This is a genomic window from Sphingobium lactosutens DS20, assembly GCF_000445105.1.
In the GTDB taxonomy this organism is placed as follows: Bacteria; Pseudomonadota; Alphaproteobacteria; order Sphingomonadales; family Sphingomonadaceae; genus Sphingobium; species Sphingobium lactosutens.
Window position 1 is genome coordinate 1 of record NZ_ATDP01000110.1, and the last position, 55,232, is coordinate 55,232.

Sequence of the window (55,232 nt, forward strand, 5' to 3'; positions counted from 1 at the left end):
TGCCGCCCGGCACGCTGGTCAAATCGCCGATCGTGGGCACCGCCTATCTGTCCGCCGAACCGGGCGCCGCGCCCTTTGCCCGCGTGGGATCGCAGGTGCAGGCCGGCGATACCGTGCTGATCGTCGAAGCGATGAAGGTCATGAACGCCATCGCCGCGCCCGTGTCCGGCACGGTCAAGACGGTGCTGGTCGATAATGGCCAGCCGGTCGAATATGACCAGCCGCTGATCGTGATCGAATAAGGCGCGCGACGATCATGGGCATTGAAAAGCTGCTGATCGCCAATCGCGGCGAGATCGCGCTCCGCATCCACCGCGCCTGCCATGAAATGGGCATCAGGACGGTCGCGGTTCATTCGACCGCCGACGCCGACGCCATGCATGTGCGCCTTGCCGACGAAGCCATCTGCATCGGCCCGCCGGCGGCCAAGGACAGCTATCTGAACGTCGCGGCGATCATTTCGGCCGCCGAAATCTCGGGCGCGGACGCGATCCATCCGGGCTATGGCTTCCTCTCCGAAAACGCCAAGTTCGCCGAGATCGTCGAGGCGCACGGCATCGCCTTTGTCGGGCCGAAGCCTGAACATATCCGCACCATGGGCGACAAGATCGAGGCGAAGCGCACCGCCGGCGCGCTCGGCCTGCCGCTCGTCCCCGGCTCCGACGGAGCGGTCAGCGATGTCGAGGAAGCCCGCGCCATTGCCGATGCTGCGGGCTATCCCGTCATCATCAAGGCGGCATCGGGCGGCGGCGGGCGCGGCATGAAGGTCTGCACCTCGCCCGACCAGCTTGAGACGCTGATGCAGCAGGCAGGCAGCGAGGCGAAGGCCGCGTTCGGCGACGCGACCGTCTATATCGAAAAATATCTCGGCAATCCGCGCCATATCGAAATCCAGGTGTTCGGCGACGGCAATGGCAACGCCATCCATCTGGGCGAACGCGACTGCTCGCTTCAGCGCCGCCACCAGAAGGTGCTCGAGGAAGCCCCCTCCCCCGTCCTGTCGTCGGCCGAGCGCGAACGCATCGGCAGCACCTGCGCGAAGGCGATGGCCGACATGGGCTATCGCGGCGCGGGCACGATCGAGTTCCTGTGGGAAAATGGCGAATTCTACTTCATCGAGATGAACACCCGGCTTCAGGTGGAGCATCCGGTGACGGAGATGATCACCGGCCTTGACCTGGTGCGCGAACAGATCCGCGTCGCGGAGGGCAAGCCGCTGTCGGTGCGCCAGGAGGACATCCGCTTTACCGGCCATGCGATCGAATGCCGTATCAACGCTGAAGACCCCAAGACATTCGCGCCCTCGCCCGGCACCGTCACCAGCTATCATGTTCCCGGCGGCATGCATGTCCGCGTCGATAGCGGCCTGTATCAGGGCTATAAGGTGCCGCCTTATTATGACTCCATGATCGGCAAGCTGATCGTCTATGGCCGCACCCGCGAAGGCGCGATCATGCGCCTGCGCCGCGCGTTGGAGGAATATGTGATCGAGGGGATGAAGACCACCATCCCGCTGCATCAGGCGCTGCTGACCGATCCCGATTTCCTCAACGGCGACTATACGATCAAGTGGCTGGAAGAATGGCTGGCGCGGGAAGACGCGGCATGAAGGCCACGATCTGGCACAATCCCAAATGCGGCACGTCGCGCAAGAGGCTCGCCATATTGGAAGAAACGCCGGGCGTCGACGTCGAGGTGATCGAGTATCTGAAAGTCCCCTATAGCCGCGACAAGCTGGCGCAGCTGATCGCGGACGCCGGCATGACGCCCGCCGACGCGATCCGCACCATGGGCACCGATGCGCAGGAACGGGGCTTGGCGGATATGGACGCCGACGCGATCCTCGATGCAATGGCGGCCAACCCTGCCTATGTAAATCGCCCCTTCGTCGAAACCGACAAGGGCGTGCGCTTCTGCCGGCCGCAGGACAAGGTGCGCGAGATACTCTAGGCGGCACGCGGGAAAGGCACGGCATCATGGCGCAGGATGGTTCGACGATCGACGATGATGCGCCGGTGCCGGGCGTCGCCCCCTATGACGGGCCGGCCGGCGGCTGGGGCGCGCTGCGCGCCGTGGCACTGGCGATCAAGGACCAGATGGGCGCCAGCGCCGACACCCGCGCCTTGCTTCAGATGAACCAGCCGGACGGTTTCGACTGTCCGGGATGCGCCTGGCCCGACCCGCGCCACACATCCTCCTTCGAATTTTGCGAAAATGGCGCGAAGGCCGTCACCTGGGAAGCGACACCCAAGCGCGTCGACCCGGACTTTTTCGCCAGCCACAGCGTATCGGACCTGTGGGACTGGAGCGATCACCAGCTGGAGGATGCCGGCCGCCTCACCCAGCCGCTGCGTTATGACGCTGCAACCGATCATTATGTCCCGATCGGCTGGGAGGAGGCGATGGCGCGGATCGGCACCGGCCTCACCGCGCTCGACCATGCCGACAGGGCAGAATTCTACTGTTCGGGCCGCGCCTCCAATGAAGCGGCCTTTCTCTATCAGCTGTTCGCCCGCGCCTTTGGCACCAACAATTTCCCCGATTGTTCGAATATGTGCCATGAGGCGACCAGCGTCGGGCTCGCCAGGTCGATCGGCCTTGGCAAGGGGTCGGTGACGCTGGAGGATTTCGACCATGCCGATGCGATCTTCTGCATCGGCCATAATCCGGGCACCAATCACCCGCGCATGCTGTCGACGCTGGCCGCGGCGGCCAGGCGCGGCGCGCCGATCATCGTCGCCAATCCGATGCGCGAACGGGGCTTGGAACGCTTCAAGTCGCCCCAGCATCCGACCGAAATGCTGACGCCCGGCGCGACGCAGCTGGCGTCGGCCTATCATCAGGTCAAGGTCGGCGGCGACCTGCCGATGTTGCAGGGGATCATGAAGGCATTGTTCGCCGCCGATGCCGCCGACCTGGCGGCCGATGGCGCGGGCCTCATCGACCGCGCCTTCATCGCCGAACATACGGTCGGCTATGAAGCCCTGCGCGCGGAAGTGGAAGCGCAGGACTGGGCCGCGCTGGAACAGGGCAGCGGCCTCACCCGCGCGGCGATGGAAAGCATGGCGCAGGTCTATGCCAAGGCCCGCAATGTCATCATCTGCTATGGCATGGGCATCACCCAGCATCGCCACGGCACGCAAAATGTGCAGCAGATCGCCAATCTGCTGCTGCTGCGCGGCAATTTCGGGCGGCCGGGCGCGGGCATCTGCCCCTTGCGCGGCCACAGCAATGTGCAGGGCGACCGCACCGTCGGTATCACCGAAGCGCCCGGCGAGGCGATGCTGGCGCGGCTGGACGCCCATTTCGGCATCACCAGCCCGCGCAAACATGGCCATAATGCCGTCGACGCGCTGGCGGCGATGGCGTCGGGCGAAGCGCGCGCGCTCATCGCGCTGGGCGGCAATCTCGCCGTCGCCATGCCTGATCCGCAAGCCTGCTTCGCCGCCTTCCGGAAGCTCGACCTCGCCGTCCATATCCTCACCAAGTTCAACCGTTCCTGCCTGCTCCCTGCGCGCGAGACCATCATCCTCCCCTGCCTTGGCCGCACCGAACTCGACATGCAGGCGACCGGCCCGCAATGGGTGACGGTGGAGGACAGCATGTCGATGGTCCACGCCTCGCGCGGGCGGCTGAAGCCGGCATCGGACGACCTGAAATCCGAACCCGCCATTATCGCCGCCATGGCGAAGGCAACGTTGCCGGGCAGCCCGATCGACTGGGATGGCCTGGCCGCCGATTATGACCGCATCCGCGACGGGATCGCGGCGGTCTATCCCGACTTCCATGATTTCAACCGGCGCGTCCGCGTGCCCGGCGGCTTTCGCCTCACCGTCGGCCCGTCGCAGCGCCACTGGCCAACGCCCGATGGCAAGGCGCATTTCCTGCCAGCGGGGGAGGCGCCCGCGTCCGAAGGCCGGCTGATGCTGGCGACCATCCGCAGCCACGACCAGTATAACACCACCATCTATGGCCTCAATGACCGCTATCGCGGCATCACCGGCCGGCGCGACATCCTGTTCATGAACGCCGCCGACATGGAGCGGCTGGGCATCGCCCATGGCGACCGCGTCGATGTGGTGGCCGCGCCCGACCGCATACTGCGCGGCCAGACCGCGATCCATCACGACATCGCCGCCGGCTCTGTCGCAGCCTATTATCCCGAAGCCAATGGCCTGCTGCCGCTCGACGCGCATGACCGGCAAAGCGGCACGCCCGCCTACAAGACCATACCTGTCGACATTCGCCCGGCAGCGTAACGATCATGGCAATTTGCGGCTTGCTTTGCCGCCGGGAGGCCCTAGCTTTCCCGCCATGGCAAAGGGCAGCACGCAAAAAACGGCATCGGCGACGATCGCGGTCTACAGCCTGAAGGGCGGGGTGGGGAAGACGACCATGTCCGTCAACCTCGCTTGGGCGTCGGCCTGCATTTCCCGGCGTCGCACCTTGCTGTGGGATCTCGACCCGCAGGCCGCGTCCAGTTGGCTCCTGTCGACCGACCAGACCAGCCGCGACGCCGCGCAGGCGATTTTCAGCAAGGATGTGGAGGTCAAAAAGCTGATCCAGCCGTCCACCGTGCCGGGGCTGGACCTGATCGCCGCCGACACCTCGCTGCGCGGCCTCGATCATCTGTTCCGCGAAATGGACAAGAAGAAGCGGCTGGCCAAGCTGATCGAAAGCCTGGGCCGCGACTATGACCGCATCATTCTCGACTGCCCGCCGGGCCTTACCGAAACCAGCGAACAGGTGCTGCGCGCCGCCGACCTCATCGTCATCCCGGTCATCCCCTCACCCCTCTCGCAGCGGGCGATGGGCGAAGTCGCGCGCTATCTCGTCCAGCGTGGCGGTGCCCATGCGCCGATCCTGCCGGTCTATTCGATGGTGGATCGCCGCCGCAGCCTGCATCGCGCCGCGCTGGAAAGCCAGACCGGCTGGCCCGCCATTCCCATGGCCAGCACGATCGAGCAGATGACCGTGCGCCGCAAGCCGCTGGGCGCCTTCGCGCCGGCGTCGCCCTCGGCGCAGGCCTTCGCGTCGCTCTGGACGCAGGTTGAACGGCAATTGAGCGGGCGCTAAGGCCCGCCCCCGCCCCGCCCGCCCCCGTCAGGCGGCGATGTCGTAGGGCCGGATTTCGCCGGTCAGATACAGGTTGCGCGCCTTCGACCGGCTGAGCTTCCCCGATGACGTGCGCGGCAGCGTGCGCGGCGGCACCAGTTCGACGACGCAGTTCATGCCGGTGATCGCCCGCACCCGCTCGCGGATCTGGTCGCGCAGGCGCGATCGTTCCTCATTGTCGGACGTGCGGCAATGGACCAGCACGGCGGGCGCTTCCTCGCCGCCCGGCGTCGTGATCGCGAAGGCGGCGATGTCGCCCTGCTTGAAGCCGGGGAGCTGCTCCACCGCCCATTCAATATCCTGCGGCCAGTGATTCTTGCCATTGATGATGATCATGTCCTTGGCGCGGCCGACGATGTAGAGATAGCCGTCCGACAAATAGCCCATGTCGCCCGTGTCGAGCCAGCCATCCGCCATGCAGGCCGCGGTCGCCGCCTCGTCGCGGAAATAGCCGACCATCAGCGAAGGGCCGGTGGTCCATACCTTGCCGATCTGCCGCTCGGCCATCAAGCCGCCATCCTCGTCGCGGATTTCCACGACCATGTCCTTGGCGGGCTTGCCGCAATTGACGATGGAGCGGAAACGCTGCGGCCGGCCTTCGGGCGCGGCGCCGCCCGACAGGTCGGTTTCCTCGACCAGTTCGACGATGATGCCCTCGCCCGGCGGCATGATGGTGACGGCCAAGGTCGCTTCGGCCAGGCCATAGCTCGGCAGGAAGGCGCTGGGGCTGAACCCCGCATCGGCAAAGGCGTCGACGAAGCTCTGCATCACGTCGGGGCGGATCATGTCCGCGCCATTGCCCGCCAGCCGCCAGCGCGACAGGTCGAACCGGTCGGCCGCCTTGGTCTGGCTCGACATGCGCCGCGCGCAAATGTCGTAGCCGAATGTCGGCGAATAGCTGATCGACGTGCCCTCGTTGCGGCTGATCAGATCCAGCCAGGCGAGCGGCCGGCGCGCGAAATCCTCGGTCTTCATGTAATCGGTCGACACCTGGTTGGCGACGACCGACAGGAAGCAGCCGACCAGCCCCATGTCATGATACCAGGGCAGCCAGCTGATGCAGCGGTCGCTCTCCTGCACCTGCATGCCATGGCTGTGCGCCGACAGGTTGCTGAGCAACGCATGATGCGTCACCGCGACGCCATGCGGGAAACGGGTCGATCCGCTCGAATATTGCAGATAGGCGATCTCTTGCGGCTGCGCCTGCGGCAAGTCGCACGGCACCGCGTCGCGCGCGATGAAATCCTCGAACGCGATGCTCTCGACCGCCTTTTGCCGGCCCGATTCCCCCGCCATTTCCTCCAGTTCCTTGGGGAACAGGAACAGCATCGGGTCGCAGCTTGTCAGCTGGACATTGAGCTGGTCGATATAGCTTTCCTTGCCGCCAAAGCTGGTCGGCAATGGCAACGGCACCGGCCAGGCACCGGCATAGACGATGCCGAAGAAAAGCATCGCGAAATCCGCCCCGGTTTCCGCCACCAACGCCACCCGGTCCTGCGGCTTGACGCCATGGGCGATCAGCCGGTGGGCGCAGGCGATGGCGTCGGCGCGCAGTTCGCTGAACGGATAGGGGCGCGCCAGATTGCCGCGCGCGTCGTGGAAATTCAGGCCCCGCTTGCCCTGCGCCGCATAGTCCAGCGCCTCGCCCAGCGTCCCGAAATCGGAGAAGCGGCGCGGCAGATCATCAGTGGTCGGCGTCGGTGCCATCATCTCTTGCGAACCCGTCATATTGGTTTCACCCAATGTCATAAAATTTGTCAAAGGGCCGCCGCTAGCAGCTTTGGCGGCCCCATGCACCGGATAGTTGCATTCCAGCCTGGCTTTCTAGCCCACAAGGCGCGGTAAAATTCCGGCCCGACTGTGGCATAAACATGGCGCATCGGCCATGCTGGCGCGATATGACCGGCAAACGCCCCCCTCCGCCGCTCGATGAGGATGCGCTGCGCGACCTCGCGCTGCGCCATGTGGCGCGCTTCGCGACCAGCCGGGGCAAGCTGCTCGCCTATCTCAACCGCAAGCTGCGCGAACGCGGCTGGGCGGGCGAACGCCCCGCCGACCCGCAGGCGCTGGTCGAACGCTTCGCCGACCTCAACTATATCGACGACGCCGCCTATGCCGTGATGAAAAGCGCGTCGCTCGTCCGGCGCGGCTATGGCGCGCGCCGCGTGGGCGAGGCGCTGCGCGCCGCCGGCATAGCGGAGGAAGACCGGGAGCAGGCCGACGCGCAGACCGCCCGCGACGCCTGGGCGGCGGCCGATCGCTTCGCCCGCCGCAAGCGCATCGGCCCCTATGCGACCGCCCCGCTCGACCCCAAACAGCGCGAAAAGGCGATCGCCGCCTTCCTGCGCGCGGGCCACGCCTATGCGCTGGCGCGCCGCTGGGTCGACGCCGCCCCCGGCGACGTGATGGAGGAGGAGGAATAGGCTTCCTCCCGGCGTTTCGACACAGGGCCGGGAACCTGCCTTGCCTCTCTCGCTCCACCCCCCTTCCAATGTAGGATTTTCTCTGATCTACCCTGGTCGATGAAGCCCTGCCCGCCCCGTCTGACCACGCCCTTGCACATGTTCGCGCCCGCGCGCGCCCCTGTCGCGTCGCTGTCGCTTCATGGTCGCCTCGCAGGCGCTTCGTGGTCGCTTGAGGCCCGACGACGGTGTGAACTTCGCTCCGCCTGCGGCCGGGCGGATTCAGGCATCGCCCTTGCGCATCTTCGCCCGCCGCGCGAAGATGTTGAGCACCTCCACCAGCGTCGAAAAGGCCATGGCGGCGTAGATATAGCCCTTGGGCACATGCACGCCAAAGCCATCGGCGATCAGCACCGCGCCGATCATCAGCAGGAAGCCGAGCGCCAGCATGACGACGGTCGGATTGCGCGCGATGAAATTGGCCAGCGGATCGGCCGCGATCAGCATCACCGTCACCGCGACGATCACGGCGATATACATGACCGCCAGATTGTCTGTCATGCCCACCGCCGTCAGGATCGAATCCAGCGAAAAGATCATGTCCAGCAGGATGATCTGCACGATGGCGCTGCCGAAACTCATCGTGACCGCGCTCTTCTTGTCCAGCACGTCGTCGCCGCCATGCGGGTCGACATTGTGGTGAATTTCCTTGGTCGCCTTCCAGATCAGGAACAGGCCGCCGGCAATCAGGATCATGTCGCGCCAGGAAAATTGCGTCTCGAATGTCGGCGCGCCATGGCTGTCGAGCGGTCCGCGCCAGCCAAGGTCGAACACCGGCGCCGTCAAACCGACGATCCACGCGATCATCGACAGCAGCACCAGCCGCATCGCCAGCGCCAGCCCGATGCCGATGCGCCGCGCCTTGGGCCGCTGCGCCTCCGGCAGCTTGTTGGTCAGGATGGAAATGAAGACCAGATTGTCGATCCCCAGCACCACCTCCATCACCACCAGCGCAATCAGTGCGGCCAGCGCGGTGGGATCGGTAAAGGCGGTGACGAGACTGTCCATGATGCTCCCCTGTTTGTCCGACCACGCCCAAGTTTCAGATCGGCAACGTATCGAAACGGCGATGGCGCTTTATCGTTCCTCTGTTGCTGCTTGATGCCGCAACGCCGACTTTATAAGGCTGGCGCATCATTGTCCGGGGGGATTTTTTCCATGCGTTTCATCTTCATGCTGGCGGGCCTTGGCGTCGCCCTCGCCCTGCCTACCCAGGCACGAGCCGAAGTCTTCGAGATGGACGGCCATTTCCCGGCCCCCTTCCGCGATGTCAGCTTGGCGCGCAGCATCGGCATCGACCGGATCGGCGGGCGGGACGGCATGGCGCTGTCGCTCGCGCTGGAGCAATTGCTCAGCCGGCGCGGCCCGGACGGCCGCCCCCATTTCGACCTTATCGCCCTGTCGCGCAACGGGCCGGACGCTGACGCCATCGTCAGCGGCATGGCGGACGCCACCATCCGCAGGAGCGACGTCAAGCGCACGGTGGAGGAATGCGCGGACAAGCAGGCCAGCATCTGCCCGAAGAAGGAAAAGGTCGACATCACCTGCACGCAGGAAGTCGTCAGCTTCTCCTCCACCCTGCGGGTCGCGCGGTCCGATGACGGCCGCATCCTCTATACCCAAACCCGGCCGCAATCCGACACGATCGTCACCTGCCCCAAGGACAAGACCCGTCGCAATCCCAAGGACAGCATCGACCGTATGGTGCGCACGGCGGCGGATCGATTCGTCGACGATATCGTGCCGCGCCATGAACGCTACCGCATCCGCCTGCGCGAAGGACGCGATGGCATGGACAAGGCAATGGGCCAGGCGTTCAAGGACAGCATCCGCCTGTCGCAGCGCGATCCCGCCGCCGCCTGCGCGCAATGGGATGGCATGAACCGCGATCGCCCCGGACATCCTTCTGTGCTGTTCAACCTTGGCCTGTGCGCGGAACGGGACGGCGATTATGCGCAGGCCGAACGCCTTTATGCGCAGGCCAGCAAGGCGCAGGAGGATATCGAGCGGGTCCGCGACCTCACCATCGGACGCGAAGACGCACAGGCGCGCGCCGCCGATCACTAAGCCGCGCGCTGGACTTGCGGGCGGTGCTGCCGTAGCGACAGCCCGTCCGCATCGACCCTGCGGATCGCGACACATTCTCTTTCACCCCTTTGCCAGAGGCGGGCCAATGACCAGAACCACCCTCACGCGTTTTCTGATCGAACAACAGCGCAACGCCAACGCGCTGCCCGCCGAATTGCGGCTGCTCATCGAAACGGTCGCCCGCGCCTGCAAGACGATCAGCCACGCCGTCAGCAAGGGCGCGCTTGGTGAAGTCCTGGGCAGCCTGGACAGCGAAAATGTGCAGGGCGAAGTGCAGAAGAAGCTGGACGTCATCGCCAATGAATTGCTGCTCGACGCCAATGAATGGGGCGGGCATCTGGCCGCCATGGCGTCAGAGGAGATGGAAACCATCTACCCCATCCCCAACCGCTATCCCAAGGGCGAATATCTGATGCTGTTCGACCCCATTGACGGGTCGAGCAATATCGACGTCGACCTGTCGGTCGGCACGATCTTTTCCGTGCTCAAGGCGCCCGAAGCCTGCGCCGGGCGCGATGTGACGGAAGAGGATTTCCTCCAGACCGGCCGGCATCAGGTCGCCGCCGGCTACGCCATCTACGGCCCGCAGACCCTGCTGGTGCTCAGCGTCGGCACCGGCGTCTATGAATTCACGCTGGACCGGGAAGTGGGCAGCTGGGTCATGACCGACCCGGACATGAAAATGCCGCAGGGCAAATGTGAATTCGCGATCAACATGTCCAACCGCCGCCAATGGTCGCCGGGCGTCGAACGCTATATCGAAGAACGGGTAATGGGGGCCAAGGGCCCGTGCGGCAAAGATTACAACATGCGCTGGACCGCCTCCATGGTGGCGGACGTGCATCGCATCCTCAAGCGCGGCGGCATCTTCATGTATCCCTATGACCATCGCACGCCCGGCAAGGCCAAGCTGCGCCTGATGTATGAGGCCAATCCCATGGCCTATCTGATCGAACAGGCGGGCGGCGCCGCCAGCGACGGCTTCATGCCGATCATGGACGTCGCGGCGCAGGGGCTGCACCAGCGCGTGGGCGTGGTGCTGGGCGACACGGCCGAGGTCGAGGCCGTGGTCGCTTATGGCCGCGAAGCCGAAGCCCTGGTGAACTGAAGGAGTGAGCTCAAAAATGATGGGGGAGAGCGCTGGATCAAAAGCGCTCGATCCCCCAGCCATGCCGCGCCTGCCGGTCTTACCGGCGGCTCCTCTCCAGAAACTGTTTTAGTGACGCGGCATGAGCAGGAGTCGCTTACTCCAGCCCGATGACAAAAAAAAGGCTGATCCGAAGATCAGCCGATAAGTTTTTAGGAGAGGATGCCTGAAAGGCACAGTCCTTGTGACCGGTCGGCGGATCTTTCGCAACTGCGAAGAGCGAAAGCCCGATTGCAAAGGATGCAATGACCGCCCCGGCCGAAAGCAATTGGCAGGGCTTTTGGGCTAAAGGGACGCCGATGCACGGACCAGTTCCCATGGCGGCGACAGACCATTCCCAGCGCTACCGGCGCGACATTGACGGCCTGCGTGCGCTCGCCATCCTGCCCGTCCTGCTGTTCCACGCCCATGTGCCCGGCTTTTCCGGCGGCTATGTCGGGGTCGACATCTTCTTCGTCATTTCGGGCTATCTCATCACCGGCATCCTTGCCCGCGACATTGATCGTGATCAATTTTCGCTGATCCGTTTCTATGAGCGCCGCTTCCGCCGGATCATCCCCGCGCTGGCGCTGATGATCCTCGCCACCCTCGCCATCGCCGCCTGGCTCTGTTTCCCCGGCGATCTGGAGGGGGTGCCCCGCTCGGCGCTGGCCGCGACGCTCTTCGCCTCCAATCTCTGGTTCTTCACAGACACCGGCTATTTTGCGGGCGGCGCGGACGTGAAGCCGCTGCTCCACACCTGGTCGCTTGCGGTGGAGGAACAATATTATATCGGCTTTCCGCTGCTCCTGATGCTGCTTGCCCGCTATGCGCCGCGCTGGCGCACCGCCGCGCTGGCGACGCTTGCCGCCCTGTCGCTGGCGCTCGCCATCCTGATGCAGCGGGACACCAGCGGCTTCACCTTCTATCTGCTGCCGACCCGCGCCTGGGAATTATTCGCCGGGGCGTTGCTGGCGATCGGCGCGGTCCCGGCGATTCGTCGCCGCGTGGTGGCCGAATTGCTCGCCTGCGCCGGCCTGCTGGCGATCGCCCTGCCGGTCGCCCTCTATGATCGCGCCACCATCTTTCCCGGCCTTGCCGCCCTCCCGCCCGTGCTCGGAGCCGCGGCCCTGCTCCATGCCGCGCCCGGCACCAGCGTCGGACGGCTGCTCGGCCGACCGCTCCTCGTCGGCATCGGCCTTCTCTCCTACTCGCTCTATCTCTGGCACTGGCCGCTGATCGTCTTTGCCGAATATGCGACCGACGCGCCGCTGGCGCGAGGCCTGCGATGGGGCGTAATTGCCGCCGCCCTGGCCATTGCCTATCTATCCTGGCGCTATGTCGAGCGGCCGTTTCGCGATCGATCGCGCGTGTCGGGCAAGGGGATATTCCGCTTCACCGCCGCCGCCATGCTCCTGCTGTGTTTGGCTTCGGGCGGACTGATGGCGATGGGCGGATGGCCGTCCCGCTTCTCCGCGCCGGTGCTGGCGCAAATCGGTGGACGAAATGATTTCAGCCCGACGCGCAAACAATGCCATGACACCTATATGCGTGGCGCGCGTCCCTGCATCTTGGGCGCGCAGGTCGCTCCAGATGCGATGCTCTGGGGCGACAGTCATGGCGTGGAACTGGCCTACGCTCTGTCGTTGAAGGCGAAGGCACAGGGCCGCGCCCTGGTTCAGCGCACCACCTCCAGCTGCCCGCCGGTCCTGGGCTATGATGCCAGGGACCCGCGCTGCGCCGCCGCCAACCGCGCCGCCTTAGCCGCGTTGCGCGCCGATCCGGCAATTCGCCGCGTCTATCTGGCCGCCTTCTGGGCCAATGGCGATTTCGACGCACCGGGCTTCGTCGCCAAGCTCGACCGGACCATCGCCGCGATCCGGCGCGAAGGGCGGCAGGTCGTGCTGATCGGCCCGGTCCCGCCCCAGCCTTTCGACGTTCCCCGCCACCTCGCTCATCTCGCGCGCGCCGGGCGGCTGGACGAGGCGCGCGGGGTCAGCCTTGCCTGGGTGGAGGCGCGCACGCCGCATCTGCGCGCCCTGTTCGATCGCTGGCGGCGGCGCGGCGTATCGCTCATCAGCCCACTGGCTGCGCTATGCGCATCAGGCCCCTGCGCCATAGAGGCGGACGGCAAGCCGCTCTATTTCGATTCGCACCATTTGAGCGTCGCCGGCGCGCTGCGCGTGATCCGCGACGGCGCTATTCAGCCGCCATCGCATAGCCCGCGCGCGGCAGCTCCACCGCCAGCGCCTCAGCGAGGTCCGTGATCAGCGCCTGCATCCGCGCCACGCCGGGACCCGGCTGGTCCAGCGCGCCATCGAGATAGAGTTGCCGGTCGATTTCCACCTGCAAGGCATGCAGCCCCCGGTCGGGTCGTCCATGCCGTTCCAGCAGATAGTCGCCGGCATAGGGGGAATTTTGCGCCACCCCTACCCCATGACTATGCGCGATGTCGGCGGCGAGCGCGATCAGCTGGCTCGACGCGCTGCGGCCGAAACGGTCCCCCAGCACGATGCCCGGCGGCGTCTGCCCTGCGCCCGGCGGCGGCAGTGGCGGCATGGAATGAAGGTCGATCAGGATGGCATGGCCATGCGCATCCCGGGTCGCCGTCATCAAACGCGCAAGCGCGGCATGATAGGGCCGATGGACAGTCTCGATCCGCCGCAGCGCCTCCGCCCACGGCATGGGGCGCAGCCACAGGTCGCTGGCGCCGGGCATCCGCCGGGGAAAGAGACCCAGGCCGCCGCGCAGTTTGGCGCTGCTATGCCAGGCCGCATCGTGCGGCGGGTCAGCGATCATCGCCGGGTCGACCTCCCGCTCATGCCGGTTGAGATCGATCAACGCACGCGGCGCGCGGGCCACCAGCACGGTAAAGCCCCGCGCGATCAGCGGGCGGGCGAGCAGGTCCACCCAGCGGTCTTCCAATCGCCGCAGCATGGCCGGGCGCACGCGGGCGGTGGCCATCAGGGCGTCGGGATAACCGCGACCCGCATGAGGTACGGAAAGGATGACGGGACGATCTGGCAGGTCCGGACCGAAACGGTCGAAGGCGGTGTTACGCACGGGCGGAACTGGCAGCACGTCTTCGTTCAAGGCGGCTCCTTTCACCCGATCCGCGAAATTGGTTACCCGGCTGGATAATATTTACACCTTGTCGCATATAAGCGGGCTTCGCGCCACCCTGTCGGTGGCGTGCACGCCGGCGTTGCGCCGGACGGACCGAAGTTGGGGGCAATGATTCGCATTCTACTGGCCGAAGATGATGAGAGCATGCGCGTCTATCTTGCCCGTGCTCTGGAACGATCGGGATATGAGGTCATCGCGGTGGCGACCGGCACGCAGGCCGTGCCCTATATCGATTCCGACCGGTTCGATCTGCTGCTGACGGATATCGTCATGCCCGAAATGGACGGCATCGAACTGGCACAACATGCAGCACAGGTCGCGCCCGACATGCGAATCATGTTCATCACCGGCTTTGCCGCCGTGACGCTCAAGGCCGGCAAGGCGGTGCCCCAGGCCAAGGTGCTGTCCAAGCCGTTCCACCTGCGCGACCTGGTGCTGGAGGTTGAGCGCATGTTCGGCAGCGAAAGCCTTTCGGGCCTGAGCTGACCCGCATCAATCGGGCACGACTTCCTGCATGTCGGGCGTCAAGTCGAGCGGGATGCCGGCCATCGCTGCGGCGAAGCGCTCGCGATCCAGCCCCTTTTCCCATACCGATACCACGACCGTCGCCACCGCATTGCCCACGAAATTGGTGAGGCTGCGGCACTCGCTCATGAACCGGTCGACGCCCAGAATCAGGGTCATGCCCGCAACCGGCACGGACGGCACGATCGACAGCGTCGCGGCGAGCGTGATGAAGCCCGCACCCGTCACCCCGGCCGCGCCCTTGGACGAAATCATCGCGACCAGCAGCAGCAAGATCTGCTCCTCCAGGCTGATATGCACATTGCAGGCCTGGGCGATGAACAGGGCGGCCAGCGTCATGTAGATATTGGTGCCATCCAGGTTGAAGCTGTAGCCGGTCGGCACCACCAGTCCCACGACCGACTTGCGACATCCCGCCCGCTCCATCTTCTCGATCAGGCTGGGCAGCGCCGCTTCGGACGAGGATGTACCGAGCACCAGCAGCAATTCCGCCTTCAGATAGCGGATCAGGTGCAGGATATTGAACCCCACCGCCCAGCACACCGCACCCAGCACCACCAGCACGAACAGCAGGGACGTCAGATAGAATGTCGCGACCAGCCCCGCGAGATTGGCGAGCGTGCCTACGCCATATTCGCCGATGGTGAAGGCCATTGCCCCGAACGCGCCGATCGGCGCGGCCTTCATCAGAAAGCCCACCAGCTTGAACACGGCATGGCTCGCCGATTCCAGCACCGCCATCAGCGGCGCGGCCTTGTCGCCGATCATGGTGAGCGCAATGCCGAACAGGATGGCGACGAACAGCACTTGCAAGATGTTGCCGTCCGCCACGGCCGACACCATGGTCGCCGGGATGATGCTCATCAGGAAGCCGGTCAGCGTGCGCTCATGCGCCTGATGCGCATAGTCGGCTACCTTCCCGGCATCGAGCGTGGCCGGATCGATGTTCAACCCCGCGCCCGGTTGCACGACATTGGCGACGATCAGCCCGACGATCAGCGCCAGCGTCGAAAAGGTCAGGAAATAGCCGAATGCCTTTGCCGCGACCCGGCCGATCGCGCCCAGTTCCTTCATGCCGGCAATGCCCGTGACGATAGTCAGGAAAATGACCGGCGCGATGATCATCTTCACCAGCTTGATGAAGGCTTCGCCCAGCGGCTTGAGCTGGACGCCGGCATCGGGAAAGAAATGGCCGATTGCCACGCCCAGCGCGATCGCGACCAGAACCTGAACATAGAGCTGGCGATAGAATGGCAGACGCGGCGCCGTCTGGATCGGCGAAGATGGCGATGGCATCATGATGAAGTGGCGTCCCCCTGTTTGCCTTGCAGCATATGGGACCCCCCTTCCCTGTCCAGAAGAATGTGTCCAGGCGAGAAATAACCGCTTGCGCGGGCGCACGCCCCCGGCTATTGGCCCCCTCCACGGCGGGCGTGTAGCTCAGTGGTAGAGCACTGTGTTGACATCGCAGGGGTCGCAAGTTCAATCCTTGCCACGCCCACCATGAAAAGCCTCGCGGCCATCGGTCGCGGGGCTTTTTTTATTCGGTCGCTCAGGAGATTGCCGTCAGGGCACCTGCTTCTTCATGGCGTCCAGCATGAAACGCCAGACATTGGCGGCATCCTGCGCATAGGCGCGCTCGTCGCTGTCGGGGCTGATGTAGCGGGTGATGCCGGCCCCGGCTTCCTTCATATAATCGCTGGGTTCATGGATGGCGTCCAGCACTGCGCGAACCTGGGGCAGGCAGGCCTGCCAATCGGCGTCTTCCTGCGACTGGCCCAGCGTCTGGCACAAGGCGCGGGCGGCGCGTTCGATCGGCGTCATGTCTGGCTCCTGCTGGCGGTGCGATTTGTCGCATCTGACGCAGCGGACCGGGGCAAGGCAAGCGAAAAGCCGCGCATTGGCGCTTCGCCTGGCCATCCGCCTCGCCTAAGGGCACAGTGCAGCAGACGAAGGGGATGGTCATGATGGAAGGCGAGACAATCGCGGGCAGGCGCGTCCTGTTCGTCATGGCGGTGGACGCAGAATATGGCCCACATTTGCGCGCCCGGTTCACGCCGCTGCTGACCGGCGTCGGCCCTGTCGAAGCGGGCATCGCGATGGGCGCTGCGCTCCAGGCCCTGGCGGCGCGCGACACCCTGCCCGACCTTGTCGTGTCGCTGGGGTCGGCCGGCTCACGCCGCTGCCCGCTGGGTGAGATTTTCCAGATCGCCAGCGTATCCTGGCGCGACATGGATGCCACCCGCCTTGGCTTTCCCAAAGGCGTGACGCCGATGACCGATCATCCGGTGGATATCCCGCTGACAACCCCGTTGCCGCTGCCGCTGGCGCGCCTGTCGACCGGCGCCAATGTCGTGGGCGGCGAGGAGTATGCCGGCATCGACGCCGACATGGTCGACATGGAAAGCTTTGCGGTCGCCCGGGCCTGCGCACGCTATGACGTTCCGCTGATGGGCCTGCGCGGTGTCTCGGACGGTCCGGGCGAGTTGGACCATATCAACAGCTGGATGGAGTTGCTGGGCCTGATCGATGAACGGTTGGCGCAGGCGGTGGATTTATTGCCCGAAGCGCTGGCGAGCCTGGACGGCTGATCCGGGAAGGGGCAAGCGCTGGCGCGCCCTAGTCACCGTCAAAGGCGATCAACGCCTGCGTGGCAACGCCATCCTCCTCCAGCAGCGCCTTGCCGCCCAGGTCGGGCAGATCGACGGCGAACAGCGCCATCAGCACGCTGGCGCCCTGCTCGCGCAGAAGCTGCGCTGCGGCGAGCGCGGTTCCGCCGGTCGCGATAAGATCATCGACCAGCACGACCCGCGCGCCGGCGGGCACCTGGCCCTCATGCAGTTCCAGCCGGTCGCTGCCATATTCCAGCACATAGTCGATGCCGACGGTCTTGCCGGGCAGCTTTCCCGCCTTGCGTACCGGCACGAAGCCCTTGCCCAAGGCAGCAGCGAGCGCCGCTCCCAGGATGAAACCCCGCGCTTCGATCCCGACGATCAGGTCAGGGTCGAGCGGCCGGGCGACAGCGACCAGCCGCTCCACCAGTTCGCCAAAGCCCGGGCCATCCGCCAGCAGCGTCGTGACGTCACGAAACTGGATACCCGGCTTGGGAAAATTCGGAATGGTGCGGATCAGGGCGGTCAGGCTGTCGATGCTCATGAAGCCTCCATAGGCAAAGGGCGCGGTCCCCTCAAGGAACCGCGCCCCGCTTGTGTTCGTGCGCTGGCAAGAGGGCGTCAGGCCGCCTTTTTCTTGTCCGCCCAGATATTCTGATAGGCCATATAGGCAAGGCCGGTGGCGATCAGCAGGAAGACGATCGTCGCAAGGCCGGCGCGACGGCGATTTTCAAGCTTTGGTTCCGCCGTCCAGGTCAGGAAGGCGGCCACGTCCTTCGCCATCTGGTCGACGGTCGGCTTGGTGCCGTCGCCATAGCTCACCTGGCCCTCAGCCGTCAGAGGCGGCGCCATGGCGAGATTCAGGTTGGCGAAATAGGGATTGTAGTGCAGCCCCTCCGGCGTCTTGGCATCCGGGAACTCCCTGAGCAGTTCGGCAGGCTGCGGCTGATAGCCGGTGATCAGCGAATAGACATAGGCGCTGCCATGATGGCGAGCCTTTGTCATCAGCGACAGGTCAGGCGGGATCGCATTGTTGTTCGCCGCCGCCGCCGCGACATTGTTGGCGAAGGGCTTGGGGAAGTGATCGGCGGGCACCGGATCGCGGGTCGACATCTCCCCGGTCTTGGGATCGACATCGGGCGTCTTGATCGCCCACTGCTTGGCGATCGCCTTCACCTCGGCCTCATTATAGCCAAGCGCTTCCAGATCGCGGAACGCCACGAACTTCAGGCTGTGGCAGGCCGAGCAGACTTCCTTGAACACCTGAAAGCCGCGTTGCAGCTGCTGGCGATCATAACGGCCAAAGGGTCCATCGAACGAGAAGGACACATGCTTGGGCGCCTTGTGGAATTCATGCTCCACCGTTGGCTGGGGCGGGTCCGACACATAGGCGACCGCGCCAAAGAGGAAGGAGATCAGCAGCCAGCCCGCGAAAAAGAGGCCGACGAGGAATGCGCCGATGCGAACCATGATATCCTATCCCCCTTAACCGGCGTTCGAAGGCTGCGGATCGGCGCCCATGCCGGGCAGCGCATCCTCTTCGCCTTTTATGTTGTGGCGATTGAGCACCGATTCCGTGATCGATCCGGGCAGCGGCAGCGGCTTTTCGAAGCGCGCGATCAGCGGCAGCACGATCAGGAAATGCGCAAAATAATAGGCCGCCGCGACCTGGCTGATCATGACATAGGGCTCTTCCGCTGGCGCACCGCCGCAATAGCCCAGGATCAGCACGTCGATGACCAGGATCCAGAAGAACTTCTTGAACGTCGGGCGATAATTGCCCGAGCGCACCGGCGAATTGTCGAGCCAGGGCAGGAAGAAGAGCAGCAGGATCGATGCGAACATCGCCAGCACGCCCAGCAGCTTCGCTGGCACGAAGAAGAAGTCGACAGTGAAGGCGCGTAGGATGGCGTAGAAGGGCCAGAAATACCATTCCGGCACGATATGCGCGGGCGTTGAGAGTGGGTTCGCCTCGATATAATTGTCCGGATGGCCCAGATAATTGGGCGCGTAGAACAGCATGATCGAGAAGAGGATCAGGAACACGCCAGCCCCGAACCCGTCCTTCGCCGTGTAGTAAGGATGGAAGGGCACGGTATCCTGCGGCCCCTTCACCTCAACGCCTGTCGGGTTGTTGGATCCGGGAATATGCAGCGCCCAGATGTGCAGGATGATGACCCCTGCGATCACGAAGGGCAGCAGGAAGTGCAGCGAGAAGAAGCGGTTGAGCGACGCGTTGCCCGGCGCGAAACCGCCCAGCAGCCAGGTCTGGATCGGTTCGCCCACGACCGGGATCGCGCCGAACAGGCCGGTGATGACCTTCGCGCCCCAATAGCTCATCTGCCCCCAGGGCAGCACATAGCCCATGAAGGCGGTCGCCATCATGAGGAGGAAGATGACAAGGCCCAGCAGCCACACCATCTCGCGCGGCGCCTTGTAGGAGCCGTAGAAGAGGCCACGGAAGATGTGGAGATAGACGACGATGAAAAAGAAGCTGGCGCCATTGGCGTGCGCGTAGCGCATCAGCCAGCCCGAATTGACGTCGCGCATCGTCTGTTCGACGGTGGCGAAGGCGACCAGGTCATTGGCGCCATAATGCATCGCCATGATGACGCCAGTGACGATCTGGATCACCAGCGCCAGGCCGGCCAGAACGCCGAAATTCCAGAAATAGTTGAGGTTGCGCGGCACCGGATAGCCAGCGCCCACCGCATTGTAGACGAGGCGCGGCAGTGGCAGCTTCTCGTCCATCCACTGCATCACGGGATGCTTGGGAGTATAATGTTCAGCCCATGGAAAGCTCATGACGGTCCCCCCTCAACCCACAAGAATGGCAGTGTCGGAAGTGAACTTGAATTCAGGCACTTCCAGATTCTTGGGGGCAGGCCCCTTACGGATACGGGCGGCGGTATCGTAGGATGACCCGTGGCAGGGGCAGAAATAGCCGCCATATTCGCCGCGATTTTCCCCCTCGCCCGCGCCCAGCGGCACGCAGCCCAAATGGGTGCACACGCCCATCGTGATGAGCCACTGTTTCTTGCCGTCGACGGTGCGTTCTTCCAGCGTCTGCGGATCGCGCAGCGTGGCGACGTCCACCTTGTCAGCCTCGGCAATTTCCTTGGGTGTCAGGTGCCGCACGAACAGCGGCTGCGACCGGAATGTCGTCTTGATCGCCTGCCCCGGCTGGATCGCCGACAGGTCGACTTCGGTCGACGCCAGCGCCAGCACGTCGGCGCTGGGGTTCATCTGGTCGATGAGCGGCACGACCACGGCCACCGCGCCCATCCCGGCGAAACTCACCGCGGCGATATTGATGAAATCGCGGCGGCGCACCTCTTCTCCGCCGGATAGAGTTTGCCCGTCAGAATGATCAACGCTCGCCATGCACCTCTACCCTTGCAAGACTTCCCTGTCACACCGCATGCCGTTACCGACGCTGATTATCAAGGGATTTGGGTTGTCAGCCGTGGCTGCCCCCACCTTCCCCCCGGTGTGGTTCGCGGGCCTGATAACCGGGAAGCGCGCGCTTTGCCAACCGCAATCTTACTTGGCCTGTTACAAAAGCTTGCGCTGCTCTATGGCGCTGCCCATGCGTATCGCCCTTTACCAACCGGAGATTGCGGGCAATGTCGGCGCGATCCTGCGCCTTGCCGCCTGTCTCGCCGTGCCCGTCGACATCATCATGCCCACCGGATTCGCCTTTTCCGACGCGCGCCTAAAACGGGCCGCGATGGATTATGGCGCGGCGGCCGACGTCACCCGCCATGCCAATTTCGAGGCGTTCGATGCTCTGCGGCGGGCAGAAGGCCGGCGATTGCTGTTGATGAGCGCTCACGCCTCGCAGCGATTGCCGGACGTACGGTTCGCGCCCGATGACGTGCTGTTGATGGGGTCGGAAAGCGCCGGCGTGCCCGATAGCGTGCGCGATCTGGCCGATATTCGCGTGCGCATTCCGATGGCGCCGGGCTTTCGGTCCTTGAATATCGCCGTGTCGACCGGCATCGCCGTGGCCGAAGCATTACGCCAGACCGAGGGGTTTCCCGCATGACCAATCCCGTTCCCATCGTCCCCTTCGCGCTCGATGATCGCCAACAAGCCGCGCGTAGCTGGTTCGAATCGCTGCGCGACCGCATCTGCGCCGAATTTGAAGCGATCGAACGCGAAGCCGGCAGCGACGCCGCCTTTGCCTTCACCCCCTGGGACCGCGAGGCGGATGGCCAGGCGCCCGGCGAAGGCGGGGGGGGCGTGCGCGGCGTGATGAAGGGCAAGATATTCGAAAAGGTGGGCGTCAACATCTCCACCGTGGGCGGGGAGTTCGCGCCCGGCTTCGCCCAGACGATTCATGGTGCGGAAGAAAACCCAGCCTTCTTCGCCACCGGCATCAGCCTGGTGGCGCATATGGCCAACCCGCATGTCCCGGCCGTGCACATGAACACGCGCTATCTCGTCACCACGAAAAGCTGGTTCGGCGGCGGGGCGGACCTCAATCCGCCCCTGCCACGCGAACAAGACACGGCCGATTTTCACGCCGTGCTGAAGGACGCATGCGACGCGCATGATCCCGATCATTACCCCCGGTTCAAGGCATGGGCGGACGATTATTTCTTCATCCCCCATCGCGGCGTGCATCGCGGCGTCGGCGGCATCTTCTACGATCATCTGGAATGCGCCGACGACACAGCGTTCGACGCCAATTTCGCCTTTACCCGCGCGGTCGGCGACGCCTTCCTCGCCGCCTTCCCCCCGATCGTGCGGCGGCGGATGGCGGAGCCGTGGAGCGAGGCGGACTATCGCACCATGCTGGAATGGCGCGGCCGCTATGCCGAATTCAACCTGGTCCATGACCGAGGCACCCTGTTCGGACTCAAGACCGGCGGCAATATCGACGCCATCCTGATGAGCCTGCCGCCCATGGCAAGCTGGAGCTGACGCTCGTGCCGCTGACGCGGGTCGAACCGGGCATGGTGGCCACGATCGTCACCCATCTGGAGATGCGCGCCCGGCCCCGGCCGGCGCCGATCCCGCCCGCGCCGCTGCGGCTCGTCCGCTGGAAAACGCCCGATGCTGACGCCTATCGCACGTTGTTCCGCCGCGTCGGCGCGCCATGGCTGTGGTTTTCCCGGCTGGTGATGGCGGACGCGCCATTGCTGGCAATCCTCCACGACCCCGCCGTCGAAATCTATGCGGTCACGGACCCGCGCGGCACGGAAATCGGCCTCCTCGAACTGGATTTCCGGTCCATGCCCGATTGCGGGCTAAGCTTCCTTGGCCTGGTTCCCGAACGGACCGGCAAGGGGCTGGGCCGATGGCTGATGGCGCACGCAACCTCGCTCGCCTGGCGCAAGGGCGTGGAGCGTTTCCAGGTCCACACCTGCACGCTGGACAGCCCGGGAGCGCTGGGCTTTTACATGCGATCAGGCTTCACACCCTTCGCGCGGGAGGTCGAGACATTCGCCGACCCGCGCCTGGCGGGCATAGTGCCGCGCGATGCCGCGCCGCATGTGCCGATCCTGGATCAGGCCGCCGACGCCTGACGATAGATGCGCGCGAGCATCACCAGCAGATAGACCTGCACCACCGCCGACACCGCCGCGGCAGCGATGCCGCCAGCCAGCCGCGCACCCTCCGGGCCTGCGAGCAGGCTGCCCAGCAGACCGACGATCACTTGCGCGGCCGTGCCCACCAGCGTCGACAACAGCATCACGATCACCAGAAAGCCGAACAGCCGCCAGAAATGACCGCGCGTCAGCGACCAGGCGTGGCGCAACGATTCGATTACGCCCCCGCGCGTGTCGATGACGACCGCATTCAGCAGGACCAGCCGGATGCTCGCGAAAAAGACGATGATGACCGCGGCCAGCCCCAAAAGCAGGCCCATCGCATGCGCCGCCTGTTGCGAGGCCATGGCGAAAATCACGCTGACCAGCGCGACCACGACAATGAAAGCGACAATGGCAACGACCACCAGCAGCGCGGTGCCCAGCAGGACGGGCAGTCGCGAAAAGCTGAGCCGCAGTGCCTCTCCCACGCTGATGCCGGGGCGCAGCGCCAAGGCGAACAGTGCCAGCGACCCGAACCAGATGATGACGATGCCCAGCAGCATCGACAGGGCAAAGCCGGGCGGCATCACCGGAATGGCGTCCGCCTTCGGCTGCGCGAACCAGGCCTGCAACTGCGGCGGTGTCATTTCCTGAACGACCAGTCCCGGCAGCGCCACGAACAGCAGGGCGACCGGAAACAGCAAGGTCGCTTCGCGCCGGATGAAGGCGACGGCTTCCTCCCACGCCTTGCCGATGGAGATTGTCGCCATATCTAATCTGCCTGCCTCAAGAGGGGGAAATGCGGCCAGGAGACTTGATCGCTCGCTTGCCCCAAGTCAAGGAAACGCCATGGTTGATCCCCTTCCCTTCCCCGACCACGTCGAATGGCGCGTCGATGCGGCGCCGGTCGATTATCCAGAAGCGCTGACCGACATGGAAGCGCGCGCCGCCGCGATCTACGCCGGGGACGCGCGCGAGCGGGTGTGGCTGCTGGAGCATCCGCCGCTTTATACGGCGGGAACCAGCGCCGACCCGGCCGAACTCATCGACCCGCGCTTTCCCGTCCATGACGCCGGGCGCGGGGGGCGCTACACCTATCATGGACCGGGGCAGCGGATCGGTTATCTCAACATCGACCTGGGGCATCGCGGCAAGGATGTGCGCAATTTCGTCCACCATCTGGAAGGCTGGATGATCGCGGCACTGGGCGATCTGGGCATCCCGGCGCGGCGGGCGGAGGGGCGGATCGGCATCTGGACCGACGACGCGCAGGGACGCGAGGCCAAGATCGGCGCTCTCGGCATCCGGGTGCGGCGCTGGGTGACGCTGCATGGCTTTTCCATCAACGTCGACCCCGACCTGTCGCATTTTACCGGCATCGTGCCCTGCGGCATCAGCGACTATCCCGTGACCAGCATCGCCGCGCTGGGCGGCAACACGTCGATGGCCGCGCTCGACGCAGCCCTTAAAAGCCATTTCCCGTCCTTTCTCAGCCGCTTGTCGCGCTGCGGCTCGGGGCTTGAGCAATGCGAGGCCGCCCGCTAGGGTCCTGCGCTCTGACCGGCGGGGGATGCCGGGTATCGACGCGATGTTCAAGGAGACCCGGATGCGCGTGAATGCATGGATCGTCTGCACCGCCGCTCTGCTGTCGCTGACCGCCTGCGGGGGCGGCGACAAGGGCGGCAGCAATGTGCAGATGAAGGACATGGAAGTGGTGGACGGCACCGCGACCGACGCGATGACCGACCTGGACGGCGTGCAGAGCGAAGGCACCGCGATCGCCGCGCCCGGCAATGATGGTGCGGCCAATCAGAGCGCACCCGCGAGCGCCGCGCCTGCCGCCGCACCGGCCGAAGATGCCGAAGTGGTGGCGGACCAGTAAGCCGACCGCCATCGGAATAGTATGCGCGCATGGTTATGACTATCGGGATGCGCCGCGCCGCATCCTTCTGGAGAGACGAGACGATGAGCTTCCGTTCCGCCCTGCGCACCAGCCTGTGCAGCCTGTCGATCGCCCTGATGCCGCTGGCCGCGCAGCCGGCCGCCGCGCAATTCTACTGGTCGCCGCCCGACATGAGCGCGCCTGCCTTCACCGACAGCAATGCCGCCATCGCGCTGGGCCTGCCGGGCGCGACCGCTGAGGAGATCAAGGCCGGGCTGGCGTGGAATCTGCGCGCCGCGCTCAACGTCGCGGCGCTGCAATGCCAGTTCGAACCCACGCTGCTGACGGTCGACAATTACAATGCCATGATCGCCCATCATGACGCGGAACTGGACGCGGCGCAGGCGACGCTGCTCGCCTATTTCCAGCGTACCGCGGGCAAGGGCCGCGCCGGCCAGTCGGCCGCGGACATGTACAATACCCGCATCTATTCGGGCTATTCGACGGTGCAGGCGCAAAAGGGCTTTTGCCAGGAAGCCGGCGTCGTCGGCCGCCAGGCGATTTTCGCCGATCGCGGCGCGCTCGCCGACGTGGCGCGCGCGGGCCTCGCCTCGATCAAGAAATCGCTCATTCAGGCGGGCGAGCAATATTATGGCATGCCCGGCGACGATTATGCCGTCGCCCTGCCCTCCTTCGACCCTGGCTGCTGGAAAAAGGGCGTGCTGGAGCCGGTGTGCCATCAGGCCTATAATGAGAAGGTCGGCGTCACGCCGTAAGTCGGGCGAGAGGCTTGCTGGCGATTTGGGTCAGCTCTTATCATTGTCACCCCGGCCTTGAGCCGGGGTCCTGCTTCTTCCGTCCAAGAGAGCGGGATGCCGGGTCTAGCGCGGCATGACGGCGTTTTCTCATCGAGTGGCTGGGGCGAAACAGGATGAGCGTGCAGGACGAGGTCGTATTTCGACCACTCCCGGCCATTCAATAGCGCCTTAGGCTCGCCCACATAGTCGTCATCCCAGCGAAGGCTGGGATCTCGGGCGGTCATGCAATGAGGTCTGACAGATCGCGCCAATCTGGATTGCTGCCCTCGATCAATCGAATTTTCCATTCGCGCTTCCAGACCTTGAGCGCCTTTTTGCGGGCAATGGCGAGCGTCATGTCATCATGAGGCTCCACCAGCACGAGACATGTGAGGCCATATCTCTTGCAGAAGGTCGATCCGGTGCCGTTTCGATGCTGAAGCACCCGTGCGGCGAGGTTGGCGGTAACGCCAATGTAGAGGACGCCATGAGCCTTGTTGGTCATGATGTAGGTGTAGCCGCCGCGCGCCATGTCTCATCGTTGCGCACCATCGCCTGAGATGCCAGCCTTCGCTGGCATGACGGAAAAAAGGTCAGTCGCTTTGCAATTATGCGCCTTCGAAAGTCATCGTTCTGCTTCCCACCCTCCTTCGTCATTCCCGCGAATGCGGGAACCCATCTTTCGACTATAGCTCACGTGCCGTGCTGAGACGATGGGTCCCCGCCTTTGCGGGGATGACGAAATGAAACATACCGTCCACAAATCACCCATCCCGGTCATTTCCGCAACCCTAAGGGCGGCAGCAGGCGATGGCGGATCGCAGTGTCCTGCGACCAGCGCTGCCCTATCGCAGCCCCAGATATTTATGCGCCTGCACCGTCAACCGCCATTGCGGGCGGTCCATGACCAGGGCGATGGCGGCGCGGGCGTTGTCGGGGGCGTGGGCGTCGTCGAGCGGCTGGATCAGGTGATGGTCGAAGGCCCATCCGGCCATCGCGTCGACATCGGCCAGGCTATGGCCCCCGCCCGGCTGCGGCCAAACGAGCTTTAGTTCATGGCCCGATCGCTGCACCACGTCACTGCCGGCCTTGGGGCTGATGCAGATCCAGTCGATGCCGGGATGGGCGGCCAGGGTGCCGTTGCTCTCGATCGCGATGGTGAAGCCGCGATCATGCAGCGCGTCGACCAGCGCGTCGTCCACCTGCAACATCGGCTCCCCGCCGGTCAGCACGATGTAGCGCCCCTGCGCCCCCTCTCCCCAGAAGCCAAGCGCGGCGTCGGCCAGCGCATCGGCATCCGCGAACTTGCCGCCGCCAAGGCCGTCGGTGCCGACGAAGTCCGTATCGCAAAAACGGCATATGGCGCTGGCGCGGTCCTGCTCGCGCCCGCTCCATAAATTGCAGCCGGCAAAGCGCAGGAATACCGCGCGCCGCCCCGCCTGCACCCCTTCGCCCTGGAGCGTCAGGAACATTTCCTTGACCGCGTAGCTCATGGTTTATGCCTTGGGCGGCTGCACGGCATAGATTGTGGGATCGGGCAGGCCCGCTTCCTGATAGCCTTTGGAGCGCAGCCGGCAGCTGTCGCACAGGCCGCAATGCTTGCCATCGGGCGTGGGATCATAGCAGGACCAGCTGATCCCGGCGTCGAGGCCCAGCCGATCGGCCTCGCGCGCGATGTCCGCCTTGGTCATATATTGCAGCGGCGTGTTGATGCGGATCGGATGCCCCTCCACCCCCGCCTTGGTGGCGAGCGTCGCCATCTTCTGAAAGGCGTCGATAAATTCGGGCCGGCAATCGGGATAGCCCGAATAATCGAGCGCGTTGACGCCGATGAAGATGTCGCTCGCGCCCGCGACTTCGGCCAGGCCCAGCGTCAGCGACAGGAAGATCGTGTTGCGCGCCGGCACATAGGTGACGGGGATGTCACCCCCCACTCCGCTTTTGGGCACGGCGATGTCGGCCGTTAGCGCCGATCCGCCAAAGGCGGTGAGGTCGAGCGGCAGGACGATGTGGCGGATCGCGTTGAGCGCCTGCGCCACGCGGGCGGCGGCGCGCAATTCGACGCGATGGCGCTGATTGTAGTCGATCGACAGCGCGAAGATGCGAAAGCCCGCTTCGCGCGCCAGCGCGCCCGCCACCATGGAATCAAGCCCGCCCGACAGGAGGACGACGGCGAATTTATCTTGCCCAGCAACCATGGCGCCGCGCTACGCCTCCCGACGCGTCAGCGCAAGCGGTCGCGCCCTGACGCTGATGCTGCGGGTCAAGGCCGGCAGGGACCCAGGCGCCGCGCTTCGGCATCGAAGGCGAAGGGCGCGCCATTGGCGACCCCCTGCGACCGGATCTGCACCAGCCGGTCGGTTTCCACGCGCAGGTCGGTGCGGCCATTGCCCGCCGCGGCGCAATCATAGGTGATGGACAGGGACTTCGCGCCGTCATCGACTGTGAAGGCCGAACACAGGCGGGGACCATGGTGCAGCTGGAGCAACTGGCGCAGGTCGCTGATGCAGAGGCGGCGCGTGTGCGCATCCTCGCCGCGCTCGCGCACTTCCCACTGGCCTGGCTTCAACGCCTGTAGCGCTTTGGCCGGCGGCGCAGCGCGCTTGACGGGGCCTGCGCCATAAGCCGCGCCGGCCACGCCGATCAGCGCGATCGCGACACCTAATGAGCGCGCTGCTGCCATGGTCGATCCGCCTTTTCCAAAGTCGCAAAGAGATGATGCTGAATCATTGCCGGACAATTGCGGCAATTTCATAGCGCAAACGGAACGGCTGGCCTCAATTGGCGCCAGAGGCCGGGGTCGGCGCATCCGCGTCGAAACTGTCGAGCGCCAGCGGGAAGATGCGCGAGCAGAAGGCGCAATCGACGCCGATGACGCCATCGTCCCCCGCCATTTCGGCGCGTTCTTCGGCAGGAAAGCGGCCGATCACGTCGCGGATATGCGCCAGATCGCACCGGCACCCCTTGGCCAGCGGCGCGCTTTCGCTCACGCGCACTTCCTCTTCCTCATGGAACAGCCGCCACAATATATCGGTCAGCGGCAAGGCGGGGTCGGTCAGTTCGTCGGGGCGCAGCGTGTCGGCCAGCACCTGCACATGCTCCCATTCGGGATGATCGTGGCGGACATGCAGCCTTTCACGCCCGACTTCGCCTTCGGGCAGATGCTGGAGCAGAAGGCCCGCCGCGATGCACCCTTCGCCCGCGTCATGGCGGGTGGCAATGCGGATCAGGCTGGGGATTTGTTCGGACTGGAAGAAATAATGCTCCGCCGCGTCCGCCAACGATTCGCCCTCCAGCGGCACGATGCCCTGATAGCGCTCGCCGGTTTCGGCAAGGTCGAAGGTGATGGCAAGGAAACCCTTGCCGAACAAACCGAACAGCGACGGGTCGGGGCCCAGCTCGGCAAGGCGGTCGGCATCGAACTTGGCATAGCCGCGCAGGTCGCCATTCTTGTAATCGGCGACCAGCAGGCTGATGACGCCATTGTCGGTCTGCGCCTGAAGGGTCAGCTGCCCCCCTTCCTCCTTGAGCGTGCTGCCCAGCAGTGCCGCGAGCACCAGCGCGGAGGCCAGCGTCCGTTCGATCGCGGGGGGATAGGCGTGGGCGGCGAGCACCGCGTCCAGCACGGGGCCAAGGCGCACCAGCCGACCGCGCGCATGGCGCTGCGTGATGGTGAAGCCAACGGCTTGGTCAAGGGTGGCGGCAGGCGTCAACATGATACTCCGGCAGCCGGCGCGCATGGGGCCGGCCAAAGATTTCAGCATCCAGCGATGCGGGCAGGCCGCCTAGATAGGAAGCCCGCCCGAAATCTCAACCAAGGCGGCCCAGCGCCCAGAGCAGCACCGATTTCTGGCCATGGATGCGGTTTTCCGCCTCGTCCCAGATCAGCGACTGCGGCCCGTCGATAACCGCATCCACCACCTCCTCGCCGCGATGGGCAGGCAGGCAATGGAGGAACCTGGCGCCGGGCTTGGCCTGGCGCATCAGGTCGGACGTCACCTGGAACGGCATCATCGCCGCCAGCTTTTCGTCGGCATGTGCCTGACCCATGGAAATCCAGGTATCGGTGACGACCACGTCCGCGCCCGCCACGGCCTCTGCCGCGTCCCGCGTCAGCGTGATGGTCGACCCCGCGGCGCGCGCCGCATCGGCAAAGCCGGGGTCGGGATCATAGCCATGGGGAATGCCCATGCGCACGTCGAACCGCATCAGGCCGGCCGCCTCGACGATCGAATGCAGCACATTATTGCCATCGCCCAGCCACGCCCATTGGCTGCCAGGCAGCGCCAGGCCATGTTCGACGACGGTCAGCAGGTCCGCGACGATCTGGCACGGGTGCGACAGGTCGGTGAGGCCATTGATGACGGGAACCGTGGCATAATGCGCCATTTCCTCCACCTTGGCATGGTCGTCGGTGCGGATCATGATGGCATCGACCATGCGGGAAAGGACGCGCGCGGTATCGGCAATGCTTTCGCCGCGTCCCAGCTGGCTGGTCGCGCCATCCAGGATCAGCGACGTGCCCCCCAGCTGCCGGATTGCCATGTCGAAGCTGACGCGCGTGCGGGTGCTGTTCTTTTCAAAGATCATCGCCAGCGTATGGCCGGCGAGCGGCGTGTCGGCATCGGCCGCGCCCTTGGGCTTGCCCGCCCGCGCGGCCTTCCGGTCGATGGCGTCGGCGATCATCGCGGCGATGGCATCGCCGCCTGCGTCGGAAAGATTGAGAAAATGCTTGGTCATGGGGTATGCCCCTCATCAGCTCCGTTCGTGCTGAGTAGGGCCTGAGCCCATCGAAGGTCCGTATCGAAGCAGTCGCGCAGACCCGACCCTTCGATACGCCATTTCGGCAAGCTCCATGGCTACTCAGGACGAACGGCAATAGTTGGTTCAAGCCGCCTTCGCCTGCTTGAAGCTCCGCGCGCCGGCGGAAATCTTCTCGATGGCTTCGGCGATGTGGCTTTCCTCGATCACGAGGGGCGGCAGGATGCGCAGCACATTCTGCCCCGCCGACACGGCGAGCAGCCCGTGATGATCGCGCAGATGCCCGACAAAGGCGCGCGCGTCATAGGCGTCCTTCATCCTGACGCCCAGCATCAGGCCCATGCCGCGCACATCGGCGAACATGTCGTCGTGATTGGGGATGAGCTGTTCCAATGCTGCGCGCAGGCGCGCGCCCATGGTCTTCACATGGTCGAGGAAACCATCGGCCAGCACTTCGTCCAGCACAGTAAGGCCCACCGCCATGGCGAGCGGATTGCCGCCATAGGTCGACCCGTGGGTGCCGAACACCATGCCCTTGGCCGCTTCCTCGGTCGCCAGGCACGCGCCGAGCGGAAAGCCGCCGCCAATGCCCTTGGCCACGGCCATGACGTCGGGCGTGACGCCATATTGTTCATGGGCGAAGAAGGTGCCGGTGCGCGCATAGCCGCACTGCACTTCGTCGAGGATGAGCAACAGCCCCCGTTCGTCGCACAGCTGGCGCAAGCCCTTGAGGAACTCCTCCGTCGCCGGGGTCACGCCGCCTTCGCCCTGCACTGGCTCCAGCAGGAAGCCTGCGGTATTGTCGTCCACAGCGGCGGTTGCCGCCTCAAGGTCGTTGAAGGGCACGACCTGAAAACCGGGCAGCAGCGGTTCGAAACCGTCGCGCATCTTGGGCTGGCTGGTGGCCGAAATCGTGCCGAGCGTCCGCCCGTGAAAGGCGTTGTCGAAGCTGATGATCTTGTGCCGGTGCGCTTCGCCATTGGCAAAATGATAACGGCGCGCGGTCTTGATCGCGCATTCCACCGCTTCCGCACCCGAATTGGTGAAGAAGACGGTGTCGGCGAATGTGTTGTCGACCAGTTTCTGCGCGAACTCCTCCCCCAGCGGCATGCCGTAGAGGTTGGACGTGTGCATCAGGGTCGCGGCCTGATCGGCGATCGTCTTGACCAGCCGGGGATGACCATGGCCGAGCAGATTGACGGCGATGCCGCTGGCGAAATCGAGATAGCGCTCGCCGCGCTCGCCGATCAGATAGCAGCCCTCGCCTCGCACCGGACGCACATCGCACCGGGGGTAAACGGGCATGAGCGGCTTAATCGACATGGGCCTTACCTTTCTGGACTGATGCCTAAATCGTCAGATGCGCGGGGTTGCGCGAAACGCAAAAAGGCGGCCCCGCCGGACCGCCCTCATGCGAGCAACGCCTATACAGAGGGCTGATAGGGGGTGCAACCCCGCCGCCCGAGGCCAATGGCGCGGCGCTGGCCCTGATGACGCGCCTGCCTTGCCTCAGCCGATCTGGTTCCAGGCTTCCGCGATTTCCGCGACGATGGCGCGCGCTTCGTCGACCGGCGCGGCGGAGCGCTCCTTCGCGCCGACCAGCAACAGCCGGCGCGCCTCGCGATAGATTTGCGCCAGACCCGTGGCGACGTCGCCGCCCTTGTCGAAGTCCAGGCTGGATTCGAGCGCGAACAGGATGGACATGGCGCGGGCCTGCTTGTCCGACACCTTCATCCGATCGCCATTGCGTTCGGCCAGCGCGGCCGCGTCGAGCGCCAGCAGCAATTCGTCGAACAGGATCTTGACCAGTCCGTGCGGGGTCGCCCCTTCGGTGCGGCTGCCCGAATGCACCGCCGCATACCGCCGCGCCGCCGAACCGCCTGCATAACCCTGATTGTAGAACATCGTCTTCCGTCCCGATTTAGCTATCGCTGTTGTTCCAGACCTCGATCTGCTGTTCGAGGTAGCTTTGCGTCGCCTTGAGCGCGCTGAGGCGTGTTTCCATCGCCGCGTAAACCTTGGTCAGATGCTCCTCATAATTGGCCATCTGATCGTCGAGCTTGTCGAGCTGCTCGGTAAAATCCTCGGCCAGCGCCTCATAGCGCTCCTGCGCCAGCTTGAGCGGGCCATCATCCTTCTCGATCGAATCGCGCACGCTGTCCATCAGGCTGGCAAGCCCCGGATTGGCGGCGGTCGAAACCTTGGGATTGACCATGTTGGTAACGCCTTCGGGGTCCGCCTCCATCGCCTGCGCCAGCATGTCGGTGTCGAGGCTGAGCGTGCCGTCGCGATTGGTCGTAACGCCGATATCGGCCAGCGTCTTGTAGGCGCCGGTGCCGCCGAGCGGGGTCGAGGTGATGGCGGCGAGCTGGCGCTTCATGTCGCGCACGCCGGACACGCCGTTCAGGACCCCGGCGCTCGACGAGTCCGCGCCCGTCGCCGTCGCGGTGTTGAGCGCGGTCATCAGCGTATTATAGGCGCTGACAAATTCCTTGAGCAGGTCGGACAGGCCCGCCGTGGGCTGGGTCATCGACAAGGTGACGGTGGTGCCGGGCGACGCCTTGTTGAGGTCGATGCGCAGATAGTCGATCGCGCCATCCACGGTGTTGCTGGCATATTCATAGGCGACGCCGTCCAGCGTGATCTTGGCGTTTTGCGGCGCCGACGTGCTGGACATGGTCGCGCTATCCGTGCCGTTCCAGCCCAGCCCCGCCAGCACGCTGCCGCTGTCGTCGGCGGTAGTGCTGATGGAGAAATCATTGGCCGCGCCGGTTTCGCCCTTGAACACCAGCCGCGTGCCGTTGGTATCCGTCACGACGCGCGCCGTGACGCCCGTCCCCGCCGCATTGATCGCGGCGGCCAGGCCGGCAAAGCTGTTGTTGGTCGAATCGATCGTGATGGTGGTCGCTTCGCCCGCCCCGTTGGTGATGGTGAAGCTGCCGGTGCCGACAGCGCTGCTGCCCGTCGCGCCGGCGGTCGCGGCGGAAGACAGGACGCGCGCGGTCGCCAACTGGTCGACCGTCAGCTGCGCAGGCAGGCCCGACGGGCTGCCGCCGCTCAGCAGCGTGACCGACGCGATGCTGCTGTCGTTGGACGACGCGGTGCCGGTATAGTCCGCGCCCGAGAGCACTTCGGTGAGCGCGTCGGCAAAGGTGTCGAGCGAGCTGATCGCAGAGGCGAGCGCGGAGATGCGCGAGCTGTTGAGCGACTGGCGGCTGGTGATCGCCGATTCCTTCGGCTCGCGCGTCGCGCTGACCAGGCTGGAAACGAGCGAGGACGTGTCGATCCCCGATCCCGCGCCGAGCGCCGTCAAGATGCTGCTGCCTACCGAAGTCATTGGGCCGTCCTTTCAAGAGGGTAGAACGGCGGTAGCGAAAAGACCTTTAGGAAAGATTTGCGGCAGGGCCGGATGGTCCTGCCCTGCCCGGTCTAATTGCCGGAAACCGCGACCTGCTCCACCGTTGCGCGGCGCAGATGCGCTTGCCCGGCATGGGCGTGACCAGCGCGCGCGACGATGCGCCGGGCGACGTCGGCGGCATGTTCCACCGCCTCCTTGCTGGCCGGCGGCAGGGGAACCAGCACCATGGGCCTGGGGATCATCGCCTGCACCGCGTCCTGCGCCTGCGCTAGGTCGGTCGACCCGGCGTCGAGGTCGGCCAATATCTCGGCAATGCGGGCATGGACCTCGACATATTCGGCGAGGCTGGCCAGCTCTTCCTGGCTGCTGCCCGTCAGGTCGGACTGCGGCAGGGCGCTTCGCTTGTCCTGGGCCAGCGCGTCACTGGTCCGGTTGGCGGACACCGCCTGGATGGCGGGCACGGGCGAAGACGCGCGGACGACCGCGCGGTCGACCGGCGACAATTCAGTACGCGATACATAATCGTCCATGACGCACCATCCTCAGGCGTCCCCGTGAACAGAGAACGGATAGGCAAACTGATGTTTTAGGGCGCTGAGCAAAAAAAATTTGTCGCCCGCAAATAAGACGCGGACCGCGACGGCTTCAGCACCGGTCAGAGCTTACGCCCATCCGCATCGAAGCGCAGATCGTCGGGCACGGTGATGAAGGGCCGGTCCATTTCGCCAGCCATCTTGTTTTCCACGCGAAAGACGAAGGCAAGGACGGTCGCCACCGCCATATACAGCCCTTCATTCACGATCTGCCCCGCGCGGCTGGTGAAGTAGATGGCGCGCGCCAGTTCGGGATATTGCAGCACGGTGACGCCGTGGGTGTCGGCCAGGTCGCGGATCGAGGCGGCGATGGCGTCGCACCCCTTGGCGACGACCACGGGCGCGGCGTCCTGCCCCGGCTTGTAACGCAGCGCGACCGCGAAATGGGTGGGGTTGGTGATGATGACGCTCGCTTCGGCGACAGCCTTGCGCGTGGAGCCGCTCAATACCTCGAACTGGCGGCGGCGGATATGCCCCTTGAGCTCGGGCGATCCTTCGCTTTCCTTATGCTCGTCCTTCACTTCCTGCTTGGTCATGCCCAGCCGCTTGGCGCGCTGCATGATCTGGGCAGGCACGTCGATGCCCGCGATCAGGAACAGGCCGCCCGCCATGACCAGGCAGGTGAAGATGAAGATGTTGCCCACGTCGGCGATGGCCGGGGCTATCCCCGCCTTGCCCAGGCCGGTAATTTCGCTCAGCCGGTCCCAGATGAGCCAGACGCCGATGCTGCCCAGCAGGCCGACCTTGGCGATCGACTTCATGAGTTCGATCAGCCCCTGCATCCCGAAGATGCGCTTGAGGCCCGACAGGGGGTTGAGCTTTTCGGGCTTGGGCGCGAAGGCGCCGGGGCGAAAGCCCAGCGAGCCAAGCAGCGCCGGCGCGGCGATGGCGGCCAGAAAGGTGGCGAGCATGACGCCCGCCACCGGCAGCGCGATGCTGGCAAGCAGATCCAGCCCGCGCTTGGCGGGCGAGAAGTCGACAATGTCCTCCCGCCGGATGCGCAGCGCCTCCACCAGCATGTCGCGCAGCGCGTCGATCAGCGATGGGCCGACGACCGCCAGGCAACCGATGCCGGCCATGACAACCATCGCCGTGCCCAGTTCGCGCGACTGGAGGATGTCGCCCTTCTTGGCGGCGTCCTGCAATTTCTTGGGTGTCGGCTTCTCGGTCTTTTCGCCGCCCTCGCTGCCGCCGGCCATGTCAGCGGCCCTCGGCGATGTGGCCGGCTTCCGTGAGCCCAGCCTTCAAGGCTGCGGTCATGCCTTCGGCCATGATCGGCGCGGCGATGGCGAGCAGGATCAGGCCCGCCATCATCGCCATCGGCATGCCGACCGCAAACAGGTTGAGCGAAGGCGCGGCGCGCGACAGCATGCCCATGACGATCTGCACCAGCACCAGCGCAAAGCCGACAGGCAGCGCGACGGTCACGCCCATGCCCAGCAGCGAACCGCCAAATTCGATGAGCCGCCAGATGGTGTCGTTGGCCAATATGCCGCTGCTGGGCGGAATGGCGACATAGCTTTGCACGACGAAGCTGGCGAGCAGCAGGTGGCCGTCCATGCCCAGCAGCAGGAAAGTGGCTAGGATCGAGAGAAACTGCCCCAGAACCTGCGTCCCCTGCCCCGAGGACGGATCGACCATGGCGGCGAAGTTGAGACCCATGGCGTTGCCGATCGTTTCCCCCGCGACGAAGGCGGCGGCATAGCCGATCTGCACCGCGAACCCCATGGCCAGGCCGGCCAGCACTTCGCCCGCCACCATCAGCACGCCCTGGATGCTGGCGACGCCATCGGCTGGCAGTTGGATGGTGACGCTGTTGAGCGCGGCGAGGCCGAGCGCGAGCGCCAGGATCAAGCGCAGCTGAAGCGGGACAGCGGGCGCGCCGAAAACGGGCGCGGCGATGAAGGCGGCGCCCGGCCGGATCATCGCGATCAGCCAGACCCACAGCTGGGTTTCGACGCCCGCAAAGCCCGGCGCGATCATCGCGCCCCCCTCATTGCAGCAGGTCCGGGATACGCTCGAAGATTTCGCGGGTGAAGTCGGCGATCAACACCATGATCGATCCGCCGAACAGCACCAGCATCGCGCCGACGATGATGAGCTTTGGAATGAAGCTGAGCGTCTGTTCGTTGATGGATGTCGCCGCCTGGATCATGCCGATGACGAGGCCCGAAATCAGTGCCGGGATGAGGATCGGCGCGGCCGCGAGCGCCGTGATCCACAGCGCCTGCTGGGCAAGGCCCATGAAGAAATCGGCGTTTTCCATCGCCTAACGCTCTTCAACCGTTCGGTGAGTCGCGCTCATGTCGCGAACGATCCCGCCAGCGACCCCATCGTCAGCGCCCAGCCGTCGACCAGCACGAACAACAGCAATTTGAAAGGCATGGAAATGATGGTGGGCGACAGCATCATCATGCCCAGCGCCATCAGCGTCGACGCCACCACCAGGTCGATGATGAGGAAGGGCAGGAAGATCATGAAACCGATCTGGAACGCGGTCTTGAGTTCGCTGGTGACGAAGGCGGGCAGCAGGATGGAAAAGGGAATGTCGGCCGGCGTGCGGAAAGCGGGCGCCTGCGCCAGATTGGCAAACAGCTTGAGGTCGCTTTCGCGCGTCTGCTTGCTCATGAAGCCGTGCAGCACCTTGGCCGACCGGCCGACCGCCTCCTCGATGCTGATCTGCCCCTTGCCATAGGGGTCGAAGGCCTGGGCGTTGATCGTGTCGATCGCGGGCCGCATCACGAACAGCGACAGGAACAGCGCAAGGCCCACCAGCACCTGGTTGGGCGGCGTCTGTTGCAGGCCCAGCGCCTGGCGCAGCAGCGACAGGACGATGATGATGCGGGTGAAGCTGGTCATCATGAGCACGAGCGACGGCAGCACCGTCAGCAAGCTCATGAGAATCAGGATTTGCAGCGATAGCGAGAGCGACCGGCCGTCGCCCGACACCTGCCCCAGCGCGCGGGTCAGCGCGCCGCCATTGTCGACCGGCGGCGCGGCGGGCGCGGCCTGGGCCAAGGCGGGGACGGCTAGAAAAAAAGAAAAACCACCGTCATCCCCGCGAAAGCGGGGATCCATCTTCCCAGCCCCGGGACGAGGCGAAAGGTCGAGAAATGGGTTCCCGCTTTCGCGGGAATGACGACGCTATTGTCACCGTCCACGATAGGGGTCGCCTTCCGCGATCTTTTCGATGCGGCCGCGTGTGACCGCGACGAGGATCTTCTTCCCCTCGAACTCCACCACGGCCAGCTTGCCGAACGTGCCCATGGGCAGCGCCTCCAGCAGCTTGAGCGAGCGATCCCCCTGCCCAGCGCCGATCATGCCGGGCTGATATTTGCGCCACAGCCACAAGGCGCCGAACGCCATGCCGCCCACCAGCGGCAGCAGGATCAGCAACTTGACGAAATACCAGACCATATCGAGCCGCCCGCTATCATGGTTAACCCCGCTTGTGCGATCCGCAGTTTCGCGCGCAAAGGCAAGGGCAAATTGGCCAGCGTGCGATCAGCCGCGCCGTTCGATCCCGGCAAGCCGGTTTTCGGTCGCCGCAATATCGACGATGCGGATGCCATAGCGCCCGTTCACCGTCACCACCTCGCCTTTGGCGATCAGCGCGCCGTTGACCATGATGTCGAGCAGATCGTCGGCCTGGCGGTCCAGTTCGACGATGGAGCCTTCGGCCAGGTCCATGACTTCGGCGAGGCGCAGCGACGTGGAGCCGACCTCCACCGACATGCGCACCGGAATATCGGCCAGCAGCTTGAACTGCCGGTTATTGGTCATCTTGCTGACCGGGTCTTCGGGCCGCTCCATCCGGGGGGCTTCGCTCATGTCGCTCATTGGTCGGTTTCCTGTGCAAGCTTTTCGATCTGGAAGGCGGCGCGGCCATCCTGTTCGCCGATCGTGCCATGGGCGACGATGCGGTTTCCAACGATCAGCGGCAGCGCGCGGCCGATCGTCACGGGGATCACGTCACCGACCTTGAGGTCCATCAGGTCGGCAAGCGAGAGATTGGGTCGGGCCAGCACCGTTCGGGCCGGCAGGCGGATGTCGCGCATGCGCCGCGCGATGCGTCCCTGCCAGACCGGATCGGCCTGGTCATCGTCGGCGGGCACCTTTGCGCCCGTCAGCGCCTCGACCGCGCGGAGCGCCGACAGGGGGAACAGCAGGTCGATCGGCCATTCCTGCTCGCGCGTCAGCGTGACGACGAAGCGTTGCAGCACCATCTGGTCGGCCGGCTGCGCGGCCGCGGCATAGCCAACGCCCGTTTCGCGCAGGATGAGCGACGCGTCGAGCGGCAGCACATCGGCCCAGCTTTCGACCATCCGAGCCATCAACGTTTCGGAAATCCGCGCGATCAGCCGATCTTCGGTCGGCGTGAATTCGCCGCGCACGGGCAGCGGGCGATTGCCGATGCCGCCATAGAAGCAATCGACCAGCGTCGAGATCATGCCCGCGTCCAGCCGCAGCAGCATCTGCCCCTTGAGCGGCAGGATGCGATAAAGCGATATGCTGGTGAAGGCCGGCACTTTCGCGCTCCAGGCGGCGAAGTCCAGCACACAGGCATCCTGCGCCTCCACATTGGGGCGCACGCCGGCAATCGGTTCGATCAGCGCGCGAATGCGCCGGCCGAGCTTTTCGCCCAGCCGGTCGAGCCCGGACAGCATCACGGGCGCCTGCAATTCCCCGCGCCCGAAGGCGAAGGATTGAACGTCGGTCGTCATCTTGGTCCCCTGCCCGCATCAGGTCAGGGGACATCCCGACCCTCTTCAGGCGGCCCTATTGAATAACGAAATTGGTAAAATAAACGTTATCAACGCCGCCATAGCCGGTTTTCTGCTTCAAAATATCGTTGATGATCGTCTTGATCTTGCCCTGAAGCATCTGCTTGCCCTTGGGGGTGTCCAGCACCTCCTGCGGCTGCTGGGCCAGCATCATCAGCACCTGGCTGCGGATCGCCATTTCATGCGTCTTGATCGCTTCGACTACGCGCATGTCATAATAGGTCGACACCGCGACCGAAATCTGGGCGAAGGCGTCGGTATCGCTCATGTTGGAGGTGAAGGGCGCCTGCAATTGGAAATAGGTCGCCTGATAGGCGGCCGGATTGGCCGGAGCGGGCAGGTCGATACCCTTGCCATGAGGCATGGCGTGGATCGCGCCGGCCTCGCCATGCGGGGCGGCATGAGCCTTGGCGATTTCTTCGGCGCTTTCGCCCGCCAGCACCAGCACGGGCTTGTTCGGGTCTTCCTTGGGGCCTTCCTCCTTCGCGCCGAAGAAGCCGGCGGCATACAGACCGCCCGCCGCTCCCGCGCCGCCGACGATGACGCCGACGACCAGCAGCAGGATCATCTTCATGCCCCCGCCCTTTTTCTTCTTCGCCTTGGGTTCATCGCTCATGGTCTAGGTCCCCTGGGATGGGCGCGGATCACGCATAGCGCGCGCGCACTGTGTCGCGGGCGCTGTTGCCCGCCTCCTCAGAGTCCATAACGACCGACGCGTCGCCATTTTTATGCAGCTGCGCGATATTTTCGCGACCCTGCCGGCCCTGCATCTGCGACTGGGCTGCCCCTTGCCCCGATCCCTGGCCCGATCCCTGGCCCTGGGCCTGCCACTGATTGGCGGATGACGGTTGTTGCTGATCGGATGACGAACCATTATGGTTAGACGTGCCGTCAGCGCGAGCCGGTTCGGTGATATGCGCGGCGCGCTCGACCCGCACATCATGGATGCGCGCGCCGGAAAAGGCGGGATCGCGTTTCAGCTGGTCGCTGTCCTGGCGCAGCGCCAGTTCGGCCGCTTCGCTGGCGACGGTAAGGCTTACCGCCGCGCCGTCCGCGCCCTGGCGGATATCGACCTGAACGGGGCCAAGCTGGTCGGCGTTGATCTGGAACCGGCCCTGCGCGCCATTGGCCGATAGGCCGGCAATGTCGCGCGCCAGCCCGTCGATCCACTGGCCCGACACGCCCATGTCGACCATCTGCGCGCCGAGGCTGGCGGACAGGTCGATGGCGGGCGTGGCGATTGGCGCGAGCGGCGCGACCGTCTGGGGCGCGGGGGCGAGCAGCGGAGCCGTCGCAGCGCTGGCCGGCGGGGCTGCCGCCGTCGGTGAAGCGGCCACAACGGGCGCGGTGTCGTTGGCGGTGGTGCGTTGATTATCGCCACGCGCTTCGACAGGTGGGGCGGCGCGGCCAGTCATCTGATCACGCACCAGCTGAAGCAAGGACACGGCCTCGGCCCGAACCCGCTGCACCATCGGGCGCGCCGCGTCGGACGGCCTATCCGGCTGCGCTACAACCGGTTCAGCTATGTCAATGGCCGGCGGAACGACAGCGGCCTGCGATGCTACGGGCTGAATGGTCGCGCGATTGGCCGGAGCGGCCAATGCGCCGTCGGTTTCTGGCGTCGGCGTCTCGACACTCGCGCGCCCGCCTGCGGCCTCACGCGGCACGGCGACCGGGCTTGGCGGGATCGCATCGGCTTCGGCGGCAAGCGCGTCGGGCGCGGCTTGCGGCAAAGGACGGGCGGGTGCGGACTGGTCCACGCTCGGCGTGGAGGCCACAGGCGGCTTTACCACAGCGGCGGGCGCGGTCGGCGCTTCCGTTGAAACAATGGTCGCGGCGGGCGCGGCCGATGCTGCCGCCGATATGGTGGCTGCGGCGGCGCATGGGGCGGTGACTTGGGCGACCGGGTCAGCATTCGCCAAAGCGAGCGCGGCGTTCCGATCGACGCTGTTGCCGGGCCTGGCGATCGGCGGCGCCGCAACGGCTATCGGCGGCATCGTTTCCGTGCCCAAATCATCGGCCGGCATGACCGGGCCGGGCGTGGATGTCGTCGAGGCGAGCGCCACAGGCTCCGTCCGCACCGACCTGCTCGCAACGGCGGGACGGGAGGGATCGGCCGGGGGCATGGCGTCCGCGACCGGCATTGATGCGCTTGCGGGCATATTTTGGCTATCTTGATCCGGCGTGGCGTCGGACAGCGAAACGGACAACTGAGCCGCTTTTTCAGATTGCCGGAGAGGCGGAGAGGCTTCGGCCAAATTCGCCCTTGCGACGCCATCGACGGCGGTCTGGGTCGCGGCTAGCTGCGGCTCGACCGGCAGGGACGTCGCTGGCGGCACGGGAACCGCCTTTTCCTCGACCGGCATTGGCGACGGCGCGACGGGCGCGTGCGTATAGGGTTTGGATACGTCAACCCTCGGGACGACGATATCGGCTGACGTAGCCACGGGTGGCGGTGTCAGAGGCGATATGCTTGTATCGCCTTCCGCGTCGACCGGCTTTCCTCCGGCCTGCGCAGCGCGCGGCTGCGCTGACATAGCGGGTTGCGATGGAGTGCCACGCTCGACGACCGGCGCAGGCGCGGCGCTTATGGGCGTGCTGACTGCGGCAGGAGCCAGAGGCAATGGCGCGGGAGTCAGGATCGCCATCGCGGGCGTGGGCATCATCATGTCTGGCGCCTGATCCGTCGGCGCCCTCGTGTCGGGAGTGGCCGGTTGCGCTATCGGCTCGTCGTCGCTTACTTCGGATGGAGCCACCGGCGTTTGCGGGCTTTCGACCGCGCCGCGTCGGGCCGGCCTGGCGACATTTTGATTATCGGGGCCACGCAGGACGATGTCGGACGCCGGGGAGGCTACTGGCGTCATCGGCGCCACTTCGGTCGGCGTCGCCAAGGGTGATACCGTTTGTGCCTTGTCCGATGGCGCGCCGACAACGGCCGAAGGCGACAAGGCGTCGTCGTTTGGGACGGGCAACTGGTCCGCTGGCTCATTCGCGGGCTTAGCGACCACCGGGCTCGCGATAACCGGGCTTGCAGTAATGTTCGCAACCGCTGTTGGCGTGGCATCCGGTGTCGGCGCGGCCACCGTTTGAGGCGCTACATTTGGCTGCTTGGAGGGGCTGAGGGTTTCCGTCGGCCTGTTGGGGGTCGGCAGCACCGCATTCGGCATTTCAACTGCTTCGACCTCGGGCAGCGGGTTCGGTCCGGTAGCCTTGGCGGCAATTTCAGCCGCATCCTCGACCTGTGCCTGTGGCGCAGGCGTTGCCTGATCGGTCAGCGCCGTGGCCCCTGCCCTGACCGGCGCGCGATCGGCGGCGACAACGGCATCGGGCACCGCAGCCGTCGAGGCGGGCGATGCGGGTGGCGCAACGGCAGCGCCTTCCCCAGCTGCCGGGGCTTTGGCAGGCATCGCCGATTGCGCCGGACCAGTCACGGGCGTCACAGACTGAGCAGCGCCTAGAAATTGCGCGAAATCCGCGCCGCCTTCCGCCGGCAGGGCCATGGGCGTGGCGCCGCCGGACACGGCGGTTGGAAACAGCAGGGCCTTGAGGCTGGTCAACATGGTCATGGCTCAACGATCCTCATTGCGCTGCATCCGCCGATAGCGCGGCAAAGCGGCAAGCTTGTTCTCCCGCCACTCCTCCAGATTCGCGTGGGCGCGGTCCTTGAGGCGGCTGGCGATTTCCTTTTCGCGGTTCGCTGCAAGAGTCATGCCTTCTTTGGCCTCGACATTGCGGCGGGCGTCATAGAGCGCGCCGTCGAGCTGGCGGCTGGCCTGCTCCAGGCGCGTCGCAAGCTCTTGCATCGCGGCGAAGGACGCGCCATTGGCCATCCCCTGCGTCTCGAACAATTCGTTGCGCACGGCGCGCAGCCGCTCCAGATTATGGGCGATGCCATTGGCTTCATCGCGGGCGCGCGCGGTTTCGGCGACCGCCATCGAATGCTGGACCGCGCGCACGCGCAGCACGCGCTGGCGGCGATTGACCAGCCCCTTCACGCGCCAAAGCCGGCGATGAGCGCGGCGGCGCTGGTGTCGAGGTCGATGCGGCTTTTCTGGTCCTGTCGGATAAAATCGAGGATTTCCTGCCGGCGCTTGACCGCTTCGTCGATCACCGGGTCATTGCCGGGGCGATAGGCCCCCATCAGGATGAGGTCGCGATTTTCCTCATAGGCGGCCCACAGGCGGCGATAGCCGGCGGCGGCGGCGCGATGCGCGTCGGGCACGACGTCGGCCATGACGCGCGACAGGGACTTCCCGATGTCGATGGCCGGAAAGATCGCCTGTTCCGACAATTGGCGCGACAGCACGAAATGCCCGTCGACAATGGCGCGGGCGGCATCGACGATCGGATCGTCGGTATCGTCGCCATCGGCCAGCACGGTGTAGAGCGCAGTGATCGACCCGCCGGTGCGCGCGTCGACGCCGGCGCGCTCGACAAGGCGGGGAATGAGCGCGAGGGCGGAAGGCGGATAGCCCTTCATCGCCGGCGGCTCGCCCAGCGCCAGCCCGATTTCACGCTGGGCATGGGCGCAGCGCGTCAGGCTGTCGATCAGCAGCAGCACCTTCTTGCCACGGGCGCGGAAATATTCGGCGATGGCGGTCGCGCGGGCGGCCGCGCGCAGGCGCAGCACCGGGGGATGATCGGCGGGCACGGCGACCACGATCGACTTGTGCATCGCGTTCTTGAGCTTGGTTTCAAGGAAGTCGCTGACTTCGCGCCCGCGTTCGCCGATCAGGCCGGTGACGACGATATCGGCCTCCGCGCCGGCGATCATCTGGCCCATCAGGACCGATTTGCCGACGCCCGACCCAGCGATGATCGCGATGCGCTGGCCGCGCCCGGCGGTGAGCAGCGCGTTGACCGCGCGCACGCCCAGGTCAAAGGGTTCGGTGACGCGGCCGCGATCAAGGACATTGCCCTTGACCCCGTTGAGCGGCCAGGTGCCGCCGGCGATGATCGGCCCCTTGCGATCCAGCGGCTGGCCCATGGCGTCGATGACGCGACCGATCAGGCCATCGCCCACCTGCACCATGTTCGCCTGGCTATCGGGTTCGACACGGATGCCATTTTCCAGCGGCGCGTCGGCGTCGAGCGGCACCAGCAGGGTGCGGTCGCCGCGAAAGCCGACGACTTCGGCGCGGCAGATGGACCCATCGCTCGCCAGCACCCGCGCGCCCGATCCGATCGGGCGGCGAAAGCCGGTGACTTCCAGCATGCCCGCATCATGGCTGACCAGCCGGCCGACATGGCGCGGCGCGCGATTCTGCACCTGGAGATGATCGAACAGATGTTCCGCCTGACGCAGCGCCGCCTGGATCATGATTTGCCTTCCATGTCATCCATCAGCGCGCGAAGGCGCGACAGGCGCACGTCCGGGCCATCCTCGACCCAGCCGTCCGCGGTTTCCAGCCGGACGCAACCGCGATGCATGCTCTTGTCAGCGACCATCGGCACGCCGATCGTTTCGCCCTCCAGCAGGGCGACGTCGTCGGGGTGCAGATGCAGCGCGCTTCTGTCCTGATTGCTTTCGATGAAGGCCGCGACGGTGTCGCACCGGTCGACCAGCCGTTCCAGATCGATCTCCACCTCGCCCACAATCTGTTCGACCAGGCGCACGACCGTGGCGGACAACATCGTCGACAACATGCCGCTGGGCGCGGGCGCGAGCAACTCCAGCGCCTCGGCCAGACGCGCGCGTGCATCGGCATCGGCGGCATTGGCTTCGGCGGTGACGCGGCAGCCTTCGTCGAACCCCAGCGTGAAGGCCTCCATGCGGGCCTCCTCGACCAGATCGACTTCCGGCTCCACCTCGACCACGGCGCCGCGCATCGCAGCGGTCAGCTGGCCCGGAGGCGCGGTATAGAGGCTGCGAAAGCCGCCTTCGGCCGGACGGAAGCCGGCGACCGTGACCGGCGCGACGTCCTGAACCGCCTCTGCCCCCCAGATCCTAGACAAAGTCGTTGCCCTTTCCGCCGAGCATGATGGTGCCGGCATCCGCCATGCGGCGCGCGGTCGCGATGATGAGTTTCTGCGCGTCGATCACTTCGGCCAGGCGAATGGGGCCGCGTTCCTCGATCTCGTCGGCGATCGCCTGCGCCGCGCGCGCGGACATGCAGCTGAAAATCTTGCCCTTGAGCAGGTCGTTCGCACCCTTGAGCGCGACCACCAGCACCGTATTGTCGATCGTGCGCATCAGCGTGCCCAGATTCTTGTCGTCCATGTCGATGAGGTTGTCGAAGACGAACATCTCCTCCTCGATCGTCTGGGCGATCATCTTGTCGCGCTTGGCGACGGCCTTCATGATCCGCTGTTCATTATCCTTGCGGACATTGTTCATGATCGCGGCCGCCTCGACCGTGCCGCCGCGCTGCGAGGCGGCGCCCTGCTTGGAGGCGGGTCCGCGCAGCAGCAGCTGCTCCAGATCCTCCAGCGCCTCGTTCGACACGGGGCCGAGCGTGGCGATGCGATAGACGATTTCCTCCTGATATTCCGACGGCAGCAATTGCAGCACGTCGGCGGCGACCGGCGCTTCCAGATGCGCCAGGACGATCGCCATGATCTGCGGATGCTCCATTTCGATGAGCACCGCGATTTCCTTGGCGTCCATCCATTTGAGCATCTCCAGCTGCGTGGAGCGGGTCGGCGGCGTGATGCGCGCCAGGATGGTTTCCGCGCGTTCCTCGCCCAGCGCCTTGGTCATCGCGCCGCGAATATGGCGGGTCGCGCCATAGCCGATGGTGGTGCGCTTCTTGGCCTTGGTGACGAAATGGTCGAGCGCCTCGTTCACTTCCTCGGGATCGACATCCTGCACGTCATACATGGCATAGCCCAGCTGGCGCACTTCGTCGGGTTCCAGGCGCGACAGGATCTGCGCGGCCTCATCCTCGTTGAACAGCATCAGCAGGACGGCGGCGGCGGCGCTGCCCTTGAGCGCCTCGGGACGGCCGGGGACGATCTCAGGCATTTTCCTTTTCCTTCTTGGCGTCCTTCAGCAGATCGCGCACCACCAGGGCCGCGCGATCCGGGTCCTGTTTCACGAAATTGCGAATGAGGTCGGCGCGCTGCGCATAGTCGTAGGTGGACGAAATCATGTCGAGCGTCACCGGAGCGGCCGGGTCGGCCGGATTGGCGACCGCCTGCTTGGTAAGTTCGGTCGAGATGGCCTGACCGATCACCTGCTGCTGTTCGGCGCGCTGCGCGGCGGCGGCCTCCTGCGCGGCGGCGCGGCGTTTCAGCAGCGGGCGACCGATGCCGAAGATCACCAGCAGCGCGACCAGCAGCGCCGACACATTGCGCGCCAGCGGCGCGATCCAGTCGGCCTCATACCAGGGCGTTTCAGCAGCCGCTTCCTTGACGAAGCTGCGCGAGGAGAGCGCGACGACGTCGCCACGCGTCTGGTCGAAACCGACCGCCCCCTTCACCAGTGCTTCCAGCGCGGCGATTTCCTGCGGCGAACGGGGCTTGCCGTCCGGGCCATTGTCCAGCGCGACCGCGACCGACAGCCGCTTGACCGTGCCGGTGGCGTCGCGGACGACGGACACTTCGCGGCCCAGTTCGAAATTGCGGTTGAAGGTTTCTTCCGTCTTCATCAGCGGGTCGGCGGGCGTGCCGGGAGCCTGCGCCTGCGCGGTCTGGCCCTGCGTCACCGCCTGGCCATTGGGGTTGGTCTGCGTGACCGTCGGGTCGACCGGCGCCTGGTTGCTGAGCGCGCCGGGAATGCCGCTCGCCTCGCCCTTGCCCTGGCCGCGCGGATCGGACGCCCAGCTGCCGGTTTCGCTGCGCAGCCGCGCTTCATCCTGCGGATAGGTTTCGCGGGTCGCCTGGCGTTCGGCGAAATTCAGTTCGGCATGGACTTCGGTCGAAAAATTACCCTCGCCCAGAATCGGCGTCAGCAGCGCGATCACCGACTGACGATAGCGATCCTCGATCTTGCCCTGCATCGCCAGCTGGCGATCATCGCCCGCATTGCCGTCATTGTCGGTCAGCAACCGGCCATTCTGATCGACCAGCGAAATATCGTCCGGGCTGAGTTCGGGAATGGACGACGCGACCAGATGCACGATCGCGCTGACCTGTTGCTGGGTCAGCTGCCGGCCCTGCGCCAGGCGCAGCATCACCGACGCCGACGGCTTGGTGCGTTCGCGCAGGAACACGCTGGGCGGTTCGACGGCCAGATGCACCTTGGCGCTTTCGACGCTGTCGATCGCCTCGATCGTGCGGGCCAGATCCATTTCGCGGGCCGAGCGCAGCTTTTCGCCCTCGACCGCGCGGCTGGCGCCCATCGGCAGGCTGTCGATCATGCTGTTGCCATCAGGCGCGCTTTTGGGCAGCCCCTGCGCGGCGAGCATCATCTTCGCCTTGAAATAATCATCCTCCGCGACCGTCATCGCGCCGGAATTATCGAAGTCGTAGCGCACGCCATTCTGGTCCAGCACCTGCGCGACGGCCGATTTGTCGGAATCGGGCAGGCCCCGGAACAGGTCGCGCTGCGGCGGCTCGCGCAGCGCCAGCCAGGCCGCGCCGGCGACGGCGACGGTGCCAATGAGGCCCAGCAGCGGCAGGCTTTTCGCCACGGCCGGCTGTTTCATGAAGCCGGTCATGCGCGCCTTGATCGCGTCCATGCCCTTGGCGCCATTGCCGCCAAAGCCGGTGGTCGCCCCTGCGGGCAAAGCGGGTGCTGCGGTCCCGACGGCGGTGGAAAGTGCGTTCTCGCTCATCGTTTATACCGGCATGCTCATAATGTCCTTGTAGGCGGACAGGAGTTTGTTGCGGACTTGCAGGGTCGCTTCGAAGCTGACCGAAGCCTGTTGCTTGGCTAGCATGACGCCGGCGATATCGGTCGTTTCACCGCGCTCGAACGACGCGGCGGCCTCGCCAGCCTGGGCCTGCAGGCCATTGACCTGTTGCAGCGCGCTGCTCAGCGCCTCGGTAAAGGCGCCGGGCTTGCTGTCCTGAACGCCGCCGGTCGCGCCCGCGCCAGCGGCGGGGCCGGTCTGGGCGATATCGCGCAGCGCGGCGTTCTTTTGCAGGATGGCGTTGCGGATCGCCATCACGCTGTCCGTGGGGGAAATGCCGTTCATGTCACGCGCTCCTGTCAGGCAGCGGCAAGGTCACGCATCTCGGCGAGCCGATAGCGCAGGGTGCGTTCCGAAATGCCCAGCTTGCGCGCGGCCTCGGCACGGTGGCCGTCGGTTTCGCGCAGCGCCAGCCGCACCGCTTCCAGCTTGGAATGGCGGGTCAGGTCACGCAGCAATATGGGTTCGGCGGCGGCCGCCGGTGCGGCGGTGCCAGCGACAACGCGCAGCGGCTGCGGCGCGCCCGCCATGTGCAGGTCGCCAGCGTCGATCCGGTCGCCTTCGCGCAGCACCAGCGCGCGCTGGAGCACATTGCCCAGTTCGCGCGCATTGCCCGGCCAGCCATGGGCGGCCAGCTTGTCGAGCGCGGCGGCGGTCGGCCAGACGAAGCCAGCCTTCGCACCGTCCTGCTGGCGCAGCAGCATGGCGGCGGCGATCGCGGCGATGTCGCCACGGCGATCGGCCAGCGGCCGCAGTTCCAGCGCCATGACATTGAGGCGCCAGTAAAGATCCTCGCGGAACCGTCCGGCGGCGACTTCGGCGGCCAGATTGCGGTTGCACGCGGCGATGATGCGGACATTGACCGGCACCGGGTGCGTCGCGCCGACGGGCAGCACTTCGCCCTCCTGCAAGGCGCGCAGCAGCTTGGCTTGAAGCGCCAGTGGCAATTCGGCGATTTCGTCAAGGAACAGCGTGCCGCCATCGGCCGCCAGGAACAGGCCGTCGGACGACTGGGCCGCGCCGGTGAAGCTGCCCTTCTTGTGCCCGAACAGCATCGCTTCCATCATGGTTTCGGGCAGCGCCGCGCAGTTGACGGCGATGAAGTCATGGGCGGTGCGGCCGGACTGGGCATGAAGGAAGCGCGCCATGCCTTCCTTGCCGGTGCCGGTGTCGCCCTGGATGAGAACGGTGGCGTCGCTGCGCGCGACCCGGGCGGCGAGCGACATGAGATGCGCGCTGGCGGTATCGCCCACCGCCGGAACCGATACGGGCCTGGCGAGTTCGGAGATCAGGGCAAAGGCAAAGCCCATATCTTCCAGGCCAAAGGCGACGCGCGCCGGCAGGCCATTGGCGGCCGCCACCAGCGAAGGCGCGCCGTCGATCAAACTGATGAGGATGTCGCGATGCGTGGCGTGACCGATCTCGGTCGCCAGCAACACGCGGCGGCTGTCCTTTTCGCGCGGGCTTTGCGCGTCGACGATGCGGACAGTGTAGAAGGCATTTTCGAGCCAGTGCTGCAGCCCGGGAACGAGCGCGCAGACCCCACGGCTCACGTCAAGCGATGACATGAACTTTTCCCACCTATTTGTCTGGCTTGTGCCCCCGCACGCCCCAGTCCCTTCGATGGTTAACTTTTACCCGGCCCGTGGTTATCAGATGGTTAACACGGCAAATTTGTTGCCGGTCGGCGGCAAATAATTTCCGCCGCTGCCGCCCCTTGCCAGGCTCTATACTATCGCGCGCGCGAGAAAGCCCCGAAAACCGGCAGATTCCAGAAAAATCGCATATCGCCCTAAAAGCCTCCGACGCCCCGCCGTTATCCCCTTTCGAGGCCGCAAGCAGCCTGATGGCAGCGACCTGATCGACACACGGAAAGGGAATATCATGACTGTTATCGGAACCAACACCGCGGCGCTGCGCTCGGCCAACGCCTCTTCGATGGCCAGCAAGTCGCTGAGCACCGCCATGGAGCGCCTGTCGACCGGCAAGCGCATCAACAGCGCCAAGGACGACGCCGCCGGCCTCGCCATCGCTTCGTCGATGACTGCACAGATCCGCGGCATGACCCAGGGCGTCCGCAACGCCAATGACGGCATCAGCCTGGCGCAGACGGCCGAAGGCGGCCTGGGCGAAGTCAGCAACATGCTGCAGCGTATGCGTGAACTGACGGTTCAGGCGCTGAACGGCACCAACGACGCCGACGCCAAGAGCAACATTCAGGCGGAAATCTCGCAGCTCGCCACCCAGATCACCGACACGCTGGCGAACACCGAATTCAACGGCACCAAGCTGTTTGACGGTTCGACCGCCACGGTCAGCATCCAGGCTGGCGCGAACGCCGCTGACACGGTCGACATCGACCTGGACGACGTCGCTGGCAACGCCGACGTGACCGCAGCGCTCGCCGTCGACGCTACCACGGCGACGACCGCCGACCTTGCCACCTTCGACGATGCGCTCAAGGCGATCGCGACGACCCGCGCGAACCTGGGTGCGGTGCAGAACCGCCTGGAATCGACGGTCAACAACCTGACCAACAACATCACCAGCCTGACCGACGCGAAGAGCCGCATCGAAGACGCCGACTTCTCGGCCGAAACGACCGCTCTTGCCAAGCAGCAGATCCTGAGCCAGGCGTCGACCGCGATGCTGGCCCAGGCCAACCAGAGCCAGCAGGGCGTGCTGAAGCTGATCGGCTAAGACTGACGAAATTGGACGGCTGAGGCCTTGGTCACCGCCAGCCGTCCAATGGAGCTTCCGGCGCATCAACAGTCCCCACCGCGCCGGCGGCGACACCTTCGATCGAACGACCTACTGTTTTGAAGCCTCCGTCCCCCCGGGCGGGGGCTTCTTCGTTTCGGGAGGGATACAAGTCTTGGCTCGATCGTTTTGCCGGTCCATGAGCCAGACCACGACCCAGATCGACCGCCGCGCGATGATCGCGGCCTCGGGCGCCGCCCTCCTCCTGCCCTCCATCCTCCAGGCAAAAGGCCTGACCGGCAATCGCCCCACCCCCTTTTCCTGGGACCGGTTGGTGGCGCAGGCGCAGCAGTTGACCCGCACCCCCTTCAAGGAAACCCCCGCCCATCCAGGTGCATCCAAGGTCGACTATATCGCCCAGCATGAGGCGCGCTTTCGCGACGATCGCACCTTGTGGGGCGACCTACCCGGCGACACCGGCATCCGCTTCTTCCCGCTGTCGCAATATTCGACCCAGCCTGTCAGCATCGCCACGGTCGAAAATGGCCGCGCCACGCCGCTGCGCTATGACGCCGATATGTTCGACGCGCCGGCGGGCAATGCGGTAAAGGCGCTGGGTCCCGATGCGGGTTTTGCGGGCTTTCGCATCATGAACGCGGCGCGGGACGGCGACTGGCTGTCCTTTCTGGGCGCCAGCTATTTCCGTGCGCCCAGCCCGCAAAAGCAGTTTGGCCTCTCGGCGCGCGCCATCGCGATCAACACGAGCCTGGGCAAAGAGGAATTTCCCCGCTTCACTCATTTCTGGCTGGAGCGAGCGGGCGAGAGCAGCGTCACCATCTATGCCTTGCTTGATGGCGCATCGATTACCGGCGCCTATCGCTTCGTCAGCCGATTGGGGGCCGATGGCGTCACGCAGGATGTGACCGCCGCTCTTTTCCCGCGCCGGCCGATCGAGGAACTGGGGCTGATGGCGATGACCAGCATGTTCTGGTACGATCAGGCAAACCGGGGCAAGGGCACCGACTGGCGACCCGAAATCCACGACAGCGACATATTGTCGATCGCCAGCGCCAACGGCACCGCCCATGCCCGGCCGATCATCAACCCGCCTACCCCGCTGGTGAGCGCCTTTGCCGAAACCGACCCCAAGGGCTTTGGCCTGGTCCAGCGCGACCGCGATTTCGACCATTATCAGGACGACGGCGTCTATTATGACCGTCGCCCGACATTGTGGGCAAGCCCCTCTACCCCGCTCGGCGCGGGCGAGGTGCGGCTCTACAGCTTCCCGACCGACAGCGAATATACCGACAATGTCGTCGCCTATTGGACGCCCGCAGCATCGGCTACGCCCGGACGGCGCATCGATGTGGGCTATCGGGTGGACTGGAGCGCGGCGCGCGCCCCTGCGTCGCAAGCTCTGGGGAACGAGGTCGCGATCGTCCAGAATGTCTGGCGCGGACGCGGCGATGAAGAGGGCAGCGACCGGCTGGTCATTGATTTTGCCGGCGTGGCCGATGACGCAAAGCCCGACATCTGGACCGACATCAGCGCGGGCACGATGATCAAGACGGCGGGTTATCCTGTGCTGGGGCAACCGGGGCTCTATCGCATGGTGCTCGACCTCAAGCGCGAAGGGGCCGGGCTGACCGATATTCGGGCGCAGTTGCGTCTGGGCGACCGTGCCATCAGCGAATATGTGCACTATCCTGTCGGCCCCTGAGCGGAACCGTTACGGACCCGATCGGTTCTGACGCTTTGGGTCAACAGGGAACGGGGCCGAAATCATGGACAAGGACGTCGCGCCGACGACCGACCCGCCGGTCGATGAAAAGCCCGTGCCGCGCGCCTTTGAACAGGTGCCGGCCGAAAGCCCGCTCGCCATGCCGGAGCAGGATTTCGACACGACGCCGCCGCTCATCGCGCGCCGCCGCTTCAATATCGACCTGTGGGCGCGCCGCCTGCTGGTGATCGCGCTCACGCTGATCCCGGCCGCGCTGGCCGCGCATGACATGCGCCGGTCCATCGGGCTGGACGGCATCAGCGCACTGGAGGGCGTCTATCTTGCCCTCTTCATTTCCCTCTTTGCCTGGATCGCTTTTGGTTTCGCCACCGCCGCTATCGGCTTCCTGCTGCTGACCGTGGGCAAGGGGCGCAGCGTCACCCCCCGCCCCCTACGCGCGTCCGAACCGCTGCGCGGCAAGACCGCGATCCTGCTGCCGGTCTGCAATGAGGATTTTCTGGGCGTGCTTGGCCGGCTGTCGATCATGGAGCGCAGCCTGGCGCAGGTGATGGGCGGGGAACGGTTCGAATTCTTCATCCTGTCCGATTCCAACGCCGAAAGCGGCGAAACCGAAAAGCGCGCCTATCTGGAAATGCGCGACTCCTTCTCGCGCCCGGTCCATTATCGCCGCCGCGCGCTCAATATCGGGCGCAAGCCGGGCAATATCGCCGAATGGGTGACGCGCTTTGGCGGCGGGTACGACCATATGATCGTGCTGGACGCCGACAGCATCATGAGCGGGCAGACCATGGCGCGGCTGGCCGCCGACATGGAGCGGCACCCGCATGTCGGCCTGATCCAGACCGTGCCGACGGTGATGGGCGCGGCGACCCTGTTCGCGCGCTGGCAGCAATTTGCCAGCCGCCTGTTCGGACCGATCTCCGCCGCCGGCATGATCTGGTGGGCGGGCAGCGAAGGCATGTTCTGGGGCCATAACGCCATCGTGCGCGTGCGCGCCTTCGCCGAAAGCTGCGGCCTGCCCGAATTGCCCGGTCGCGCGCCCTTTGGCGGCCATATATTGAGCCACGACATGCTGGAGGCCGCGCTGCTGCGCCGGCGCGGCTGGGACGTGCATATGGTGACGGCCGACGACAGTTTCGAGGAGTTTCCGCCCTCCATGCCCGACCTGTTCACCCGCGACCGGCGCTGGTGTCAGGGCAATATCCAGCATGTGCCGCTGCTGATTCGCATTGCGGGCCTGCACCCTTTGAGCCGCTTTCAGCTGCTGGTCGGGGCGACTGCCTATTGCACGTCGCCCATGTGGCTGGCGCTGATGCTGGTGGTGCTGGGCGGCGCGGCCAGCGGCACCTGGCCGCCGGCCGAGGTGCTGCCGTCGGGCGCGCTGCTGGGCGTGACAGCGCTATTGCTGTTCGGTCCCAAAATCCTCGCCATATTCTGGGCGATGGCGGACCCGGCGCGGCGCATCGGCTTTGGCGGCGCGCTGCGGATGACGCGCGGCGTGCTTGTCGACATCATCCTGTCCATTCTGATGGCGCCGGTCGCGATGCTGACCCAGACGATCAACCTTGTCACCATATTGATGGGGCGCAAGGCGAGCTGGAACGGCCAGACCCGCGACCGCGATGGCATGGCGATCGGCAGCGCGATCTGGCTGTTCAAATGGCATATCCTGCTGGGCGTCGGCCTGACCTGGCTGGCGGTGGAGGCAGGCGCGGTCGGCTGGACGCTGCCGGTGGTCGCGGGCCTGTTTGCAGCGCCCCTGCTTGCGGCGATCACCGCGCGCAAGGATTTGGGCATACGGGCGGAAAGAAGCGGCCTGTTCCAGGTCGCCGACCCATGGTGGCGCACGCAAAGCTATCGCCCGCTGCGTTTCCGCTGGCCCAACGGCGAAAAGCGCCGCGCCATCGCGGCTAACGATGAATAGTCTGTAAACGCGCCCGCGCCGATAGCAGGCGGAAACTGCGCCCGTCACTCGTCCCAGTCGCGCAGCTTCTCGCGCAGCTTGTCGAGCGCGGCCTTCTTGATCTGGCACACGCGCGCCGCACCGATGTCCAGCGTCTGGCCGATTTCCTCCAGGTTCATTTCCTCGACGAAATAGAGTTGCAGCACCATCGCCTCGCGCTGGGGCAGTTCGCTGATGCAGGCGGCCAGCGCCTTTTTCAGCGATTCGCGTTCCAGCACCTGGTCGGCGCGGTCCTCCACATCGGCGAACCACATGGACTGGTCGGAATAGACCTCGTCCATGCTGGTGTGCTGGACCATTTCGACGCTGTCGGCCACCTCGCGATAGGCGGCCGGCTCCAGCCCCATCTCGCTCGACATTTCCGCCTCGGTCGGCAACCGGCCCAGCTGCTGCTCCAGCCGACCCCGGACCCCGGCAATTTCTTTCCGCCTGGCCATTGCCGACCGGCAAAGCGTTGCCTGCCGGCGCAGATGGTCGATCATCGCGCCGCGTACGCGCAGCTGTGCATAGGCGGCAAAGCCAAGCCCGCGATCCTCGAAACTATTGGCCGCCTCGACCAGCGCGACCATGCCGATCTGAAGCAGATCCTCCACCTCGATGGCGGTCGAAACACGGCCGTGGACATGCCAGGCGATCTTGCGCACCAGCGGCATATATTGGCGGGCCAGCCGCTCGGGGCTATGCTCACCGGGCTTGCCATAAGTGTGGGCGCCAACCGCGATCTTGTTCATATACATGACCTAGTCCCAGCTTCTTTCAGGCCACGCGTTCGCGCATCTGATCCGGCTTTGGCAGCGGATCATGGCGGGGCGTTGGCCGCGATTCATTCCCTACCACCGCAACCACTTCCACACCCTTACCGTCGGGAATTTCCAGGAAGGACAGCACCGGCGTTTCGGGCAGGTGCGGCTTGAACAGGCGGGCGAGCGCCCGCCGCGCGACGGGCGAGGTGACGATGGCGAAATTGCGCGCCTGGCCCAGCATCGGGCGGGCGGCGTTCACCACCTGCTCGACAATGCGGTTGGCAAGGCTCGGCTCGATCGGATGCCGGGCGTCGCCCGCGACCCGCATCGCCTGCGCCAGCATCGCTTCCAGCTCGCCGTCCAGCGTGATGACCGGCAGCGGCATCTTCACCGGCACCAGCCCCTGGATGATCAGCGCGCCGATCCGCTGGCGCACCGCCTCGACCAATTGCTCATGGCTCATGTCGGGGCGCGCACCATCGACCATCGCTTCGCAGATGCGACGGAAATCCTTGAGCGCG

Annotated in this window: 58 protein-coding genes and 1 tRNA gene (1 of these 59 running past the window's edge); 21 read left to right on the top strand and 38 right to left on the bottom strand. The window is 65.5% G+C overall.

Annotation, left to right across the window (positions count from 1 at the left end):
- From RLDS_RS53615 to RLDS_RS53635, 5 genes are all read left to right on the top strand, one after another.
- A partial coding sequence (locus tag RLDS_RS53615) for an acetyl-CoA carboxylase biotin carboxyl carrier protein (RefSeq protein WP_021228731.1) occupies window positions 1-242 on the top strand: 242 nt, incomplete at its 5' end.
- Between the two features lie 14 nt (window positions 243-256).
- Window positions 257-1,609, top strand: coding sequence for an acetyl-CoA carboxylase biotin carboxylase subunit (accC, locus tag RLDS_RS53620; RefSeq protein WP_021228732.1), 1,353 nt, complete (start codon window positions 257-259; stop codon window positions 1,607-1,609).
- Window positions 1,606-1,950 carry an arsenate reductase family protein gene (locus tag RLDS_RS53625; protein ID WP_021228733.1) on the top strand — a complete coding sequence of 115 codons (345 nt, stop codon included), beginning with the start codon at window positions 1,606-1,608 and terminating at the stop codon, window positions 1,948-1,950. Before accC ends, RLDS_RS53625 begins: the two co-directional genes overlap by 4 nt.
- A gap of 26 nt (window positions 1,951-1,976) precedes the next feature.
- Complete coding sequence (locus RLDS_RS53630; protein WP_021228734.1) at window positions 1,977-4,259, top strand: FdhF/YdeP family oxidoreductase; 2,283 nt, start codon at window positions 1,977-1,979, stop codon at window positions 4,257-4,259.
- A gap of 55 nt (window positions 4,260-4,314) precedes the next feature.
- Complete coding sequence (locus RLDS_RS53635) at window positions 4,315-5,076, top strand: ParA family protein (protein WP_021228735.1); 762 nt, start codon at window positions 4,315-4,317, stop codon at window positions 5,074-5,076.
- A 27-nt stretch (window positions 5,077-5,103) separates the two neighbouring features.
- Here the strand turns inward: RLDS_RS53635 and RLDS_RS53640 are convergent, their stop codons facing one another.
- Window positions 5,104-6,864: a fatty acyl-AMP ligase gene (locus tag RLDS_RS53640; RefSeq protein ID WP_021228736.1), complete on the bottom strand. Its 1,761-nt coding sequence runs from the start codon at window positions 6,862-6,864 to the stop codon at window positions 5,104-5,106.
- Window positions 6,865-7,013: 149 nt separating this feature from the next.
- Here RLDS_RS53640 and RLDS_RS53645 point away from each other — a divergent pair, with 149 nt between their 5' ends.
- Window positions 7,014-7,538 carry a regulatory protein RecX gene (locus RLDS_RS53645; RefSeq protein WP_031299269.1) on the top strand — a complete coding sequence of 175 codons (525 nt, stop codon included), beginning with the start codon at window positions 7,014-7,016 and terminating at the stop codon, window positions 7,536-7,538.
- Between the two features lie 261 nt (window positions 7,539-7,799).
- On the opposite strand, the gene RLDS_RS53650 is transcribed toward RLDS_RS53645, so the two are convergent.
- A complete protein-coding gene (locus RLDS_RS53650) occupies window positions 7,800-8,585 on the bottom strand; it encodes a TerC family protein (protein WP_021228738.1) in 786 nt (261 codons plus the stop codon).
- 150 nt (window positions 8,586-8,735) lie between these two features.
- Here RLDS_RS53650 and RLDS_RS53655 point away from each other — a divergent pair, with 150 nt between their 5' ends.
- The 3 genes from RLDS_RS53655 (at window position 8,736) to RLDS_RS53665 (ending at window position 13,058) form a co-directional block, all read left to right on the top strand.
- Window positions 8,736-9,644, top strand: a complete 909-nt coding sequence (locus RLDS_RS53655; protein ID WP_021228739.1) for a tetratricopeptide repeat protein — start codon at window positions 8,736-8,738, stop codon at window positions 9,642-9,644.
- A 106-nt stretch (window positions 9,645-9,750) separates the two neighbouring features.
- Window positions 9,751-10,773, top strand: a complete 1,023-nt coding sequence (locus tag RLDS_RS53660) for a class 1 fructose-bisphosphatase (RefSeq protein ID WP_021228740.1) — start codon at window positions 9,751-9,753, stop codon at window positions 10,771-10,773.
- 356 nt (window positions 10,774-11,129) lie between these two features.
- On the top strand, window positions 11,130-13,058 hold the full coding sequence (locus RLDS_RS53665) for an acyltransferase family protein (RefSeq protein ID WP_236616949.1): 1,929 nt from the start codon (window positions 11,130-11,132) through the stop codon (window positions 13,056-13,058).
- Here the strand turns inward: RLDS_RS53665 and RLDS_RS53670 are convergent.
- Window positions 12,991-13,884 (bottom strand): N-formylglutamate amidohydrolase, encoded by an 894-nt coding sequence (locus tag RLDS_RS53670; protein ID WP_021228742.1) that lies wholly within the window; start codon window positions 13,882-13,884, stop codon window positions 12,991-12,993. The two genes, RLDS_RS53665 and RLDS_RS53670, sit on opposite strands and share 68 nt — an antisense overlap.
- Window positions 13,885-14,025: 141 nt before the next feature.
- Between RLDS_RS53670 and cpdR the strand changes: the two genes are divergently transcribed.
- On the top strand, window positions 14,026-14,403 hold the full coding sequence (cpdR, locus tag RLDS_RS53675) for a cell cycle two-component system response regulator CpdR (RefSeq protein ID WP_021228743.1): 378 nt from the start codon (window positions 14,026-14,028) through the stop codon (window positions 14,401-14,403).
- 6 nt (window positions 14,404-14,409) lie between these two features.
- Here the strand turns inward: cpdR and RLDS_RS53680 are convergent, their stop codons facing one another.
- On the bottom strand, window positions 14,410-15,741 hold the full coding sequence (locus tag RLDS_RS53680) for a dicarboxylate/amino acid:cation symporter (protein WP_021228744.1): 1,332 nt from the start codon (window positions 15,739-15,741) through the stop codon (window positions 14,410-14,412).
- A gap of 130 nt (window positions 15,742-15,871) precedes the next feature.
- Between RLDS_RS53680 and RLDS_RS53685 the strand changes: the two genes are divergently transcribed.
- A tRNA-Val gene (locus RLDS_RS53685) sits at window positions 15,872-15,946 on the top strand.
- A gap of 62 nt (window positions 15,947-16,008) precedes the next feature.
- On the opposite strand, the gene RLDS_RS53690 is transcribed toward RLDS_RS53685, so the two are convergent.
- Entirely contained in the window at window positions 16,009-16,266 is a 258-nt protein-coding gene (locus RLDS_RS53690; RefSeq protein ID WP_021228745.1) for a hypothetical protein, read from the bottom strand.
- 140 nt (window positions 16,267-16,406) lie between these two features.
- On the opposite strand from RLDS_RS53690, the gene RLDS_RS53695 reads away from it, so the two are divergent.
- Window positions 16,407-17,033 carry a 5'-methylthioadenosine/S-adenosylhomocysteine nucleosidase gene (locus RLDS_RS53695; RefSeq protein WP_021228746.1) on the top strand — a complete coding sequence of 209 codons (627 nt, stop codon included), beginning with the start codon at window positions 16,407-16,409 and terminating at the stop codon, window positions 17,031-17,033.
- Between the two features lie 28 nt (window positions 17,034-17,061).
- Here the strand turns inward: RLDS_RS53695 and RLDS_RS53700 are convergent, their stop codons facing one another.
- The 4 genes from RLDS_RS53700 to petA form a co-directional block, all read right to left on the bottom strand.
- Complete coding sequence (locus RLDS_RS53700; RefSeq protein ID WP_021228747.1) at window positions 17,062-17,598, bottom strand: adenine phosphoribosyltransferase; 537 nt, start codon at window positions 17,596-17,598, stop codon at window positions 17,062-17,064.
- 77 nt (window positions 17,599-17,675) lie between these two features.
- Window positions 17,676-18,524, bottom strand: coding sequence for a cytochrome c1 (locus tag RLDS_RS53705; RefSeq protein ID WP_021228748.1), 849 nt, complete (start codon window positions 18,522-18,524; stop codon window positions 17,676-17,678).
- A gap of 15 nt (window positions 18,525-18,539) precedes the next feature.
- Window positions 18,540-19,859: a cytochrome b gene (locus RLDS_RS53710; protein WP_021228749.1), complete on the bottom strand. Its 1,320-nt coding sequence runs from the start codon at window positions 19,857-19,859 to the stop codon at window positions 18,540-18,542.
- A gap of 12 nt (window positions 19,860-19,871) precedes the next feature.
- Window positions 19,872-20,438, bottom strand: coding sequence for a ubiquinol-cytochrome c reductase iron-sulfur subunit (gene petA / locus RLDS_RS53715; protein WP_021228750.1), 567 nt, complete (start codon window positions 20,436-20,438; stop codon window positions 19,872-19,874).
- Between the two features lie 193 nt (window positions 20,439-20,631).
- Between petA and RLDS_RS53720 the strand changes: the two genes are divergently transcribed.
- Genes RLDS_RS53720 through RLDS_RS53730 form a run of 3 tightly spaced genes read left to right on the top strand, consistent with a single transcriptional unit; the run spans window position 20,632 to window position 22,588 of the window.
- Window positions 20,632-21,102, top strand: a complete 471-nt coding sequence (locus tag RLDS_RS53720) for a tRNA (cytidine(34)-2'-O)-methyltransferase (RefSeq protein ID WP_021228751.1) — start codon at window positions 20,632-20,634, stop codon at window positions 21,100-21,102.
- Window positions 21,099-21,983 (top strand): oxygen-dependent coproporphyrinogen oxidase, encoded by an 885-nt coding sequence (hemF, locus tag RLDS_RS53725; protein WP_021228752.1) that lies wholly within the window; start codon window positions 21,099-21,101, stop codon window positions 21,981-21,983. Before RLDS_RS53720 ends, hemF begins: the two co-directional genes overlap by 4 nt.
- Window positions 21,984-21,988: 5 nt before the next feature.
- Window positions 21,989-22,588 (top strand): GNAT family N-acetyltransferase, encoded by a 600-nt coding sequence (locus RLDS_RS53730; protein ID WP_021228753.1) that lies wholly within the window; start codon window positions 21,989-21,991, stop codon window positions 22,586-22,588.
- On the opposite strand, the gene RLDS_RS53735 is transcribed toward RLDS_RS53730, so the two are convergent.
- Window positions 22,570-23,364, bottom strand: a complete 795-nt coding sequence (locus tag RLDS_RS53735; protein ID WP_021228754.1) for a glycerophosphoryl diester phosphodiesterase membrane domain-containing protein — start codon at window positions 23,362-23,364, stop codon at window positions 22,570-22,572. The two genes, RLDS_RS53730 and RLDS_RS53735, sit on opposite strands and share 19 nt — an antisense overlap.
- A 79-nt stretch (window positions 23,365-23,443) precedes the next feature.
- On the opposite strand from RLDS_RS53735, the gene lipB reads away from it, so the two are divergent.
- The 3 genes from lipB (at window position 23,444) to RLDS_RS53750 (ending at window position 25,252) form a co-directional block, all read left to right on the top strand.
- On the top strand, window positions 23,444-24,139 hold the full coding sequence (gene lipB / locus RLDS_RS53740) for a lipoyl(octanoyl) transferase LipB (RefSeq protein WP_021228755.1): 696 nt from the start codon (window positions 23,444-23,446) through the stop codon (window positions 24,137-24,139).
- Between the two features lie 61 nt (window positions 24,140-24,200).
- The gene (locus RLDS_RS53745; RefSeq protein WP_031299277.1) at window positions 24,201-24,476 is read left to right on the top strand and encodes a hypothetical protein; all 276 of its coding nucleotides are present in this window, start codon (window positions 24,201-24,203) and stop codon (window positions 24,474-24,476) included.
- An 83-nt stretch (window positions 24,477-24,559) separates the two neighbouring features.
- Window positions 24,560-25,252 (top strand): hypothetical protein, encoded by a 693-nt coding sequence (locus tag RLDS_RS53750; RefSeq protein ID WP_021228757.1) that lies wholly within the window; start codon window positions 24,560-24,562, stop codon window positions 25,250-25,252.
- Between the two features lie 262 nt (window positions 25,253-25,514).
- On the opposite strand, the gene RLDS_RS53755 is transcribed toward RLDS_RS53750, so the two are convergent.
- The 26 genes from RLDS_RS53755 to RLDS_RS53875 all read right to left on the bottom strand — a co-directional run bounded on the left by RLDS_RS53755 (window position 25,515) and on the right by RLDS_RS53875 (window position 49,132).
- Window positions 25,515-25,805, bottom strand: a complete 291-nt coding sequence (locus RLDS_RS53755; protein ID WP_021228758.1) for a GIY-YIG nuclease family protein — start codon at window positions 25,803-25,805, stop codon at window positions 25,515-25,517.
- A gap of 313 nt (window positions 25,806-26,118) precedes the next feature.
- Window positions 26,119-26,766: a 7-carboxy-7-deazaguanine synthase gene (gene queE / locus RLDS_RS53760; RefSeq protein WP_021228759.1), complete on the bottom strand. Its 648-nt coding sequence runs from the start codon at window positions 26,764-26,766 to the stop codon at window positions 26,119-26,121.
- 3 nt (window positions 26,767-26,769) lie between these two features.
- Window positions 26,770-27,471 carry a 7-cyano-7-deazaguanine synthase QueC gene (gene queC / locus RLDS_RS53765; RefSeq protein WP_021228760.1) on the bottom strand — a complete coding sequence of 234 codons (702 nt, stop codon included), beginning with the start codon at window positions 27,469-27,471 and terminating at the stop codon, window positions 26,770-26,772.
- A 65-nt stretch (window positions 27,472-27,536) separates the two neighbouring features.
- Window positions 27,537-27,956 carry a DUF3617 domain-containing protein gene (locus RLDS_RS53770; RefSeq protein ID WP_021228761.1) on the bottom strand — a complete coding sequence of 140 codons (420 nt, stop codon included), beginning with the start codon at window positions 27,954-27,956 and terminating at the stop codon, window positions 27,537-27,539.
- Between the two features lie 94 nt (window positions 27,957-28,050).
- Entirely contained in the window at window positions 28,051-28,989 is a 939-nt protein-coding gene (gene hslO, locus RLDS_RS53775) for an Hsp33 family molecular chaperone HslO (RefSeq protein ID WP_031299280.1), read from the bottom strand.
- A gap of 94 nt (window positions 28,990-29,083) precedes the next feature.
- Window positions 29,084-30,013: an ornithine carbamoyltransferase gene (gene argF / locus RLDS_RS53780; protein ID WP_021228763.1), complete on the bottom strand. Its 930-nt coding sequence runs from the start codon at window positions 30,011-30,013 to the stop codon at window positions 29,084-29,086.
- A 147-nt stretch (window positions 30,014-30,160) separates the two neighbouring features.
- Window positions 30,161-31,357 (bottom strand): aspartate aminotransferase family protein, encoded by a 1,197-nt coding sequence (locus RLDS_RS53785; RefSeq protein ID WP_021228764.1) that lies wholly within the window; start codon window positions 31,355-31,357, stop codon window positions 30,161-30,163.
- Window positions 31,358-31,543: 186 nt separating this feature from the next.
- Window positions 31,544-31,939 carry a flagellar export chaperone FliS gene (locus RLDS_RS53790; protein ID WP_021228765.1) on the bottom strand — a complete coding sequence of 132 codons (396 nt, stop codon included), beginning with the start codon at window positions 31,937-31,939 and terminating at the stop codon, window positions 31,544-31,546.
- A gap of 16 nt (window positions 31,940-31,955) precedes the next feature.
- A complete protein-coding gene (gene fliD, locus RLDS_RS53795) occupies window positions 31,956-33,371 on the bottom strand; it encodes a flagellar filament capping protein FliD (RefSeq protein ID WP_021228766.1) in 1,416 nt (471 codons plus the stop codon).
- Between the two features lie 92 nt (window positions 33,372-33,463).
- Window positions 33,464-33,922 carry a hypothetical protein gene (locus RLDS_RS53800; protein WP_021228767.1) on the bottom strand — a complete coding sequence of 153 codons (459 nt, stop codon included), beginning with the start codon at window positions 33,920-33,922 and terminating at the stop codon, window positions 33,464-33,466.
- Between the two features lie 125 nt (window positions 33,923-34,047).
- Window positions 34,048-35,184, bottom strand: coding sequence for a flagellar type III secretion system protein FlhB (gene flhB, locus RLDS_RS53805; protein ID WP_021228768.1), 1,137 nt, complete (start codon window positions 35,182-35,184; stop codon window positions 34,048-34,050).
- A gap of 1 nt (window position 35,185) precedes the next feature.
- Window positions 35,186-35,968 (bottom strand): flagellar biosynthetic protein FliR, encoded by a 783-nt coding sequence (gene fliR, locus RLDS_RS53810; protein ID WP_021228769.1) that lies wholly within the window; start codon window positions 35,966-35,968, stop codon window positions 35,186-35,188.
- Between the two features lie 10 nt (window positions 35,969-35,978).
- Window positions 35,979-36,251 carry a flagellar biosynthesis protein FliQ gene (fliQ, locus tag RLDS_RS53815; protein WP_021228770.1) on the bottom strand — a complete coding sequence of 91 codons (273 nt, stop codon included), beginning with the start codon at window positions 36,249-36,251 and terminating at the stop codon, window positions 35,979-35,981.
- A 35-nt stretch (window positions 36,252-36,286) separates the two neighbouring features.
- Complete coding sequence (gene fliP / locus RLDS_RS53820; protein ID WP_021228771.1) at window positions 36,287-37,063, bottom strand: flagellar type III secretion system pore protein FliP; 777 nt, start codon at window positions 37,061-37,063, stop codon at window positions 36,287-36,289.
- 72 nt (window positions 37,064-37,135) lie between these two features.
- Window positions 37,136-37,402, bottom strand: a complete 267-nt coding sequence (locus tag RLDS_RS53825; protein ID WP_021228772.1) for a FliO/MopB family protein — start codon at window positions 37,400-37,402, stop codon at window positions 37,136-37,138.
- 87 nt (window positions 37,403-37,489) lie between these two features.
- Window positions 37,490-37,825 carry a flagellar motor switch protein FliN gene (gene fliN, locus RLDS_RS53830; RefSeq protein WP_009820835.1) on the bottom strand — a complete coding sequence of 112 codons (336 nt, stop codon included), beginning with the start codon at window positions 37,823-37,825 and terminating at the stop codon, window positions 37,490-37,492.
- On the bottom strand, window positions 37,822-38,709 hold the full coding sequence (locus tag RLDS_RS53835) for a flagellar motor switch protein FliM (RefSeq protein ID WP_021228773.1): 888 nt from the start codon (window positions 38,707-38,709) through the stop codon (window positions 37,822-37,824). The genes fliN and RLDS_RS53835 overlap by 4 nt, the downstream gene beginning before the upstream one ends.
- Window positions 38,710-38,764: 55 nt before the next feature.
- Entirely contained in the window at window positions 38,765-39,385 is a 621-nt protein-coding gene (locus tag RLDS_RS53840) for a flagellar basal body-associated FliL family protein (protein WP_021228774.1), read from the bottom strand.
- 28 nt (window positions 39,386-39,413) lie between these two features.
- Window positions 39,414-42,335, bottom strand: a complete 2,922-nt coding sequence (locus RLDS_RS54845) for a flagellar hook-length control protein FliK (RefSeq protein WP_052034237.1) — start codon at window positions 42,333-42,335, stop codon at window positions 39,414-39,416.
- Window positions 42,336-42,338: 3 nt separating this feature from the next.
- On the bottom strand, window positions 42,339-42,764 hold the full coding sequence (locus RLDS_RS53845) for a hypothetical protein (RefSeq protein ID WP_021228775.1): 426 nt from the start codon (window positions 42,762-42,764) through the stop codon (window positions 42,339-42,341).
- A complete protein-coding gene (locus tag RLDS_RS53850; RefSeq protein WP_021228776.1) occupies window positions 42,761-44,089 on the bottom strand; it encodes a FliI/YscN family ATPase in 1,329 nt (442 codons plus the stop codon). The genes RLDS_RS53845 and RLDS_RS53850 overlap by 4 nt, the downstream gene beginning before the upstream one ends.
- Window positions 44,086-44,724, bottom strand: coding sequence for a FliH/SctL family protein (locus tag RLDS_RS53855; protein ID WP_021228777.1), 639 nt, complete (start codon window positions 44,722-44,724; stop codon window positions 44,086-44,088). Before RLDS_RS53855 ends, RLDS_RS53850 begins: the two co-directional genes overlap by 4 nt.
- Window positions 44,717-45,733 (bottom strand): flagellar motor switch protein FliG, encoded by a 1,017-nt coding sequence (gene fliG / locus RLDS_RS53860; RefSeq protein WP_021228778.1) that lies wholly within the window; start codon window positions 45,731-45,733, stop codon window positions 44,717-44,719. Before fliG ends, RLDS_RS53855 begins: the two co-directional genes overlap by 8 nt.
- The gene (gene fliF / locus RLDS_RS53865; protein WP_021228779.1) at window positions 45,726-47,486 is read right to left on the bottom strand and encodes a flagellar basal-body MS-ring/collar protein FliF; all 1,761 of its coding nucleotides are present in this window, start codon (window positions 47,484-47,486) and stop codon (window positions 45,726-45,728) included. Before fliF ends, fliG begins: the two co-directional genes overlap by 8 nt.
- Before the next feature lie 3 nt (window positions 47,487-47,489).
- Window positions 47,490-47,849 (bottom strand): flagellar hook-basal body complex protein FliE, encoded by a 360-nt coding sequence (gene fliE, locus RLDS_RS53870; RefSeq protein WP_021228780.1) that lies wholly within the window; start codon window positions 47,847-47,849, stop codon window positions 47,490-47,492.
- Window positions 47,850-47,863: 14 nt separating this feature from the next.
- Window positions 47,864-49,132, bottom strand: a complete 1,269-nt coding sequence (locus RLDS_RS53875) for a sigma 54-interacting transcriptional regulator (protein WP_021228781.1) — start codon at window positions 49,130-49,132, stop codon at window positions 47,864-47,866.
- Window positions 49,133-49,448: 316 nt separating this feature from the next.
- Here RLDS_RS53875 and RLDS_RS53880 point away from each other — a divergent pair, with 316 nt between their 5' ends.
- The 3 genes from RLDS_RS53880 (at window position 49,449) to mdoH (ending at window position 53,929) form a co-directional block, all read left to right on the top strand.
- Complete coding sequence (locus RLDS_RS53880) at window positions 49,449-50,264, top strand: flagellin N-terminal helical domain-containing protein (RefSeq protein WP_021228782.1); 816 nt, start codon at window positions 49,449-49,451, stop codon at window positions 50,262-50,264.
- A gap of 199 nt (window positions 50,265-50,463) precedes the next feature.
- Window positions 50,464-51,984, top strand: a complete 1,521-nt coding sequence (locus RLDS_RS53885; protein WP_021228783.1) for a glucan biosynthesis protein — start codon at window positions 50,464-50,466, stop codon at window positions 51,982-51,984.
- Window positions 51,985-52,048: 64 nt separating this feature from the next.
- The gene (gene mdoH, locus RLDS_RS53890; RefSeq protein ID WP_021228784.1) at window positions 52,049-53,929 is read left to right on the top strand and encodes a glucans biosynthesis glucosyltransferase MdoH; all 1,881 of its coding nucleotides are present in this window, start codon (window positions 52,049-52,051) and stop codon (window positions 53,927-53,929) included.
- Window positions 53,930-53,973: 44 nt separating this feature from the next.
- Here the strand turns inward: mdoH and RLDS_RS53895 are convergent, their stop codons facing one another.
- A complete protein-coding gene (locus RLDS_RS53895) occupies window positions 53,974-54,705 on the bottom strand; it encodes a sigma-70 family RNA polymerase sigma factor (RefSeq protein WP_021228785.1) in 732 nt (243 codons plus the stop codon).
- A 19-nt stretch (window positions 54,706-54,724) separates the two neighbouring features.
- Window positions 54,725-55,232: the 3' end of a flagellar biosynthesis protein FlhA gene (gene flhA, locus RLDS_RS53900; RefSeq protein WP_031299286.1), read on the bottom strand. Its footprint extends 1,625 nt past the window's final position; only the last 508 of its 2,133 coding nucleotides appear in the window; its start codon lies beyond the right edge, outside the window; it ends in the stop codon at window positions 54,725-54,727.

Coding starts and splice junctions, on each gene's coding strand:
- RLDS_RS53635 (WP_021228735.1), top strand. CDS start 4,315: ATGGCAAAGGGCAGCACGCAAAAAACGGCATCGGCGACGATCGCGGTC.
- RLDS_RS53835 (WP_021228773.1), bottom strand. CDS start 38,709: ATGACGACCGACGTTCAATCCTTCGCCTTCGGGCGCGGGGAATTGCAG.
- RLDS_RS53790 (WP_021228765.1), bottom strand. CDS start 31,939: ATGTTCTACAATCAGGGTTATGCAGGCGGTTCGGCGGCGCGGCGGTAT.
- RLDS_RS53690 (WP_021228745.1), bottom strand. CDS start 16,266: ATGACGCCGATCGAACGCGCCGCCCGCGCCTTGTGCCAGACGCTGGGC.
- accC (WP_021228732.1), top strand. CDS start 257: ATGGGCATTGAAAAGCTGCTGATCGCCAATCGCGGCGAGATCGCGCTC.
- RLDS_RS53630 (WP_021228734.1), top strand. CDS start 1,977: ATGGCGCAGGATGGTTCGACGATCGACGATGATGCGCCGGTGCCGGGC.
- hslO (WP_031299280.1), bottom strand. CDS start 28,989: ATGTTGACGCCTGCCGCCACCCTTGACCAAGCCGTTGGCTTCACCATC.
- RLDS_RS53645 (WP_031299269.1), top strand. CDS start 7,014: ATGACCGGCAAACGCCCCCCTCCGCCGCTCGATGAGGATGCGCTGCGC.
- mdoH (WP_021228784.1), top strand. CDS start 52,049: ATGGACAAGGACGTCGCGCCGACGACCGACCCGCCGGTCGATGAAAAG.
- flhB (WP_021228768.1), bottom strand. CDS start 35,184: ATGGCCGGCGGCAGCGAGGGCGGCGAAAAGACCGAGAAGCCGACACCC.
- fliP (WP_021228771.1), bottom strand. CDS start 37,063: ATGGATCCCCGCTTTCGCGGGGATGACGGTGGTTTTTCTTTTTTTCTA.
- RLDS_RS53650 (WP_021228738.1), bottom strand. CDS start 8,585: ATGGACAGTCTCGTCACCGCCTTTACCGATCCCACCGCGCTGGCCGCA.
- RLDS_RS53695 (WP_021228746.1), top strand. CDS start 16,407: ATGATGGAAGGCGAGACAATCGCGGGCAGGCGCGTCCTGTTCGTCATG.
- RLDS_RS53840 (WP_021228774.1), bottom strand. CDS start 39,385: ATGAGCGATGAACCCAAGGCGAAGAAGAAAAAGGGCGGGGGCATGAAG.
- lipB (WP_021228755.1), top strand. CDS start 23,444: ATGGTTGATCCCCTTCCCTTCCCCGACCACGTCGAATGGCGCGTCGAT.
- RLDS_RS53640 (WP_021228736.1), bottom strand. CDS start 6,864: ATGACATTGGGTGAAACCAATATGACGGGTTCGCAAGAGATGATGGCA.
- fliR (WP_021228769.1), bottom strand. CDS start 35,968: ATGATCGCGCCGGGCTTTGCGGGCGTCGAAACCCAGCTGTGGGTCTGG.
- RLDS_RS53785 (WP_021228764.1), bottom strand. CDS start 31,357: ATGTCGATTAAGCCGCTCATGCCCGTTTACCCCCGGTGCGATGTGCGT.
- fliE (WP_021228780.1), bottom strand. CDS start 47,849: ATGAACGGCATTTCCCCCACGGACAGCGTGATGGCGATCCGCAACGCC.
- RLDS_RS53655 (WP_021228739.1), top strand. CDS start 8,736: ATGCGTTTCATCTTCATGCTGGCGGGCCTTGGCGTCGCCCTCGCCCTG.
- hemF (WP_021228752.1), top strand. CDS start 21,099: ATGACCAATCCCGTTCCCATCGTCCCCTTCGCGCTCGATGATCGCCAA.
- RLDS_RS53720 (WP_021228751.1), top strand. CDS start 20,632: ATGGCGCTGCCCATGCGTATCGCCCTTTACCAACCGGAGATTGCGGGC.
- argF (WP_021228763.1), bottom strand. CDS start 30,013: ATGACCAAGCATTTTCTCAATCTTTCCGACGCAGGCGGCGATGCCATC.
- fliD (WP_021228766.1), bottom strand. CDS start 33,371: ATGACTTCGGTAGGCAGCAGCATCTTGACGGCGCTCGGCGCGGGATCG.
- RLDS_RS53850 (WP_021228776.1), bottom strand. CDS start 44,089: ATGATCCAGGCGGCGCTGCGTCAGGCGGAACATCTGTTCGATCATCTC.
- fliQ (WP_021228770.1), bottom strand. CDS start 36,251: ATGGAAAACGCCGATTTCTTCATGGGCCTTGCCCAGCAGGCGCTGTGG.
- RLDS_RS53825 (WP_021228772.1), bottom strand. CDS start 37,402: ATGGTCTGGTATTTCGTCAAGTTGCTGATCCTGCTGCCGCTGGTGGGC.
- fliF (WP_021228779.1), bottom strand. CDS start 47,486: ATGAGCGAGAACGCACTTTCCACCGCCGTCGGGACCGCAGCACCCGCT.
- fliG (WP_021228778.1), bottom strand. CDS start 45,733: ATGCCTGAGATCGTCCCCGGCCGTCCCGAGGCGCTCAAGGGCAGCGCC.
- petA (WP_021228750.1), bottom strand. CDS start 20,438: ATGGCGAGCGTTGATCATTCTGACGGGCAAACTCTATCCGGCGGAGAA.
- RLDS_RS54845 (WP_052034237.1), bottom strand. CDS start 42,335: ATGACCATGTTGACCAGCCTCAAGGCCCTGCTGTTTCCAACCGCCGTG.
- RLDS_RS53745 (WP_031299277.1), top strand. CDS start 24,201: ATGCGCGTGAATGCATGGATCGTCTGCACCGCCGCTCTGCTGTCGCTG.
- RLDS_RS53700 (WP_021228747.1), bottom strand. CDS start 17,598: ATGAGCATCGACAGCCTGACCGCCCTGATCCGCACCATTCCGAATTTT.
- RLDS_RS53705 (WP_021228748.1), bottom strand. CDS start 18,524: ATGGTTCGCATCGGCGCATTCCTCGTCGGCCTCTTTTTCGCGGGCTGG.
- queC (WP_021228760.1), bottom strand. CDS start 27,471: ATGGTTGCTGGGCAAGATAAATTCGCCGTCGTCCTCCTGTCGGGCGGG.
- fliN (WP_009820835.1), bottom strand. CDS start 37,825: ATGAGCGACATGAGCGAAGCCCCCCGGATGGAGCGGCCCGAAGACCCG.
- RLDS_RS53710 (WP_021228749.1), bottom strand. CDS start 19,859: ATGAGCTTTCCATGGGCTGAACATTATACTCCCAAGCATCCCGTGATG.
- RLDS_RS53750 (WP_021228757.1), top strand. CDS start 24,560: ATGAGCTTCCGTTCCGCCCTGCGCACCAGCCTGTGCAGCCTGTCGATC.
- RLDS_RS53755 (WP_021228758.1), bottom strand. CDS start 25,805: ATGGCGCGCGGCGGCTACACCTACATCATGACCAACAAGGCTCATGGC.
- RLDS_RS53885 (WP_021228783.1), top strand. CDS start 50,464: ATGAGCCAGACCACGACCCAGATCGACCGCCGCGCGATGATCGCGGCC.
- RLDS_RS53895 (WP_021228785.1), bottom strand. CDS start 54,705: ATGTATATGAACAAGATCGCGGTTGGCGCCCACACTTATGGCAAGCCC.
- RLDS_RS53880 (WP_021228782.1), top strand. CDS start 49,449: ATGACTGTTATCGGAACCAACACCGCGGCGCTGCGCTCGGCCAACGCC.
- RLDS_RS53875 (WP_021228781.1), bottom strand. CDS start 49,132: ATGTCATCGCTTGACGTGAGCCGTGGGGTCTGCGCGCTCGTTCCCGGG.
- cpdR (WP_021228743.1), top strand. CDS start 14,026: ATGATTCGCATTCTACTGGCCGAAGATGATGAGAGCATGCGCGTCTAT.
- RLDS_RS53680 (WP_021228744.1), bottom strand. CDS start 15,741: ATGATGCCATCGCCATCTTCGCCGATCCAGACGGCGCCGCGTCTGCCA.
- RLDS_RS53800 (WP_021228767.1), bottom strand. CDS start 33,922: ATGGACGATTATGTATCGCGTACTGAATTGTCGCCGGTCGACCGCGCG.
- RLDS_RS53660 (WP_021228740.1), top strand. CDS start 9,751: ATGACCAGAACCACCCTCACGCGTTTTCTGATCGAACAACAGCGCAAC.
- RLDS_RS53735 (WP_021228754.1), bottom strand. CDS start 23,364: ATGGCGACAATCTCCATCGGCAAGGCGTGGGAGGAAGCCGTCGCCTTC.
- RLDS_RS53770 (WP_021228761.1), bottom strand. CDS start 27,956: ATGGCAGCAGCGCGCTCATTAGGTGTCGCGATCGCGCTGATCGGCGTG.
- RLDS_RS53625 (WP_021228733.1), top strand. CDS start 1,606: ATGAAGGCCACGATCTGGCACAATCCCAAATGCGGCACGTCGCGCAAG.
- RLDS_RS53665 (WP_236616949.1), top strand. CDS start 11,130: ATGGCGGCGACAGACCATTCCCAGCGCTACCGGCGCGACATTGACGGC.
- queE (WP_021228759.1), bottom strand. CDS start 26,766: ATGAGCTACGCGGTCAAGGAAATGTTCCTGACGCTCCAGGGCGAAGGG.